Annotated in this window: 56 protein-coding genes and 1 tRNA gene (2 of these 57 running past the window's edge); 25 read left to right on the top strand and 32 right to left on the bottom strand. The window is 72.4% G+C overall.

Annotated elements, in window-relative coordinates; genetic code table 11:
• Positions 1–372, top strand: partial view of an ATP-dependent RecD-like DNA helicase gene (locus AB0389_RS05605; RefSeq protein WP_366394089.1) — the end only. It extends 1,875 nt beyond the left edge of the window; only the last 372 of its 2,247 coding nucleotides appear in the window; its start codon lies off the left edge, out of view; its stop codon occupies positions 370–372.
• Positions 373–471: 99 nt separating this feature from the next.
• Here AB0389_RS05605 and AB0389_RS05610 read toward each other — a convergent pair whose 3' ends face one another.
• The gene (locus AB0389_RS05610) at positions 472–1,122 is read right to left on the bottom strand and encodes a hypothetical protein (RefSeq protein ID WP_366394015.1); all 651 of its coding nucleotides are present in this window, start codon (positions 1,120–1,122) and stop codon (positions 472–474) included.
• 47 nt (positions 1,123–1,169) lie between these two features.
• Between AB0389_RS05610 and AB0389_RS05615 the strand changes: the two genes are divergently transcribed.
• Entirely contained in the window at positions 1,170–1,358 is a 189-nt protein-coding gene (locus tag AB0389_RS05615; protein ID WP_366394016.1) for a DUF5703 family protein, read from the top strand.
• 72 nt (positions 1,359–1,430) lie between these two features.
• Here AB0389_RS05615 and AB0389_RS05620 read toward each other — a convergent pair whose 3' ends face one another.
• The 3 genes from AB0389_RS05620 to AB0389_RS05630 all read right to left on the bottom strand — a co-directional run bounded on the left by AB0389_RS05620 (position 1,431) and on the right by AB0389_RS05630 (position 4,083).
• Positions 1,431–2,246, bottom strand: coding sequence for a chaplin (locus AB0389_RS05620; RefSeq protein ID WP_366394017.1), 816 nt, complete (start codon positions 2,244–2,246; stop codon positions 1,431–1,433).
• 138 nt (positions 2,247–2,384) lie between these two features.
• Complete coding sequence (gene chpH / locus AB0389_RS05625) at positions 2,385–2,618, bottom strand: chaplin ChpH (protein ID WP_366394018.1); 234 nt, start codon at positions 2,616–2,618, stop codon at positions 2,385–2,387.
• 139 nt (positions 2,619–2,757) lie between these two features.
• A complete protein-coding gene (locus AB0389_RS05630) occupies positions 2,758–4,083 on the bottom strand; it encodes a M20/M25/M40 family metallo-hydrolase (RefSeq protein ID WP_366394019.1) in 1,326 nt (441 codons plus the stop codon).
• A 195-nt stretch (positions 4,084–4,278) separates the two neighbouring features.
• On the opposite strand from AB0389_RS05630, the gene AB0389_RS05635 reads away from it, so the two are divergent.
• Positions 4,279–4,363, top strand: a tRNA-Leu gene (locus AB0389_RS05635).
• A 103-nt stretch (positions 4,364–4,466) separates the two neighbouring features.
• Here the strand turns inward: AB0389_RS05635 and AB0389_RS05640 are convergent.
• The 5 genes from AB0389_RS05640 to AB0389_RS05660 all read right to left on the bottom strand — a co-directional run bounded on the left by AB0389_RS05640 (position 4,467) and on the right by AB0389_RS05660 (position 9,388).
• Positions 4,467–4,820 carry a DoxX family protein gene (locus tag AB0389_RS05640; protein WP_366394020.1) on the bottom strand — a complete coding sequence of 118 codons (354 nt, stop codon included), beginning with the start codon at positions 4,818–4,820 and terminating at the stop codon, positions 4,467–4,469.
• A gap of 54 nt (positions 4,821–4,874) precedes the next feature.
• The gene (locus AB0389_RS05645; RefSeq protein WP_366394021.1) at positions 4,875–5,348 is read right to left on the bottom strand and encodes a hemerythrin domain-containing protein; all 474 of its coding nucleotides are present in this window, start codon (positions 5,346–5,348) and stop codon (positions 4,875–4,877) included.
• A gap of 29 nt (positions 5,349–5,377) precedes the next feature.
• The gene (locus tag AB0389_RS05650; RefSeq protein ID WP_366394022.1) at positions 5,378–6,307 is read right to left on the bottom strand and encodes an LLM class flavin-dependent oxidoreductase; all 930 of its coding nucleotides are present in this window, start codon (positions 6,305–6,307) and stop codon (positions 5,378–5,380) included.
• 196 nt (positions 6,308–6,503) lie between these two features.
• Entirely contained in the window at positions 6,504–7,991 is a 1,488-nt protein-coding gene (locus AB0389_RS05655; RefSeq protein ID WP_366394023.1) for a methyltransferase, read from the bottom strand.
• 359 nt (positions 7,992–8,350) lie between these two features.
• Positions 8,351–9,388 carry an enoyl-CoA hydratase/isomerase family protein gene (locus AB0389_RS05660; protein WP_366394024.1) on the bottom strand — a complete coding sequence of 346 codons (1,038 nt, stop codon included), beginning with the start codon at positions 9,386–9,388 and terminating at the stop codon, positions 8,351–8,353.
• Between the two features lie 388 nt (positions 9,389–9,776).
• Here AB0389_RS05660 and AB0389_RS05665 point away from each other — a divergent pair, with 388 nt between their 5' ends.
• Positions 9,777–12,221, top strand: a complete 2,445-nt coding sequence (locus AB0389_RS05665) for a helicase-associated domain-containing protein (protein WP_366394025.1) — start codon at positions 9,777–9,779, stop codon at positions 12,219–12,221.
• Here AB0389_RS05665 and AB0389_RS05670 read toward each other — a convergent pair.
• Positions 12,214–13,083 (bottom strand): DMT family transporter, encoded by an 870-nt coding sequence (locus tag AB0389_RS05670; RefSeq protein ID WP_366394026.1) that lies wholly within the window; start codon positions 13,081–13,083, stop codon positions 12,214–12,216. The two genes, AB0389_RS05665 and AB0389_RS05670, sit on opposite strands and share 8 nt — an antisense overlap.
• 104 nt (positions 13,084–13,187) lie before the next feature.
• A complete protein-coding gene (locus tag AB0389_RS05675) occupies positions 13,188–14,111 on the bottom strand; it encodes a type VII secretion protein (RefSeq protein ID WP_366394027.1) in 924 nt (307 codons plus the stop codon).
• 232 nt (positions 14,112–14,343) lie between these two features.
• Between AB0389_RS05675 and AB0389_RS05680 the strand changes: the two genes are divergently transcribed.
• On the top strand, positions 14,344–14,613 hold the full coding sequence (locus AB0389_RS05680; RefSeq protein WP_366394028.1) for a hypothetical protein: 270 nt from the start codon (positions 14,344–14,346) through the stop codon (positions 14,611–14,613).
• A gap of 70 nt (positions 14,614–14,683) precedes the next feature.
• Here AB0389_RS05680 and AB0389_RS05685 read toward each other — a convergent pair whose 3' ends face one another.
• Positions 14,684–15,175, bottom strand: coding sequence for an HD domain-containing protein (locus AB0389_RS05685; RefSeq protein ID WP_366394029.1), 492 nt, complete (start codon positions 15,173–15,175; stop codon positions 14,684–14,686).
• Between the two features lie 46 nt (positions 15,176–15,221).
• On the opposite strand from AB0389_RS05685, the gene AB0389_RS05690 reads away from it, so the two are divergent.
• A complete protein-coding gene (locus AB0389_RS05690) occupies positions 15,222–16,157 on the top strand; it encodes a pseudouridine synthase (RefSeq protein ID WP_366394030.1) in 936 nt (311 codons plus the stop codon).
• On the opposite strand, the gene AB0389_RS05695 is transcribed toward AB0389_RS05690, so the two are convergent.
• From AB0389_RS05695 to AB0389_RS05705, 3 genes are all read right to left on the bottom strand, one after another.
• Positions 16,142–16,771: an MBL fold metallo-hydrolase gene (locus AB0389_RS05695; RefSeq protein ID WP_366394031.1), complete on the bottom strand. Its 630-nt coding sequence runs from the start codon at positions 16,769–16,771 to the stop codon at positions 16,142–16,144. The genes AB0389_RS05690 and AB0389_RS05695 overlap by 16 nt on opposite strands.
• Positions 16,771–17,856 carry an S-(hydroxymethyl)mycothiol dehydrogenase gene (locus AB0389_RS05700; RefSeq protein WP_366394032.1) on the bottom strand — a complete coding sequence of 362 codons (1,086 nt, stop codon included), beginning with the start codon at positions 17,854–17,856 and terminating at the stop codon, positions 16,771–16,773. Before AB0389_RS05700 ends, AB0389_RS05695 begins: the two co-directional genes overlap by 1 nt.
• Positions 17,857–17,918: 62 nt before the next feature.
• The gene (locus AB0389_RS05705; protein ID WP_366394033.1) at positions 17,919–18,620 is read right to left on the bottom strand and encodes an FCD domain-containing protein; all 702 of its coding nucleotides are present in this window, start codon (positions 18,618–18,620) and stop codon (positions 17,919–17,921) included.
• A gap of 149 nt (positions 18,621–18,769) precedes the next feature.
• Between AB0389_RS05705 and AB0389_RS05710 the strand changes: the two genes are divergently transcribed.
• Entirely contained in the window at positions 18,770–19,279 is a 510-nt protein-coding gene (locus AB0389_RS05710; RefSeq protein WP_366394034.1) for a gluconokinase, read from the top strand.
• A gap of 19 nt (positions 19,280–19,298) precedes the next feature.
• Complete coding sequence (locus AB0389_RS05715; protein WP_366394090.1) at positions 19,299–20,696, top strand: gluconate:H+ symporter; 1,398 nt, start codon at positions 19,299–19,301, stop codon at positions 20,694–20,696.
• 119 nt (positions 20,697–20,815) lie between these two features.
• Here the strand turns inward: AB0389_RS05715 and AB0389_RS05720 are convergent, their stop codons facing one another.
• The 3 genes from AB0389_RS05720 to AB0389_RS05730 all read right to left on the bottom strand — a co-directional run bounded on the left by AB0389_RS05720 (position 20,816) and on the right by AB0389_RS05730 (position 25,333).
• The gene (locus AB0389_RS05720; RefSeq protein ID WP_366394035.1) at positions 20,816–22,372 is read right to left on the bottom strand and encodes an APC family permease; all 1,557 of its coding nucleotides are present in this window, start codon (positions 22,370–22,372) and stop codon (positions 20,816–20,818) included.
• 57 nt (positions 22,373–22,429) lie between these two features.
• Positions 22,430–23,392: a hypothetical protein gene (locus AB0389_RS05725; RefSeq protein ID WP_366394036.1), complete on the bottom strand. Its 963-nt coding sequence runs from the start codon at positions 23,390–23,392 to the stop codon at positions 22,430–22,432.
• Between the two features lie 285 nt (positions 23,393–23,677).
• Positions 23,678–25,333, bottom strand: coding sequence for an FAD-binding dehydrogenase (locus tag AB0389_RS05730; protein WP_366394037.1), 1,656 nt, complete (start codon positions 25,331–25,333; stop codon positions 23,678–23,680).
• A gap of 95 nt (positions 25,334–25,428) precedes the next feature.
• Between AB0389_RS05730 and AB0389_RS05735 the strand changes: the two genes are divergently transcribed.
• From AB0389_RS05735 to AB0389_RS05745, 3 genes are read left to right on the top strand one after another with little or no spacing between them, the layout of a single operon-like run.
• Entirely contained in the window at positions 25,429–26,016 is a 588-nt protein-coding gene (locus tag AB0389_RS05735; RefSeq protein WP_366394038.1) for an NUDIX domain-containing protein, read from the top strand.
• 10 nt (positions 26,017–26,026) lie between these two features.
• A complete protein-coding gene (locus AB0389_RS05740; protein WP_366394039.1) occupies positions 26,027–26,419 on the top strand; it encodes a DUF202 domain-containing protein in 393 nt (130 codons plus the stop codon).
• Positions 26,419–26,769: a DUF202 domain-containing protein gene (locus tag AB0389_RS05745; protein WP_366394040.1), complete on the top strand. Its 351-nt coding sequence runs from the start codon at positions 26,419–26,421 to the stop codon at positions 26,767–26,769. Before AB0389_RS05740 ends, AB0389_RS05745 begins: the two co-directional genes overlap by 1 nt.
• Before the next feature lie 15 nt (positions 26,770–26,784).
• On the opposite strand, the gene AB0389_RS05750 is transcribed toward AB0389_RS05745, so the two are convergent.
• Positions 26,785–27,729 carry an NADP-dependent oxidoreductase gene (locus tag AB0389_RS05750; protein ID WP_366394091.1) on the bottom strand — a complete coding sequence of 315 codons (945 nt, stop codon included), beginning with the start codon at positions 27,727–27,729 and terminating at the stop codon, positions 26,785–26,787.
• A 193-nt stretch (positions 27,730–27,922) separates the two neighbouring features.
• Here AB0389_RS05750 and AB0389_RS05755 point away from each other — a divergent pair, with 193 nt between their 5' ends.
• The 3 genes from AB0389_RS05755 to AB0389_RS05765 all read left to right on the top strand — a co-directional run bounded on the left by AB0389_RS05755 (position 27,923) and on the right by AB0389_RS05765 (position 31,234).
• Complete coding sequence (locus AB0389_RS05755) at positions 27,923–28,834, top strand: MBL fold metallo-hydrolase (RefSeq protein ID WP_366394041.1); 912 nt, start codon at positions 27,923–27,925, stop codon at positions 28,832–28,834.
• Positions 28,835–28,982: 148 nt separating this feature from the next.
• Entirely contained in the window at positions 28,983–30,011 is a 1,029-nt protein-coding gene (locus tag AB0389_RS05760) for a phosphotransferase family protein (protein ID WP_366394042.1), read from the top strand.
• Between the two features lie 8 nt (positions 30,012–30,019).
• Positions 30,020–31,234 (top strand): acyl-CoA dehydrogenase family protein, encoded by a 1,215-nt coding sequence (locus AB0389_RS05765; protein ID WP_366394043.1) that lies wholly within the window; start codon positions 30,020–30,022, stop codon positions 31,232–31,234.
• Between the two features lie 21 nt (positions 31,235–31,255).
• Here the strand turns inward: AB0389_RS05765 and AB0389_RS05770 are convergent, their stop codons facing one another.
• Together AB0389_RS05770 and AB0389_RS05775 are read right to left on the bottom strand one after the other, a co-directional pair.
• Positions 31,256–31,849 carry a TetR/AcrR family transcriptional regulator gene (locus AB0389_RS05770; protein ID WP_366394044.1) on the bottom strand — a complete coding sequence of 198 codons (594 nt, stop codon included), beginning with the start codon at positions 31,847–31,849 and terminating at the stop codon, positions 31,256–31,258.
• A 93-nt stretch (positions 31,850–31,942) separates the two neighbouring features.
• Positions 31,943–32,740: an SDR family oxidoreductase gene (locus AB0389_RS05775; protein WP_366394045.1), complete on the bottom strand. Its 798-nt coding sequence runs from the start codon at positions 32,738–32,740 to the stop codon at positions 31,943–31,945.
• Positions 32,741–32,835: 95 nt separating this feature from the next.
• On the opposite strand from AB0389_RS05775, the gene AB0389_RS05780 reads away from it, so the two are divergent.
• Positions 32,836–33,447 carry an antibiotic biosynthesis monooxygenase family protein gene (locus AB0389_RS05780; RefSeq protein WP_366394046.1) on the top strand — a complete coding sequence of 204 codons (612 nt, stop codon included), beginning with the start codon at positions 32,836–32,838 and terminating at the stop codon, positions 33,445–33,447.
• Between the two features lie 21 nt (positions 33,448–33,468).
• Here the strand turns inward: AB0389_RS05780 and AB0389_RS05785 are convergent, their stop codons facing one another.
• Complete coding sequence (locus tag AB0389_RS05785) at positions 33,469–34,206, bottom strand: phosphotransferase (protein ID WP_366394047.1); 738 nt, start codon at positions 34,204–34,206, stop codon at positions 33,469–33,471.
• A 91-nt stretch (positions 34,207–34,297) separates the two neighbouring features.
• Here AB0389_RS05785 and AB0389_RS05790 point away from each other — a divergent pair, with 91 nt between their 5' ends.
• The gene (locus tag AB0389_RS05790; protein WP_366394048.1) at positions 34,298–35,587 is read left to right on the top strand and encodes a DUF1343 domain-containing protein; all 1,290 of its coding nucleotides are present in this window, start codon (positions 34,298–34,300) and stop codon (positions 35,585–35,587) included.
• Between the two features lie 94 nt (positions 35,588–35,681).
• Here the strand turns inward: AB0389_RS05790 and AB0389_RS05795 are convergent, their stop codons facing one another.
• Positions 35,682–38,552 carry a penicillin acylase family protein gene (locus AB0389_RS05795; RefSeq protein ID WP_366394049.1) on the bottom strand — a complete coding sequence of 957 codons (2,871 nt, stop codon included), beginning with the start codon at positions 38,550–38,552 and terminating at the stop codon, positions 35,682–35,684.
• A 240-nt stretch (positions 38,553–38,792) separates the two neighbouring features.
• Here AB0389_RS05795 and AB0389_RS05800 point away from each other — a divergent pair, with 240 nt between their 5' ends.
• Positions 38,793–39,422 carry a hypothetical protein gene (locus AB0389_RS05800; RefSeq protein ID WP_366394050.1) on the top strand — a complete coding sequence of 210 codons (630 nt, stop codon included), beginning with the start codon at positions 38,793–38,795 and terminating at the stop codon, positions 39,420–39,422.
• A 61-nt stretch (positions 39,423–39,483) separates the two neighbouring features.
• Here the strand turns inward: AB0389_RS05800 and soxR are convergent, their stop codons facing one another.
• Positions 39,484–39,966 carry a redox-sensitive transcriptional activator SoxR gene (soxR, locus tag AB0389_RS05805; RefSeq protein ID WP_366394051.1) on the bottom strand — a complete coding sequence of 161 codons (483 nt, stop codon included), beginning with the start codon at positions 39,964–39,966 and terminating at the stop codon, positions 39,484–39,486.
• 174 nt (positions 39,967–40,140) lie between these two features.
• Here soxR and AB0389_RS05810 point away from each other — a divergent pair, with 174 nt between their 5' ends.
• The gene (locus AB0389_RS05810; protein ID WP_366394052.1) at positions 40,141–40,614 is read left to right on the top strand and encodes a MaoC family dehydratase; all 474 of its coding nucleotides are present in this window, start codon (positions 40,141–40,143) and stop codon (positions 40,612–40,614) included.
• A gap of 11 nt (positions 40,615–40,625) precedes the next feature.
• Here AB0389_RS05810 and AB0389_RS05815 read toward each other — a convergent pair whose 3' ends face one another.
• Together AB0389_RS05815 and AB0389_RS05820 are read right to left on the bottom strand one after the other, a co-directional pair.
• Complete coding sequence (locus AB0389_RS05815; protein WP_366394053.1) at positions 40,626–41,270, bottom strand: TetR/AcrR family transcriptional regulator; 645 nt, start codon at positions 41,268–41,270, stop codon at positions 40,626–40,628.
• A 118-nt stretch (positions 41,271–41,388) separates the two neighbouring features.
• Positions 41,389–41,676 carry a YiaA/YiaB family inner membrane protein gene (locus AB0389_RS05820; RefSeq protein ID WP_366394054.1) on the bottom strand — a complete coding sequence of 96 codons (288 nt, stop codon included), beginning with the start codon at positions 41,674–41,676 and terminating at the stop codon, positions 41,389–41,391.
• 153 nt (positions 41,677–41,829) lie between these two features.
• Between AB0389_RS05820 and AB0389_RS05825 the strand changes: the two genes are divergently transcribed.
• Complete coding sequence (locus AB0389_RS05825; protein ID WP_366394055.1) at positions 41,830–42,765, top strand: DMT family transporter; 936 nt, start codon at positions 41,830–41,832, stop codon at positions 42,763–42,765.
• 26 nt (positions 42,766–42,791) lie between these two features.
• On the opposite strand, the gene AB0389_RS05830 is transcribed toward AB0389_RS05825, so the two are convergent.
• Together AB0389_RS05830 and AB0389_RS05835 are read right to left on the bottom strand one after the other, a co-directional pair.
• A complete protein-coding gene (locus AB0389_RS05830) occupies positions 42,792–44,201 on the bottom strand; it encodes an ABC transporter ATP-binding protein (RefSeq protein WP_366394056.1) in 1,410 nt (469 codons plus the stop codon).
• Positions 44,202–44,380: 179 nt separating this feature from the next.
• On the bottom strand, positions 44,381–45,136 hold the full coding sequence (locus tag AB0389_RS05835) for a TetR/AcrR family transcriptional regulator (protein ID WP_366394092.1): 756 nt from the start codon (positions 45,134–45,136) through the stop codon (positions 44,381–44,383).
• 145 nt (positions 45,137–45,281) lie between these two features.
• Between AB0389_RS05835 and hmgA the strand changes: the two genes are divergently transcribed.
• Together hmgA and AB0389_RS05845 are read left to right on the top strand one after the other, a co-directional pair.
• Positions 45,282–46,610, top strand: a complete 1,329-nt coding sequence (gene hmgA, locus AB0389_RS05840) for a homogentisate 1,2-dioxygenase (protein WP_366394057.1) — start codon at positions 45,282–45,284, stop codon at positions 46,608–46,610.
• 74 nt (positions 46,611–46,684) lie between these two features.
• The gene (locus AB0389_RS05845; protein ID WP_366394058.1) at positions 46,685–47,458 is read left to right on the top strand and encodes a GntR family transcriptional regulator; all 774 of its coding nucleotides are present in this window, start codon (positions 46,685–46,687) and stop codon (positions 47,456–47,458) included.
• A 15-nt stretch (positions 47,459–47,473) separates the two neighbouring features.
• On the opposite strand, the gene AB0389_RS05850 is transcribed toward AB0389_RS05845, so the two are convergent.
• The gene (locus tag AB0389_RS05850; protein ID WP_366394059.1) at positions 47,474–47,737 is read right to left on the bottom strand and encodes a hypothetical protein; all 264 of its coding nucleotides are present in this window, start codon (positions 47,735–47,737) and stop codon (positions 47,474–47,476) included.
• Between the two features lie 217 nt (positions 47,738–47,954).
• Entirely contained in the window at positions 47,955–48,764 is an 810-nt protein-coding gene (locus AB0389_RS05855; RefSeq protein WP_366394060.1) for an SGNH/GDSL hydrolase family protein, read from the bottom strand.
• Positions 48,765–49,346: 582 nt separating this feature from the next.
• On the opposite strand from AB0389_RS05855, the gene AB0389_RS05860 reads away from it, so the two are divergent.
• From AB0389_RS05860 to AB0389_RS05875, 4 genes are all read left to right on the top strand, one after another.
• The gene (locus AB0389_RS05860) at positions 49,347–50,165 is read left to right on the top strand and encodes a glycosyltransferase family 2 protein (protein ID WP_366394093.1); all 819 of its coding nucleotides are present in this window, start codon (positions 49,347–49,349) and stop codon (positions 50,163–50,165) included.
• Positions 50,162–51,409, top strand: a complete 1,248-nt coding sequence (locus AB0389_RS05865) for a glycosyltransferase family 2 protein (RefSeq protein ID WP_366394061.1) — start codon at positions 50,162–50,164, stop codon at positions 51,407–51,409. The genes AB0389_RS05860 and AB0389_RS05865 overlap by 4 nt, the downstream gene beginning before the upstream one ends.
• A gap of 71 nt (positions 51,410–51,480) precedes the next feature.
• On the top strand, positions 51,481–52,278 hold the full coding sequence (locus tag AB0389_RS05870; protein WP_366394094.1) for a polysaccharide deacetylase family protein: 798 nt from the start codon (positions 51,481–51,483) through the stop codon (positions 52,276–52,278).
• A gap of 116 nt (positions 52,279–52,394) precedes the next feature.
• On the top strand, positions 52,395–53,534 hold the full coding sequence (locus AB0389_RS05875; protein WP_366394062.1) for a DUF5925 domain-containing protein: 1,140 nt from the start codon (positions 52,395–52,397) through the stop codon (positions 53,532–53,534).
• Between the two features lie 30 nt (positions 53,535–53,564).
• Here AB0389_RS05875 and AB0389_RS05880 read toward each other — a convergent pair whose 3' ends face one another.
• Together AB0389_RS05880 and AB0389_RS05885 are read right to left on the bottom strand one after the other, a co-directional pair.
• Positions 53,565–53,939: a GntR family transcriptional regulator gene (locus AB0389_RS05880; protein ID WP_366394063.1), complete on the bottom strand. Its 375-nt coding sequence runs from the start codon at positions 53,937–53,939 to the stop codon at positions 53,565–53,567.
• Between the two features lie 100 nt (positions 53,940–54,039).
• Positions 54,040–54,637: the 3' portion of a methyltransferase domain-containing protein gene (locus AB0389_RS05885; protein ID WP_366394064.1), read on the bottom strand. The gene runs 542 nt beyond the window's last position; only the last 598 of its 1,140 coding nucleotides appear in the window; the start codon falls outside the window, past its right edge; the stop codon is at positions 54,040–54,042.

Raw genomic sequence — 54,637 nt, forward strand, 5'->3', positions numbered from 1 at the left:
ACGCTCCAGGGCTCGGTGGTCTCGGCGGACGCCGCGGGGCTGCGGCTGGACTGCGCGGGGACACCGGTCGTCGTGGACCGGGAGCGGGTCGAGCAGTCCGTACGCCACGGCTGGGCGCTCACCGCGCACCAGGCGGCGGGGATGCGCTGGCCGGCGGCGGTCGTGGTGCTTCCGGGCGACGCGGCGCAGGGGCTGAACCGGCCCTGGGTCTATACGGCGTTCAGCCGGGGGGACCGCCATCTGTCGGTCGTCCACGGTGTCGACCAGGCACTGGCGCGCGCGGTGTCGGACATCCCGTCCGAGGAGCGCACGACGCGGCTGCGCCCGCTGCTGACGGCGCTGCTGGCCCCGGCGGCGGCACAGCCGGGGTGAACCACGGCCGGGACGCCGGGAACCCCGGGGACGGAGGTGCGCGGCGTCCCCGGGGTTCCCGGCCCGGCCCGGAGATTCCCGGCCCGGAGATTCCCGGCCTCAGGCGTCCTGCTCCTCCAGATCGTCGAGGTCGGCGTCGAGGTCGTCCTCGTCGAAGACGGCGCTGACGTCGAACCGGCAGACCACCTGCTGGGGGTCGGCGTGGTCGAAGGGCGCCGACAGCCACTCCCCCGGTTCCGGGAGATCGTCCGCCGCCGCCACCCAGAGGGTGGAGTCGCCCTCCTCCAGGCCGAACTCCTTGTGCCGGGAGGCGATCTCGTCGGGTTCGTACTCGCCGAAGAGCACACCGAGCGCGGCATGCACACTGCCGCCCGCGATCGCTCCGCGGTCGCCCTCCCCCTCCACGTCGGCGATGCGCTGTGCCTGTGCGAGCAGCCGCTGCGGCTCCGCCACCGCGTAATCGCGCCTGATCAGTACGCTCAGGGCGTTGGGCTCCTCGGGGCCGGTATAGGGCGGCAGGGAGTCGTCGGGGTCCGGGATCTCGAAGGGGGTGACTTCGTCGTAGCGGTGGTAGAGCCGCTCGTCGTAGACCTCGGCCGCGACGGCAAGGGCGTTGAACGCGTCGGAGACCGCCGGATCGTCCTCACCCGTACGGTGTTCGACCGCTGCCAGATGGCGGTCCAGAGCGACCTTGACCGCCTCGGCGGCAGCGCGTACCTCGGCAGCGGTGGGCTGCGCAGCATCAGACATAGTGCAGACGCTATCCGTACCGGGCCGCTGCACGCACAATAGATGCGATGCCGGAATACGAATTTGTCGACGTGTACGTGCCGCGCGGAGTCTCTCGCAAGGATGCGGCCCGTCTGCTCACCGACCACGCCGAGTACCGACACTGGGAACTGGACCGACTGAGCCTGCACCGGGACGGCAGCCGAAGGGTGCGGCTGCGCCGTCGCATCATCCGTCAGGTGCGCGCCACCTGGTGAGTGGTGCGGAACGGGCCCCGCTGCTGCGGGGCCCGCCCTTGTTGTCCCTGCTGCCCCTCTGTGCGCGGCCGGTTACGCGGAGGCGCGGGCGCGGCGGTAGAGGATGCTGCCCGCGAGCAGCAGTCCGGCGCCGGACCCGATCGCGATCCCGAGCCCGCCCGCCCCGGTCTCGGCGAGCACCTCCTTCTCCTCCTCGGGCTTCGCGACGGAGTGGGTCTCCGGGGTGTTCGGTGTGCTCACCTGCTCCGGGGCCGGCGGCACCGCGCGCTCCTCGGTCGGCCGGCCGGGCTTGCCCGGGGTCACCGGGTGCTCCGGCAGGACCGGCGGGGTGACGGGCGTCTCGACGTTCGCGCAGCCGTTGCCGAAGACCGGGTTGAGCAGCCCGATGATGTCGATGCTGTTCCCGCAGGCGTTCACGGGGACGTCGATCGGCACCTCGACGCTGTTGCCGGAGCCGACACCGGGCGAGTGGGCCGTGGTGTTCCCCGCGTGCGCGCCGCCGCCGGCGTGTGAGCCGCCGGCCGGCACGGTGTGGGTGGCGCCGGGGTGCGAGCCGCCCTCGTGGTGGCCGCCGTACGACGGGGTGGTGGTGTGCGCGCCGCCGCCGTACGCGTCACCGTGTCCGCCGCCGGACTGCTGCTTGCCGGACACGTTGGCGCAGGTGTTGCCGAACGCCGGGTTGAGCACTCCCACGACGTCGACGGTGTTGCCGCACACGTTGACCGGGACGTGTACGGGCACCTGGACGTTGTTCCCGGACAGGACGCCCGGGGAGTTCGCCGTGGTGCTGCCGGCTCCGGCGTCCGCCTGCGCGTAGCCGCCGCCGAGCGCGAGCACGCCGCCCGCTGCCGCCACGGTGATCAGGCTCTTGCGCGTGACCTGCCTCATTGCTTCGATTCCTGCCTTCTGCCTTGGGGACTGCCCCTGGGCGTCGGTGCCGGGGCAGGATGCCCAGCGGCCCCGGAGCGCATAGCGCGCGCTCCGGGGCCGGGGCCGGGCTCAGACCCTCACGGGTGAGCTACGACGTCACTTGTTGATGCAGGTGTTGCCGAAGGCGGGGTTGAGCAGACCGATCACGTTGATCGAGTTGCCGCACAGGTTGACCGGCACGTGGATCGGGACCTGGAGCACGTTGCCCGAGAGCACGCCGGGGGAGCCCACGGCGGTGGCCTGCGCGCCGGAGTCCGCGACGGCCATGCCCGCGCCCGCGAGCACGAGACCACCGGTGACAGCGGCAGCAGTGACGACCTTCTTGAGCATGTGTTCCTCCTCGTAGACAAGTGCGGTCCCAGCCTCCTCGGACCGCACATGTGTAACGAAGAGCGACGAGCGAGGCTACGACCGGCCGGTCGCATTCACTCTTCTCAGTCACCGACGCACAGATTGGCGAATTACCCGGTCAGCTGTGATCGATGAAACGGTCGAGGACGCGCACACCGAACTTCAGCCCGTCCACCGGCACCCGCTCGTCGATCCCGTGGAACATGCCGGCGAAGTCCAGCTCCGGCGGCAGCTTCAGCGGGGCGAACCCGAAGCCGCGGATGCCGAGGTCGTCGAAGGACTTGGCGTCCGTACCGCCGGACAGCATGTACGGGACGGCCCGCGCGATCGGGTCCTCGGCGACCAGCGCGGTCTGCATGGCGTCCACCAGCTTCCCGTCGAAGCTGGTCTCCAGCGCCTTGTCGCCGTGCACGTCCTCGCGCCGGACGCGCGGGCCGAGAATCCGGTCGAGGTCGGCGAGGAACTCCTCCTCGTACCCCGGCAGGAACCGTCCGTCGACATGGGCGGTCGCCTGGCCCGGGATCACGTTCACCTTGTAGCCGGCGCCGAGCATGGTGGGGGCCGCGGAGTTGCGCAGGGTGGCCCCGACCATCTTGGCGATGCCGCCGAGCTTGGCGAGGGTCGCGTCCATGTCCTCGGGGTCGAGCGGGGTGCCGAGCGCGTCGGACAGCTCGTCGAGGAACGACCGTACGGTCTTGGTCACCCGCACCGGCCACTGATGGCGGCCGAGCCGCCCCACGGCCTCGCACAGCTCGGTGATCGCGTTGTCGTTGTTGGTCATCGAGCCGTGCCCGGCGGTGCCGTCCACGGTCAGGCGCATCCAGTGCATGCCCTTCTGGGCCGTCTCGACGAGATAGAGCCGCAGGTTCTCGTTGACGGTGAAGGAGAAGCCGCCGACCTCGCTGATCGCCTCCGTCACGCCCTCGAAGAGACCGGGGTGCTTGTCGACGAGATACCGCGCGCCGTACGTACCGCCCGCCTCCTCGTCGGCGAGGAAGGCCAGCACGATGTCGCGCGGGGGCTTGCGCCCGCTGCGCATCCGGTCGCGGACGACCGCGAGGGTCATCGCGTCCATGTCCTTCATGTCGACGGCGCCCCGGCCCCACACACAGCCGTCCGCGATCTCACCGGAGAAGGGGTGGTGGCTCCAGTCATCGGCGTTGGCCGGGACGACATCGGTGTGGCCGTGGATGAGCAGCGCCGGCCGGGAGGGGTCCTCGCCCTCGATCCGGGCGACGGTGGAGGCGCGGCCCTTGTGCGACTCGAAGATCTTCGGTTCGAGCCCCACCTCCGCGAGCTTCTCCGCGACGTACTCGGCGGCGAGCCGCTCCCCCGGCCCCGAGTGGTCACCGTAGTTGCTGGTGTCGATCCGGATCAGATCCCGGCAGAGGTCGACGACCTCGTCCTCGCCCGATACGGCCCTGCCCGCGTTCGGCTCGCCCACGCTGCTCACTCCCACGGTCGTCGCTTGCTGTCCCTCGTATCCTCCCGCGATCCGCCCCCACACCCAAGACCGGACCCGGCCTGTCACACGCCCGTCACACAAGGCGGCCCGGGACCACGGCGTGATCGGGCACCCCCGATTGTTTGCTATGGTTTTCCACGTCGGAACGCCGCGAGGCACTCCGGCAGACACCTGGTCCGGGTGGCGGAATGGCAGACGCGCTAGCTTGAGGTGCTAGTGCCCTTTATCGGGCGTGGGGGTTCAAGTCCCCCCTCGGACACAGACAGATAGCCACCCCATGGGGTGGCGCACCGGCTATCAGGCCCGGGTGGAGGTTCTCCTCCGCCCGGGCCTGCTGCTTTACCCGCGCCGACGCGTCGGGCTCAGCCCGTGGCGATCCGCAGGACGAACGTGACCGCGGCCAGGATGCCCAGGGTGAGCGCCGGGGCCATGGCCTTCACGGGGTCCTTGACCCTGATGTGCCCGATGAAGGCGCCGGCCATCAGCAGGACGAGACCAGCGGCGGCGGCGGCTCCGAGCGGGGCCCAGAACAGGCCGATCAGCAGGCCGGCCGCGGCGGCGATCTCCAGCAGTCCGATGACCCGCAGACGCCCCGGCGGCAGGCCGATGTGCGCGGCCATCTCGGTGTTCTTCGGCCGGTCGGGCAGCTTGGAGCTCCCGGCCGCGGCGTACACCACGGCCAGGAGCGCGGACAGAATGACAGTGGCGATGAACAACGTGCACTCCCTGGAAGGACAGGAACGGCAGAAGGGGGACGGTGGGAACCGGGGTCAGACCCAGGCCGGCAGTCGCCCCAGGACGGGGATGATGTGCTCCTCCTCCAGCGTCAGGTGCTCCTCCAGATGGTCGGCGAGCGTGCCGACCGCGGAGTGCGCCGTCGCCCAGAGCGGATCGTCTCCGGACAGCGAGGCGACCGCGTCGGTCACCGCGTTGAGCAGTGTCCCGATACGCCGGTGGTCGGCCTCCAGTTTCGCCACCACGGGGGTGAGTTCCGGGGCGGCCCTGAGCACCGCGGGAAAGATACGGAAATCCTCTATGGAATGGTGGGTTTCCAGCGTCCGGCAGTAGAAATCGCAGAAAGACTTCAACTGCCAGGCATTCTGGCGCATAGCCAGGTTGTCGACGAGTGCGTGTACTTCGGCCGCCGTGGCGGTCGACCGCTGCGTCAGCAATGTCAATGCCTGCCGCAGGCTGTCCATGTCATTGCGTAAACCCGCGTGGGCGGAGAGCAGTTGGCTCACCATCGCCTCACCGGAAGGAGTTGTCCTGACCGTCATCGCGACTGCTTTCCCCATTCCTTCTCTACCGCCTCGCGAACCGCCGGAACGACTTCCTGGGCAAAGGTCTCGACCTGCCACGCATAGTCGAGGCCGGGTTCGAAAAGCGCGAGCTGGATTCCGCTGACACCGTGGTCGATCACCAGCGAGGTGAGCCGCTCGGTCCAGCCGGCGACACCCTCGTGGAACGGCTCGCCGCCCTTGGGGTCGATGTGGCCGACGATGTTGTAGAGCCTGCGGACGTCACCGGGCGACCGCCCCGCGGCCACCGCCGCTTCGTCGATCCGCTTGTTGCGCTCGGTCAGTCCGGCCGGGTCCACGTACGGGTACGACGGCAGCCATCCGTCGCCCAGCCGGCCGACCACCTCCAGCGACCTGGGCCCGTAGGCACCGACCCAGATCCCGATCGGGTGGGCGGGAGCCGGGCCCGCCGCGACGCCCTCCACGCTGTAGTGCTCGCCCTCGAAGCTCACCGGCTGCTCCGGCTCGCCCCACACGAGGCGGATCACCTCGATCGCCTCGGCGAGCGCGGCCACGGCCTCCCCGGGGGTGCGCCGCGGAGCGCCCGCGCCACCGCTGCCCCGGGTGGCCAGCACACCACTGCCGAGGCCCAGTTCGACCCGGCCACCACTGAGCAGGTCGAGCGAGGCGGCGGCCCGCGCCAGCATCACCGGCGGACGGAACGGCAGGTTGGCCACGTCAGGGAAGACCCGGATGCGCTCGGTACGGGCGGCGACGGCCGTCAGCAGCGTCCACGCGTCCAGGTTCGTACCGGTGTAGGGGTGGTCGATGATTCCCAGCAGTTCCAGACCGAGAGTGTCGGCCAGCTCGGCAAGGCCGACCAGTTCGTCCGCCTTCACGGCGTCCGTCCCCAGGGCCAGGCCGAACTGGGGAGCGGCGGGTGCACGCTGGACCTGCGCAGGCATCGCGGTGTTCCTCACTGTTGGTGGTGGGGATCCATTCAAGCCCGTGCGCCACCACCGATGACTTCTGTGGGAGTGACGGTTACCAACGGGCGGCGTAAGACGGAGTGACGGTGCGGGAGGTTTGCGGCGCCGCGCCGGTCCGCCGGGTCTCCCTCGCGGACCGGCGCGGCAGCCTCGACCGTCCTTCGTGCGCGGGCTACTTGCGGCCGACCACCACGGAGACCGGGCCCTGGAGCGGTCGGACCGTACAGTCCCTGAAGCCGGCGTCAGCCATCCAGCCGAGGCAGTCCGCGCCGCTGTAGTCGAACCCGTCGGGGCTCTCCAGCAGCATGTGCAGGCTGGTCAGCAGGCCGAAGGCGTTCTCCCGCCGGTCGTCGTCGATCATCGACTCGTAGACCACGACCGCGCCGCCGGGCGCGAGCGCCTCGTACGCCTTGGCCAGCAGCATCCGCTTGGTTTCCAGGCCCCAGTCGTGCAGCACCCGCCCGAAGACGATCACGTCGGTCGGCGGCAGCGGGTCGGTGAGGAAACTGCCGCCGGCGAACCGCAGCCGGTCCGCGAGCCCGACGCGTGCCACCGTGTCCTGGAAGCTCGGGGCGACCTGCGGCAGGTCGAAACCGACCCCGTTCAGATGCGGGTGCTCCGCCAGCACGGTGCTGAGCAGGATGCCCTCGGAACAGCCGACGTCGACCACCCGGGAGAACTCCGCCCAGGGGAAGTGCCGGGCCAGGGCCTGGGCGGCGGCCATCGAACCGCCGGTCATCGCCTTCTGGAAGCGGCGGGTCAGCTCGGGGTCGTTGTAGAGCGCGTCGAAGGGATCGCCGTCCTTGCCCGCCAGGTTGTTCTGCGGCTGCCCGGTGCGCAACGCCGTGGTGAGGTTGCCCCACGACCGGTACCACTGCTCGCCGGCCATCTCCAACAGGCCGCCGATATAGGTGTCCCGCGCCCGGTCCAGGAACGTCGCGGAGTGCGGGGCGTTGCGGTACACGCCGTCCTCGCGGTCCAGCAGCCCCAGCGCGACCTGGCTGTCGAGGAAGTCGCGGGCGCCGCGCTCGTGCAGCCCCAGCCGGGCCGTCAGGGTCGCGGCGTCGGCGGGACCCGCCGCCGCCAGCTCCGAGTACAGGCCCAGCTCCAGGGCGGTCAGCAGCACCTTGGCCGGCCAGAACCCGAGGCCGAGCTGGACGAGCCGGTCCGGCGCGTCCTCGGCGTCCGCGCCGGGCAGGCCACCGGGCCGCGGGGGCCGGCCGGCGTCGCTCGCCGGGGCGGTGTCCGGCTCGATCAGCCGGAGCAGTTCGCCTGCGTCGAAATGGTCCTCGAACCGGACGGCCCTGCCGTCGGCCAGCGTCCAGGAGTGGACGAAGCGCAGGGCGGCGCTGCGGCCGTCGAGTCCGGTGACCAGGCGGGTGCCGAAGACGGCCACCCGGTCGCCGTCGACCAGGAACTCCTCCGGGTCCATGCGCATCCCGCCGAGCACGGAGGGCACTTGCGCGAGGAACTTCCGCACGCCCGCGTGGCCGTGCTCGGTGCCGCCCAGGCCCAGGCCGGACAGCGAGTCGGGGTACACCCACTCGATGTCCGGGTGGAAGAACTCCAGAACGGCGTCGATGTCCCTGCGGTGAAACGCTTCGTAGGAGGCCCGGATACGGTCCTCGACCCGGATTTCGGCACGCTGTTCGGCACTCATCGGCTGATCCCTTCGGGAGGATGGAGTCGGGTAAGTGGTACGGCAGTGTGCGGCTGTTGCAGTCGAACGCGCGGCGCGTCGGCCGACCGGCGGTGAAGGGCCGGATACGGACGCAAAAGGGAATGGGATGCGGAAATATCGATCGGGCGTGACCGCTGGGCCGGGAATCTACCGGGAAACCCACTCGGTGCACCAGATCCCACCATCGCGGGGGCACGGAGAAAATGCGGCGCCATCCGTGGATTTGATCCGGGATGGGATGTCCGGAAGCGCGCCGGTCCGGTGTCCCGCGTCGGGAATTCGCTCAGGATATGAGGCGAGTTATTTCGAGTTCCACCGAACGGCACACGGCGGAACGGCTATGGGGCCTCGTCCGCGAGCAGGGCGCGGACCAGTTCGTCGGGTACGGCGGCGGGCGAGGTGTGGGTCCAGTGTGCGTCGCGGGTCTTGTCGACCAGGACGGCCCGTACGCCCTCGGCGAAGTCGGGTTCGCGGACGAGCCGGGACGCCACCGTGAGATCGCGGCGCAGGCAGCCGGCGAGGTCGTCCCGGGCGCCGAGGCGGAGCAGTTCGTCGGTGAGGCGCAGGCTCAGGGGGGACGCGGCGGCCAGGAGTGCGCGGGTGCGGGCGGCCCACTCGGCGCCGCCGGCTCCGGGGACGCCCGCCCGCTCGTGGGTACGCAGCCGCTCGTCGATCTCGTCGAGGGAGCCGGGCGCGAACACCGCGTCCACGGCCCCGCGCAGGCCGTCCGCCTCGGCCGGTACGGGCCTGGCGGCCTTGTCCAGCAGGTCGTCGAGCCCGGTGGTGCCCAACGCGGAGATAAATTCGGGGAGTTCGGCCGAGGCGACGAAGTGGGTGGCGAGTCCGGCCCCTACCGACCTGGCCCCGTCCAGCCGGGCGCCGGTGAGCCCGAGGTAGCGGCCGTACGCGCCCTGGAGGCGGGGCAGGAAGTAGCAGGACCCCACGTCGGGGACGAACCCGATCGCGGTCTCCGGCATCGCGAACACCGCCCGCTCCGTGGCCACCCGGACCGCTCCGTGGACGGAGATACCGAGCCCGCCGCCCATGGCGATGCCGTCGATCAGGGAGACGTAGGGCTTCGGGTACTCCGCGATCTCCCGGTTGAGCGCGTACTCGGCGCGGAAGAAGCCGCGCGCGGTCCCGTGCTCGTCGCGCAGTACCGCCTCGCGGAGCGCGCGGACGTCGCCGCCCGCGCAGAACGCCTTGGGCACCGCGCTGCGTACGACGACCGTGCGGACGTCCGGGTCGTCGCGCCAGCGGTCCAGCGCGGTCCGCATGGCCGTCACCATCTCCGCGTCGAGCGCGTTCAGCGCGGCTGCCCGGTCGAGCACCAGATGCGCGACGCCCGCGCGCACCGACGTGGTGACACCAGTCATCGGAATTCCTCTCGGCTGGGGCCTGCCCGGCTCGGGGGCCTGCCCGTTCGTCCTCGCATGCTCTCCCGGGCACCGGCCGCCGGTCACACCGCCCCGGGCGCGGGCCGGAGCGGCGCCGGCCGGAGCGGCGCGGGCTCGTGCCGCCGTACGCCCCCTCCGTACCACCGGCGCTCCGCGGGGGTCACCGGAATGGTGAACTCCGCTCCACCGGAGCGACCGGGACGCTACGGTACGTGACAGGAATGTCACCCGTTCCCGAACTTGTTCCCGACTTCTCCGCTTGAGGTGATCCGCCATCAGCGCGTCTCCCGGATCCTCGCTGGCCGTCTGGCTGCGCACCCTCGATCCCGAGCGCCTCCGCCGGGTGCTGGCCGCACGGAGCGATGCCGTGCGCGAGCCGGCCCCGCGGTCGCTCGGGGAGGCCGCCGAGCGGATGGGGCGGCTCGAATCGGTGGTGCTCGTCCTGCCGTTGCTGCCCCGGCCCGTGCTCCAGACCACCGAGGCGCTGGCCGCGCTGGGCACGCCCGCGCCGGTCGGGGCGCTGGAGAAGCTGCTGGGGGTGCCCGTCGACCGGGGGCCGCTGGCCTCGGTGCTGCGCACCCTGGCCGACCACGCGCTGGTGTGGCCCGCGCCCGACGGGCGGCTGCGGATGGTGTCCGCGCTGCACCAGTGGTGGACGTCCCCGCTCGGGCTGGAGGCCCGGCTCGGCGCCCTGCTCTCCGACAAGAGCTCCGAGGAGCTGCGCCGGATCACGGAATCGCTGGGGCTGGGCGCCGGCCGGACCCGGCAGGAGCGGCTGGACCGGATCCTGGAGCACCACCGGGACCCCGCGCGGGTGCGCGAGGTGGCGGACTCGGCTCCGGAGGGGGTACGGACGCTGCTGTACGGGCAGGCCGCGGGCAGCACGCCTCCCGTGGCGGCCTCCGGCGGGGGCGCGCGGTACGCGGACGAGCGCTGGGCCACGGACCGCGCGCTGCTGGTGCGCCGGCACTACGGTTCGCGCGCCGCGCTGCCCGCCGAGGTGACGCTGGCCCTGCGCGGCCCCGACTGGCGCGCGCCCTTCGACCCGCTGCCGCCGAAGCCTGATCTGCGTCCGCTGACCGCCGCCGAGGTGGAGCGGGAGGCGGCGGCCGTCGCCGCCGAGCTGACCGGGCACGCCGCCGCGCTCCTCGCCGAGTGCGCCCGGCGGCCCCCGGCGCGGCTGCGGACCGGCGGGATCGGTCCGCGTGAACTGGTCAGGCTCACCAAGGCCGCGCAGTGCCCGGAGGACGTGGCGCGGCTCGTCCTGGCGTGCGCGTACGCGGCCGGGCTGCTGGCCAGGGACGGCGAGACGCTGCCGGTCACCGGGGCGTACGACGAGTGGGCGGAGCGGGAGCCGGCCGAGCAGCTCGTCCGGCTGCTGCGCGCCTGGTGGACCCTGGGCCGTACGCCGACCCACGCCCACGACGCGGAGGGGCGGCCCCGGCCGGCGCTGGACACGGCGCCGCCGTCGGCGGAGTGCGTCAGGGACCGGCACGCGCTGCTGGCGGCTGCCGCGCGGCTGCCGGTCACCCATGGCGTACGCGAACCGGCGGCCCTGGGGCGGCTGGTGAGCTGGCACCGGCCGCTGGCCGCGACGCATCCGCAGGACCGGACGCCGTTCGCGGCGCTGGTGCGGGAGGCCGGTCTGTTCGGGGTGCTGGCGCGCGGCGCGCTCTCACCGCTGGGCGCGGCGCTGCGCGCGACCGGACCGGGCGAGAGCCGTCGGAGCGGCGGAAACGATACGTCCGGGGACGCGGCCGGAGGCTCGGGCGGGGGTACGGCCGGAGGCCCCGGCGGGCTGGCGGAGTGCGCGCGGCGCCTGCTGCCGTCGGCGCTGGACCGGGCCCGGATCGGCGCGGATCTGACGGCGGTGGTCCCTGGCGTGCCCTCCGCGCGGCTGGCGGGCGTGCTGGACTCCGTCGCCGTACGGGAGGCGCGCGGTACGGCGTCGGTCTGGCGGTTCGGCCCCGACTCCGTGCGCGGCGCGCTGGACGGGGGCCGCAGCGCCGAGGAGATCACCGCCGAGCTGGCCGCGGTCGCGGAGGCGGACGCGCTGCCCCAGCCGCTCGTCTATCTGATCGCGGACACCGCCCGCCGCCACGGGCAGGTGCGGGTCGCCGGGGCCGGCTGTGTGATCCACGGCGTACAGCCCGCGCTGCTCACCGAGATCGCCTCCCACCGGCGGCTGTCCCGGCTCGGCATCCGGCCGCTCGCGCCGTCCGTCCTGCTCTCCGGACTGCCGCTGGAGGAGACCCTGACGGCTCTGCGCGCCGAGGGGTACGCGCCGGTCGCGGAGGAGAGCGACGGTACGGCGCGGGCGGAGCGGCAGGCCCAGCCGCGCGCCCGGCCGGGGGCGGGGGCCGGTTCCGGTGCCGGTGAAGGGGCGGCAGGCAGGGCGGTACGGGCGCGGGCCGGTGCCGTTCCGCGTCCCCGCGACGGGCGCCCCCGGGCCGGCTCCTCCCCTGCCGTCCCCGATCTGGCGGAGCTGGCGGCGCTGCTGCTCGCCGCCGCACACGATCCGCTGGACGGCGCGCCGTATCTGAGCCGGACCGAGGAGACGCTCGCGCACCGCTGCCCGCCCCGGCTGAGCCGCACCGAGCTGCGCAGGCTCGCCGCCGCGCTCGAAGAGGAGTCCCCCGTCACCATCGAGTACGCGGACGATGCCGGCGACAGCGACGACAGCGGCGGGCGGACCGTATATCTGCTGCGGGAGCCGTTCCTCGATCCGCCGGAGCTGATCGGCCGGTGCCCGGGTGAGCCCGGTGAGCGCTCTTTCTCGCTGGCGCGCATCCGGTCGGTCCCGCCTACGTGACGCGCCGGGGCCCCGGCGGGGCGCCCGCCGCGAGGGGCGAGCGGGCCAGCTCCAGACAGCCCGCGGCGATCAGCGCTACGGCGGCGAGTTCGGGCAGCAGCCACCAGCCGGTGCGCAGGGTCTCGCCGAAGAGCGTGACGCCGTACGCGATGCTGATCAGCGCGTCCCCGAGCGTGAGCATCGGCTGCGACGCGGCCAGGGAGCCCGCCTGGAGGGCGTTCTGGAGCAGGAAGAGCGCGCCCACCCCGGCGGCGGCCATCGCGTAGAGCTGCCAGGACGCGAACACCGCGCCGATGCCGCCGGGCTCGAAGCGGGCGACCGCGTCCTTCATCAGGGCGGCGGTCAGCGCGTATCCGCCGGCCGCGGCGAGGCCGAGGAGCGCGGCCCGCGCGTTGCCGCGCAGCCGCAGCGACCAGAGGATCAGGCCGGCCTCTGCGGCGCCGGTGACCAGCAGCGCCGGGATCCAGGCGGCTCCCCTTACGGTGTCGGTGCCGCCGCCGGGGGCCGCCGTGGCCATGCCCAGCGTCAGCCCGAGGGTCACGGCGGCCACCCCGTACCAGGCGGAGCGGGCCAGCCGGGCGCGGAAGAGATAACTGGCGATCAGCAGCGTGGCGGGCAGCTCCAGTACGAAGATCGGCTGTACGACGGCGATCGGCCCGGTCGCGAGCGCGACCGCCTGGCACGCGGCGGCCACCAGCACCAGCCCGATCCCGGCCAGCCACACCTTCTGCCGCAGCAGCCGCCCGATCAGCGAGAGGCGCATGGCCTCGGTATCGGGAACGGTGGCCGCGGCCCGGCGCTGGAGCACCGCGCCGGAGCCGTTGCTGATCGCGGTCAGGATGGCGAACAGGACACTGATCACCGGGCCATCATGCGGGCGGGGCGTCCGCGAACCGGTCTCATCGGGGCGGGCGGGCCGTCGGGCCGGACCGAATGGGGTACGCGCGGCCCGCGCGTGATGTTCCGTCAGCGCACGCCCGCGGCGCGGCGCAGCGCCTCGGTGGCCAGCCGGGTCGCACCGGCCCGGGTGTCGGGGGCGAGCAGCGAGGTGAGGACCGGCCCGCCGGCGGCGAGGTGACGGTCGTACGGTACGACCACGACCGGCACGCCGGTCTCCTCCAGATGGCGCGTGGCCGCCTTCACCCCGAAGGCCGCGTCCGGCGCGGAGACGGTGAGCGCGATCACGGTGCTGGCCAGCACGGGCCGGGGCAGCCCGGCCATCCAGTCGAGCACCGCGCGCGTGCTGCTCACGCCCTCCAGGGTGGCCGGCGCGACGAGCACGCGCGCGTGCGCGGTGTCCACGGCGGTACGGGCCAGTTCACCGGGGAGCGTCTCGCAGTCGACGACGGTCACACCGAAGTGGCGGCGCAGCGCGACCATCACCGTGCGGTACGCGGCGATGCTCAGCGGCGCGCCGATGCGCCCCTGGCTGCCGGGCAGCAGCCAGCCGCCCTCCAGCGGGACGAGATAGCCGGTGATGTCGGTCAGTTGCATGGCCGGGTCGAGGATCGCCGCGAGATCCGCGCAGCTCCAGCGCACGGTCTCGGCGCCGAGCCGGACGGGGAGCGTACCGAGCGCGGCGTCGGCCTCCACGGTGAGGACCGGGTCCTGGCGGTACTGGTTGAAGGTGCGGCTGAGCAGCGCGGTGACCGTGGTCTTCCCGGCGCCGCCCCTGATGCTGGTCACGACGATCTGCCGCCCGGAAGCGACGCGCAGCCGCAGCTCCTCGGCCACCGCCGGGTCATCACCGGCACCGTCCCGCCCACCGACCCCGATCAGCCCACGCGCGGCCCGGGTGGAGCGCCGGACGAGCGACTCCCCGTGCCGGGGCCGCCCCGCGGCGGCGGCGAGGGAGGGATCGGTGACGGCGACGGACTCGGGGGCGGGCATACGGAGGAGGGGTGCGGGGGCCGCCGGGGCGGCCGTTGGCACCGGGGCCGCCGGGGCCGCCGAAGGCGTTGGCGTCCCGCCGGGCGCGGGCGCGTACGGGACCACCGGCTGGGCAGCCGGAACGGCCTGCGGTACGACGGGTACCGGCCCGGGCACGGGGCCCGGCGCAGCCGGGGGTTGAGCGGACAGAACAGCCGGGTGAGCCTGCGGCGTCACGGACGTGGGTCCGGGCGTGGGCGCGTACGAGGCCGCCGGGGCGGCCGAGGGCTTCATACCCGTCGACACGGGCACGGGCACGGCCACCGGGGCGGTCGGGGGCTGCCCCGGCGCGGTCGCGGGTGCGGCCGGGGGCTGCACGCCCGTCGGCGTGGGCGCGATCACCGGCGCGGCCATCGGCCCGGCCGCCGAGAGCGGCACGACCGCCGGTCCGGCCGGTGGTGGGGTGTGCTGGGTGTGGTGGTGGGACGGGCCGGGACGGCCGTCGTGTTGTTGCCGGTCCTGACCGGACATCTCGGATCCCCCTCCAGGCCGACGCCGCGCCGGGGCGGCTGATCGAACCTATCATCGGACCATCAGCCTTCGGCCAGCCCCAACAGACGCCGCATCCGGGCGTATTTGGCCGTCAGGCGCTCCCTCGTCGCGGCGTCCAGCGCGGCCAGCCGGGCGGGATCCGCGTTGTGCGCGAGGTCGGCCTCCTTGATCAGGCGCGTACCGGGAACGGCGAGGATCCGGGCCGCGTACTCCTCCGGCGGCTCGCCCTCGCGTTTGGTCATCGCCAGCACCATGTCCTTGACGGCCGGCGGCAGCGGGGCCGCGTCGAGCCACGCGCGGGACAGCGCGTCGTCCTCGATCGCGTCGTGCAGCCAGGCGGCGGCGATCTGCTCGACGCTGCCGCCCCGCCGGGCCACCCCGTCGGCCACCGCCGCCAGGTGCTCGGCGTACGGCCGCCCCGCCTTGTCCGTCTGTCCCGCGTGCGCCCGGCGGGCGAGCGCCGCCACCTCGGGCAGGGGCAGATGTTCTGCCGTCTTCCGGTCTTCCGTGTCCTGGGCTTCGGTCTCTTCCACGCTTGGATGATCCCTCTTGTGCGTCCGGTCGGTACACTCCCGGGCCGTGGCCCGTCGACACCGTCCCCCGCCGCCCGCCCCGCTCCCCCAGCGCGCCGGGATCGATCCCGTACGGCTGCGGCTGCCCGCCGATCCGGACGGGGAGTGGGCGACCGTACGGGATCATCTCCTGGCGCGGTTCGGCCCGGCCGTCGGTGCGGCGCGGGTCGAGGAGATGCTGCGGGACGGGCGGTTCGTGGGGGTGGACGGGGCGGCGGTCGGGGGCGGGGAGCCGTACACCGCCGGGCGGTATGTGTGGTTCCACCGGGACTTCGCCGCCGAGGAGCGGGTGCCGTTCGAGGTCGGCGTCGTGTACCGGGACGAGCGGATGGTCGTCGCCGACAAGCCGCACTTCCTGGCCACCACCCCGCGCGGCGGCCATGTCACCGAGACCGCCCTCGCGCGGCTCCGCGACACCCTCGGGCTGCCGGAGCTCCAGCCCGCGCACCGGCTGGACCGGCTGACCGCCGGGCTGGTGCTCCTCGTCGTACGGGCCGGGGACCGGGGCGCGTACCAGACGCTGTTCCGGGACCGGGCGGTGCGCAAGGAGTACGAGGCGATCGCGCCGTACGACCCGGCCGTGGCGCTGCCCGTCACCGTACGGAACCGGATCGAGAAGGAGCGCGGGGTGCTCACCGCGCGGGTGGTGCCGGGCGAGCCGAACGCCGAGAGCCGGATCGAACTCGTCGAGCACCAGGGCGGGTTGGGCCGCTACCGGCTGCTGCCCGCCACCGGCCGCACCCATCAGCTGCGGGTGCATATGAACGGTCTGGGGCTGCCGCTCCTGGACGACCCGCTCTATCCGGTCGTCCAGGACCGCGCTCCCGACGACTACGCGCGCCCGCTCCAGCTCCTCGCGAAGGTGCTGGAGTTCACCGATCCGGTGACGGGCGCGCCGTGCCGTTTCGAGAGCCGGCTGCGGCTGGCTCAGTGGCCGCGCTGAATCCACTCCGCCAGCTGCGGGGCCTCGGCGCCCACCGTCGTGCTGTCGCCGTGTCCCGTCCGGACGACCGTCTCCGGCGGCAGGGCCAGGAGCCTGTCGCGGATCGAGTCGATGATCGTCGGGAAGTCCGAGAACGACCGGCCGGTGGCGCCGGGGCCGCCCTGGAAGAGCGTGTCGCCGGTGAAGACCGTCGCCAGCTCGGGGGCGTACAGGCAGACCGCGCCCGGCGCGTGGCCGGGGGTGTGCAGCACGGTCAGTGTGGTGCCGCCGACGGAGAGGGTCCCGCCGTCGGTCAGCTCGCCGTCCGGCAGCCGCTCGGGGTGGGTCTGCTTCCACAGCGGCAGGTCGTCCGGGTGCAGCAGGACGGGCGCGCCGGTCCGGGCCGCGAGTTCCGGGGCCGCGTCGATGTGGTCGTTGTGCGCGTGGGTGCAGACGATGGCGCGCAGCGTACGGCCGCCGAGCGCGGCCTCGATGGCGGCGGCGTCATGGGCGGCGTCGATGACGATCGCCTCGGTGTCGTCGCCGACGATCCAGACGTTGTTGTCGACGTCCCAGGTGCCGCCGTCGAGCGAGAACGTGCCCGAGGTGACGAGATGGTCGATGCGTACGGCCATCAGAGTGCCACCACCGAGCGCAGGACATCGCCCTCGTGCATGCGCGCGAACGCCTTCTCGACGTCGCCGAGTCCGATGGTCTCGGTGACGAAGGCGCCGAGGTCGATACGGCCCTGCTGGTGCAGGTCGATGAGCATCGGGAAGTCGCGGGACGGCAGGCAGTCGCCGTACCAGGAGGACTTGAGCGCGCCGCCGCGGCCGAACACGTCGAGCAGCGGCAGTTCGAGCTTCATCTCGGGGGTGGGGACGCCGACCAGGACGACGGTCCCGGCCAGGTCGCGGGCGTAGAACGCCTGCTTGTACGTCTCGGGACGGCCGACCGCCTCGATGACGACGTCCGCGCCGAAGCCGCCGGTCAGCTCGCGGATCGCCTCGACGGCGTCGGTGGAGCGGGAGTTGACGGTGTGGGTGGCGCCCATCGTCTTCGCCGTCTCCAGCTTCCGGTCGTCGACGTCGACGGCGATGATGCGGGCCGCGCCCGCGAGCCGCGCGCCGACGATCGCCGCGTCGCCGACGCCGCCGCAGCCGATGACGGCGACGGAGTCGCCGCGGCCGACCTGGCCAGTGTTGATGGCGGCGCCGATGCCGGCCATCACGCCGCAGCCGAGCAGTCCGGCGACGGCCGGGGAGACGCTCGGGTCGACCTTGGTGCACTGGCCGGCCGCGACCAGGGTCTTCTCGGCGAAGGCGCCGATGCCGAGGGCCGGGGACAGCTCCGTGCCGTCGGTCAGGGTCATCTTCTGCTTCGCGTTGTGCGTGTTGAAGCAGTACTGGGGCCGGCCTCGCAGACAGGCCCGGCAGTTCCCGCACACCGCACGCCAGTTGAGAATGACGAAGTCGCCGGGGGCGACCTCGGTGACGCCCTCGCCGACCGACTCCACCACGCCCGCGGCCTCATGGCCGAGGAGGAAGGGGAAGTCGTCGTTGATGCCGCCCTGCTTGTAGTGCAGATCGGTGTGACAGACGCCGCACGCCTGGACCTTCACCACGGCCTCACCGGGGCCCGGGTCGGGGATGACGATCGTCTCGACCCGTACCGGCTCGTTCTTGCCGGGAGCGATGACCCCTTGCACCTGCTGCGCCATGCCAGGACCTGCCTTTCCTCGTACCTCGGGAACCTCACGAATGTACGTCAGGAGGAGACGGCTCAGGGCGCCAGTACGTCGAGTTCGTGCAGGGCGCCCACCGCGATCTCCCTGGTCAGCTCCTCCGCGCGGGCCGCGTCGCCCGCGCGGATGGCCTCGGCGACGCCCACATGGAGGGTGACGGCGGCGGGATCCGGGTCCGCGAACATCACCCGGTGCTGGGTACGGCCGGTGAGGACCTCGGCGACGACATCGCCGAGCCGGGCGAACATCTCGTTGCCCGACGCGTTGAGCACCACCCGGTGGAAGGCGATGTCGTGGACGAGGTACTCCGCCAGCCGGCCGCCCCGGGAGGTGGCGACCATGCCGAGCGTCTCCTCGGTGAGCGCCGCGCACTGCTCGGGGGTGGCGTGGCGGGCGGCGAGCCCGGCGGCGACCGGTTCGACGGCGGAGCGCAGAGTGGTCAGCGAGCGGAGCTGGCGGGGCCGGTCGGCGCCCGCGAGCCGCCAGCGGATGACGCGCGGGTCGTAGACGTTCCACTCCTCGGTGGGGCGTACGGTCACGCCCACCCGGCGCCGGGACTCCACCAGATGCATGGATTCCAGGACGCGGACGACCTCGCGGACGACGGTGCGCGAGACATCGAAGCGCTGCGCGACCTCGTCGGTGCGTACGACGCTGCCCTGCGGGTATTCGCCGGCGGTGATGGCGAGACCGAGGGTGTCCAGCACATGGGTATGCAGGCCCCGGCCTTCAGTGGTCATGGGAACAGCCTACGGGGCACGGTCCGGCAACAATAAGTACGACGTTTATGTCACAGCCTCTTGAATAAGTCGTACCTAATGGGTTTCAGTAGCGCGACGGACGCGTGTCCGTCGGTGAACCGATGTCGAGGAAGACAGCGAGGCAAGCGATGAGCACCCCCCACGTCGTCGTGGTGATGGGCGTAGCAGGGACCGGGAAGACCACGGTCGGGCCCCTGCTCGCCGAGGCGCTGGGCGTCCCGTACGCCGAGGGCGACGACTTCCACCCGCCGGCGAACATCGCGAAGATGTCCGCCGGTACGCCGCTGGAGGACGCCGACCGGTGGCCCTGGCTGGACGCGATCGGCGCGTGGGCCCACGGCCGGGCGGCGCTGGGCGGGGTGGCGAGCAGTTCCGCGCTCAAGCGGGTCTACCGGGACCGGCTGCGGGCCGGGGCGCCCGGGATCGTCTTCCTCCACCTCACCGGTGACCGGTCGCTCGTCGAGAAGCGGATGGGGGAGCGCAAGGGGCACTTCATGCCCACCGCGCTGCTGGATTCGCAGTTCGCCACCCTGGAGGACCTGGGGGCCGACGAGGCGGGTGTGGCCGTCGACGTGTCGGGCACGCCGGAGGAAATAACCGAACGGGCCGTCGCCGCGCTGCGCCGGCTGGAAAGCTGAAGGAACCCCCGTGACACCCCTGAGCAGTCTCGGCGTCGAGACGCTGGCGGCGGGCGCGACCGAGCCGATCACCTCGGCGGGCAACGCGCATCTCGGTATGGCGGTCGTCGGCGGCATCGCCGTGATCGTCCTCCTCATCACCGTTTTCAAGCTGCACGCCTTTCTGGCCCTGACCCTGGGCTCGCTGGCGCTGGGCGCCTTCGCGGGCGCCCCGCTGGACAAGACCATCGCCAGTTTCACCGCCGGTCTCGGCTCGACGGTGGCGGGTGTGGGCGTGCTGATCGCGCTCGGCGCGGTCCTCGGCAAGCTGCTGGCGGACTCCGGCGGCGCCGACCAGATCGTCGACACGATCCTGGCGAAGGCGAGCGGCCGGGCGATGCCCTGGGCGATGGTGCTGATCGCCTCGGTGATCGGGCTGCCGCTCTTCTTCGAGGTCGGCATCGTGCTGCTGATCCCGGTGGTGCTGCTGGTCGCCAAGCGCGGCAACTACTCCCTGATGCGCATCGGTATCCCGGCGCTGGCCGGGCTCTCCGTGATGCACGGTCTGATCCCGCCGCACCCCGGCCCGCTGGTCGCGATCGACGCGGTCGGCGCCAACCTCGGGGTCACGCTGGCGCTGGGCATCCTGATCGCCATCCCGACGGTGGTCATCGCCGGTCCGCTCTTCTCCCGGTACGCCGCGCGCTGGGTGGACCTCCCGGTCCCCGAGAACATGGTCCCGGAGCGCACCTCCGACGAGCTGAAGACCCGGCCGAGCTTCGCCGCGACCGTCGCCACCGTGCTGCTGCCCGTCGTCATGATGCTGGGCAAGGCGCTGGTCGACATCATCGTGGACGATCCGACGCACACGGTCCAGCGGGTCGCCGATGTCGTGGGCTCGCCGCTGATCGCGCTGCTCTCCGCCGTCTTCGTCGGTATGTTCACGCTCGGCCGGGCGGCCGGGTTCAGCAAGGGCAAGCTCTCGGTGACCGTCGAGAAGTCGCTCGGCCCGATCGCGGGCGTGCTGCTGATCGTCGGCGCGGGCGGTGGCTTCAAGGGGACGCTGATCGACTCGGGCGTCGGCCAGATGGTGCTGGACATCTCCAAGAACTGGTCGATCCCGGCGCTGCTGCTGGCCTGGCTGATCGCCGTGGTGATCCGGCTGGCCACCGGCTCCTCGACGGTGGCGACGATCTCCGCGGCGGGTCTGGTGGCGCCGCTCGCGGCGGACATGTCCACGACGCACGCGGCGCTGCTGGTGCTGGCGATCGGTACGGGCTCGATCTTCTTCAGCCATGTGAACGACGCAGGGTTCTGGCTGGTGAAGGAGTACTTCGGGATGACCGTCGGCCAGACGATCAGGACCTGGTCGGTGATGGAGACGCTGATCTCGGTGACCGGGATCGTCTTCGTCCTGCTGGTGTCGCTGGTGTTGTAGCGCCCGCCCGTGAACCGCGGCACCCGCCCGTCCCCGGAGCACCGGGGGCGGGCGGGTGTCTGTGTGCCGTCCGTACGCTGTCAGGCCGGGCCGGGGGCCCGGTCGGACGGGGGTCCCGGTCAGACGGGGGTGCGCTCCGACTCGGCCTCGGCCACGGCCTTGTCCAGCTGGAACGCCTCGTTGCCCAGACCGATCCTGGCGTGCACCTCCGGCTTGACGGAGCGCAGCACCAGTCCGTAGACGAGTCCGCCGACGAGCGCGAGCCCCATCAGACCGGGCAGGATCCACCGGAGCACGGAGCCGGGGCCCGCGTCGATGAGCACACCGAAGTCCTTGACGGTGTAGAAGGCGATGGTCACGAGCGCGACGATCGCGAGCCCCGAGGAGATCAGCCGGGGGGCGTGGGTGCGGCCCGCTCCGCGCCGTACGAAGAAGACGATGACGGCGAGGGAAGCGAGCGCCATCAGGGTGATGACGCCGAGCGCGCCGACGCTGCCCATCCAGGTGAACTGCCGCAGCACCGGCACCGTCGGGTCGCCGTGCGGCTTGTCGTCGGTCAGCGCGAAGGCGGCGATGGCTGCCACCGAGATCAGGGTCTGGAGCACGGAACCGTAGGCGGGCGCCCCGCTCTTCCTCGTGGTACGGCCGAAGCTCTCGGGCAGCAGGCCCTCGCGGCCCATCGCGAAGGCGTAGCGCGCGACCACGTTGTGGAAGCTGAGCAGCGCGGCGAACATGCCCGTCACGAACAGGATGTGCAGGAGGTCGGTGAAGGTGCCGCCGAGCCGTGCCTCGGTGAGCCCGAAGAGCAGCCCGGGGCCCTGTTCCACCGACAGGTTGACGATCGAGCCGGGCCCGGCGGCCACGGTCAGCGCCCAGGCGCTCAGGGCGAGGAAGGCCGAGGCGTAGCCGACGGCGAGGAACATGACGCGGGAGACGACGATGTGCGGCCGGCTCGTCTCCTCCGCGTACACCGGGGCCTGCTCGCAGCCGACGAACGCGGCGACGCAGAAGCAGAGCGCGGTGCCGAGTCCCGCGCCCGTCAGACTGGCCGGGTCGAAGGCGGCCATGGACAGGCCCTCGGGGCCCGGTTCGGCGACGACCGCGATGTCGAAGATCACCACGAGGATGCACTCGATGGCCAGCAGGACGCCGAGGACCTTGGCGTTGAGGTCGATCTTCAGCCAGCCGAGGACCGCGATGCCCGCGCAGGCGGCGAACGCGGGCACCCACCACGGTACGACGAGCCCGAGGAACTGGTCGAAGATCGCGGAGACCTCGAAGCCCAGCAGGCCGTAGACGGCGAACTGCATGGAGCTGTAGGCGACGAGGGCGAGGATCGAGGCGCCCGCGCCGAAGGTCGGGCCCAGGCCGCGGGCGATGTAGGCGTAGAAGGCGCCCGCGTTGTGGATGTGCCGGCTCATCTCGGCGTAACCGAAGCTGAACAGCATCAGGATGGCACCGAGGATGAGATAGAGCAGCGGCTGCCCGACGATGCCCATCACACCGAAGACGCTGGGCATGAGACCGGCGACGACCAGCATCGGCGCGCTCGCCGCCATCACGGAGAGCAGCAGGCCCACGGTGCCGAGCCGGTTGGCGCGCAGCGCCCGTTCGTGCCCCTTGTACGTGTTGATCTCTCTCGTACTCGAACTCGTACTCGAACTGCCCGTCGACATGACAGGGATGTCCTTTCAGGAGGGTGCGGAGAAGAAGGAAGAAGAGGAGGCGGCCCTTCAGACCGAGCCGAGCGCTTCGTTGCGCGCGGCGACGAAGGCCTGGTGCGGGTCCCGGTCCGGGTAGGACCAGGGGGCCGGGGTGATGTGCCCGCCGATGCGCTGGAACAGCGCGGCGGCCTCGGCGACGCGCCCGTCGTGGAACTGGGCGTGGGCGAGGAAGTTGAGGTCGACGCGGTTGCGCGGATGCTCGGCGGTCTCCCACTCCAGCCACCAGTTGAACGCCACCTTCAGCACCTGCCGGGCGCGCCGCCCGGTCCAGTGCTCCGACGAGGCGGGGTCGGCGGGTTCGTGGCCGGCGGCGGCGAGCACGCGGTAGCGCTCGGCGTGGGCGACGACGGGCAGGATCGCGAGCGGCGAGTCCGCGGGGGCCTGTTCGGCGGCCCAGGACGCGAAGTCGTAGACCTCGTGGAGGGGGTCCTGTCCGGCGTGGGCGTGGCGCTCGGCGAGCCGCGCGGCCATCAGGTGATGGGCGTGGTGGTGATCCGGGTGGCGGGTCCTGACCTCGTCGAAGAACCGGGAGGTCTCCTCCTCCGTGCCGGCGGTACGGGCCAGCAGCAGCAGTCCGAGCCAGGGTGTGGGGTCGGCGGGCGCCAGCCGGACGGCGTCGAGGCACGCGGCCCTGGCCTTGCCCTCCTTCTCCTTGCCGTTCAGTACGCCGTAGACCTTGGCGCAGGCCAGCAGCGTGGTGGCGTCGGGGCTGCCGGGCTCGGCGAGCAGCCAGTCACCGCTCCAGACGGCGGCGCCGGACGCCTGGGCGAGCACGAGGACACGGTGGCCGCGGCGGTCCCAGTCCGATCCGGTCGAGGCGAGCAGGGTACGCGCCTCGGACCAGCGACCCTGGGCCAACTGGTCTCTTACGGCGGCGAGTTCGACGTCATCCAGAGCCGGGTCGAAGAAGTGCTCGGGGCGTGAGCCCCGTCTTCGCAAGCGGCCCAGGGGTGGCGGCGGAGGCGGGGACATCCGCGGGATTCCTCCAGGCACGTGAACGAGCGATGATCGCGGATAGCCAATCGGTAGCCAACACCTCACGTCAAGTGCTGACTTGACACGGAACGGCGTCAACTCGCCTTAATGCCAAGGCAATTACTCTGCGGTACGGACAGGGGCGTGTCCGCCTGGCGCCGGACACGGAGCGTGGCGGTCGCGGGACCGTCCCCGGGCGCCCCGCCACCGCCCTTCACACCTTTACGGCCATCACCGCACCGCCCGCGTCACCCCGCGGTCCGCGTCACCGACCCGCCCGCGTCACCGCACCGCCTGCGCCGCCGCGCGGCCCGCCGTACGGCCCGAGAAGACGCAGCCGCCGAGGAAGGTGCCCTCCAGCGAGCGGTATCCGTGCACCCCGCCGCCGCCGAAGCCGGCCGCCTCGCCCGCCGCGTACACCCCGGGCAGCGGGTCGCCGCCGTCGGTCAGGACGCGGGAGGACAGATCGGTCTCCAGGCCGCCGAGCGACTTGCGGGTCAGGATGTTCAGCCGTACGGCGATCAGCGGGCCCGCCTTCGGGTCGAGGATCCGGTGCGGGGTGGCCGTACGGATCAGCTTGTCGCCCAGGTACCTGCGGGCGCCGCGAATGGCCGTCACCTGAAGGTCCTTGGTGAACGGGTTGGCGATCTCCCGGTCCCGCGCGGTGATCTCGCGGCGCAGCTCGCTCTCGTCGATCAGCTGCTCGCCGGTGAGCTTGTTCATGCCGCGTACGAGCGCGCCCAGATCCTTCTCGACGACGAAGTCGACGCCGTTGTCCATGAACGCCTTCACCGGCCCCGGCACGTCCGCGCGCGCCCGCCCGAGCACGTCGCGGACCGACTTCCCGGTCAGGTCGGGGTTCTGCTCGGAGCCCGAGAGCGCGAACTCCTTGCCGATGATGCGCTGGTCGAGCACGAACCAGGTGTACTCGTGGCCGGAGCGCATGATGTGCTCCAGCGTGCCGAGCGTGTCGAAGCCGGGGAAGAGCGGTACGGGCAGCCGGCGCCCGCGCGCGTCCAGCCAGAGCGAGGACGGGCCCGGCAGGATCCGGATGCCGTGCCGCGCCCAGATGGGGTTCCAGTTCTCGATGCCCTCGGTGTAGTGCCACATCCGGTCGCGGTTGATGTGGTGGGCGCCGGCCGCCTCCGCGACGCCGAGCATCAGCCCGTCGACATGCGCGGGCACCCCGGAGAGCAGCTTGCGCGGCGGGGTGCCGAGGCGCTCGGGCCACTGCGCGCGGACGAGGTCGTGGTTGCCGCCGATGCCGCCCGAGGTGACGATCACGGCCTGCGCGCGGAGCGAGAAGTCCCCCGTGACCGTACGGCTGCTCGCGGTGCCGCGCGCGGCGTCGCTGGGCTCCAGGACCTCGCCGGTGACGGTGTCGACCGTACCGGCGGTGCTGGCCAGCCCGGTGACACGGTGCCGGAAGCGGAGGGTCACCCGGCCCCTGGCGACGCCCTCGCGCACCCGCCGCTCGAAGGGCTCGACCACGCCGGGTCCTGTCCCCCAGGTGATGTGGAAGCGCGGTACGGAGTTGCCGTGCCCGGTGGCGTCGTACCCGCCGCGCTCCGCCCAGCCGACCACCGGGAAGAAGCGCACGCCCTGCCCGTGCAGCCAGGCGCGCTTCTCGCCGGCCGCGAAGTCCACGTACGCCTCGGCCCACTTGCGCGGCCAGTGGTCCTCGGGCCGGTCGAAGCCGGCCGTACCGAGCCAGTCCTGGAGGGCGAGGTCCCGGCTGTCCTTGATGCGCAGCCGGCGCTGTTCGGGCGAGTCGACGAGGAAGAGCCCGCCGAACGACCAGTGCGCCTGCCCGCCGATCGAGCGCTCGGGCTCCTGGTCGAGGACGATGACGGAGCGGCCCGCGTCGGCCACTTCGGCGGCGGCGACCAGCCCCGCGAGCCCCGCCCCGATCACAATCACGTCAGCGTCGTACGCCATGGCATCCATCCTTCGCGGGCGGGGGCGGGTGAGTGGTCCGATCTTCCGTACGGGCGAGTAACGAGTCAACTGATTGGATGGATCGGATGGACGACATGAGCGATACACCGAACCCCGGCACACCGGATCCCGGTACACCGAGCCCCGGTACACCGAACCCCGCCGACGAGATCCTCGACTTCGTCGACGAGAACGACCGGGTCCTCGGGCAGGCGCCGCGCGGCGAGATGTACGCGAAGGGGCTGCGCCACCGCTGCGCCTTCGTGCTCGTCCGGGACCCGGCGGACCGGATCTTCGTCCACCGCAGGACGGCGGGGAAGCTGGCCTTCCCCTCGCTGTACGACATGTTCGTGGGCGGGGTCCTCGGCGCGGGCGAGAGCTACGACGAGGCGGCGCTGCGGGAGGCCGAGGAGGAGCTGGGGGTGTCGGGCCTTGAGCGGCCCGTACCGCTCTTCCCGTTCCGCTACGACTCCCCCGACGGGACGTTCCGGGAGCACGCGTACGTGTACGAGGTGCGCTGCGCGCTGCCGGTCCGCCCGCAGCCGGAGGAGATCGCCTGGCACGCCTTCCTGCCCGAGGAGGAGCTGGTGCGCCGGCTCGGCGAGTGGGAGTGGGTCCCTGACGGGCTGGCGGCGTACGGGCGGCTGCGGGCGCTCCGCGCCGGGGGCGGCGGCCCCGCGTAGGGTGCGACGTGTGATCGATTTCGTACGGAACCTGCGGCTGTGGTTCGCGCCCCAGCGTGTCGCCGAGGAGGGCGACACCCCGGACTACCGCTTCTCCCTCGCCAACGAGCGCACCTTCCTGGCCTGGATCCGTACGGCGCTCGCCCTGGTCGGTGGCGGTTTCGCGGTCGACCAGTTCCTGCCGGACCTGCGCTGGGGCGTCCGGGTCGGGCTCGCGGTGACGCTGCTCGCGGCGGGCGCGCTCTGCGCGCTGCGCGCGGTGAGCCACTGGATCCGCTGCGAGCGCGCGATGCGCCGGAAGGAGGACCTGCCGGTCTCCGCGTTCCCCACGCTGCTGAGTCTGGCGGTGGCGCTGGTGGCGGTGGCGATGCTGGCCTTCGTGGTGCTTGGCCGGGCGGGCTGATGACGGCGGGCGCGCCTCCTCCCTCCGCTCCCTCCGCTCCCTCCGCGCGCGACCGGGATCCCGGCCTTCAGCCGGAGCGGACGCGGCTCGCGTGGCGGCGTACGACGCTGTCGTGCACGGTGGTGCTGGTGCTCGCGGTGCGGCAGGTGGTACGGGCCGGGGCCACGGCGGCGGGGTTGACGGCGCTGGCGGTGGGCCTGCTGGTGTGGCTGGGGTTCCTGTGGGTGGCGCGGCGGCGGATGACGGAGCTGAGCGCGGCCCGACCGCGCGTCCTCGGAACGGGCGGCGCGGTCGCGCTGGTGGTCTGCACGCTGCTGCTGGCGGTGTGCGCGGCGGCGGTCACGGGGTGAGCGCGGCGCCTCCCCTCAGCCGGCCGGGCCGACCGTGACGACCACCTTGCCGCCGGCCCCGCCCGCCTCGGCGTGGCGGAAGGCGTCCGCCGCCCGCTCCAGTGGGTACGTACGCGCGACCCCGACCTCCAGCACGCCCTGTTCGGCGAGCGCGGCGAGTGTCGCGAGGTCGGTGGCGTCGGCACGCGCGAAGGCGTAACGGCCGCCCAGCTCCGTCACCCCGCCGTCCGCGATGGAGGCGAGCCGGCCGCCGGGCGCGAGCAGCGGCGGGGTGGCCCGCAGCAGGTCGCCGCCGATGATGTCGAACGCCGCGTCCACCCCGTCCGGCGCCAGCGCGCGCACCTGCGCGCCCAGTTCGTCCGGGCCCGCCCCGTACCGTACGGGCTCCCCGCCGAGCGCGCGGACGCGCTCCTGCCCGGACTCGCGGGCCGCGCCGATGACCCGGGCGCCGAGGTACCTGGCGAGCTGCACGGCCGTCGAGCCGACGGCGCCCGCCGCCGCGTGCACGAGCACGGTCTCACCGGCGCGCACCCGCAGCACCCGGTGCAGCACCTGGTACGCGGTGAGCCCCACCAGCGGCAGCGCGGCCGCCTCGGCGAAGCTCAGCGCGCTCGGCTTGCGGGCGAGCGTACGGACGGGGGCCGCCACGTACTGCGCGAAGGTCCCGCGCGACAGGAAGTCCTCCCGTACGTATCCGATGACCTCGTCCCCGGCGGCGAACTCGGTGACGGCCGCCCCGGGCCGCACCACCACTCCGGCGACGTCCCAGCCGGGGATCACCGGGAAGACGGTGTCGAGGATCCCGTCGAGGTAGCCCTCGCGGCACTTCCAGTCGACGGGATTCACCGCCGCCGCCCGCACCTCGACCAGGACGGAGTCGGGCCCGACCTTGGGCTCGGGGCGGTCACCGTACTCCAGGACGTCGGCACCGCCGTAGCGGCGGTACGTGATGGCCTTCATCGTCATGCCCCGACACTCCGACGCCCAGGCCCCGTCCGCAAGCCGGGGGAGCGGGGAGCGGCGTGCTGGGACGAGGAGGCCGCGGGCGGCCGGGAGCGGCCGGGAACGTGTACGGCCGGGGACCCGCTTTCGGTGGTGTGGCGTCAGCTGAAAGGGTCGGGGTGACCATTCGTACCGACCCCCGGGAGCCCCCATGCCCGCCACTGACCCGTACACCGTCCGTCTCGCGCCCGACGTGTACGCCTACGTCCAGCCGGACGGCGGCTGGTGTCTGAACAACGCCGGCTTCGTCAGCGACGGGGAGTCCACCCTGCTGATCGACACGGCGGCCACCGAGCGGCGGGCGCTGGCGCTCCGGGAGGCGGTGCGGGCGGCGGGAGCGCCGCTGCCGCGTACCGTCGTCAATACCCACCACCACGGTGATCACACGTACGGCAACGGCGTGTTCGTGCCGGAGGCGACCGTGGTCGGCCACGAGGCGTGCCGCAGTGAGCAGGACGCGGCCGGGCACCAGCTGCATCTGGTCTGGCCTGACACCGACTTCGGCGACATCACGATCACCACGCCGACCCTGACGTACGACGACCGGCTCACCCTCCACGCGGGCGGGACCGAGGTCAGGCTGATCCACCCGGGGCCCGCACACACCATCGGGGATTCGATCGTGCATCTGCCGGAGCGCGGGATCGTCTTCACCGGGGACCTGATCTTCCGGGGCGGCACGCCGTTCGTCCTCATGGGCTCGCTGCGCGGCTCCCTGCGGGCGCTCGACCTGCTGCGCTCGCTCGACGCGACCCATGTCGTACCGGGTCACGGGCCGGTCGGGGACGCGTCGGTGTACGACGCGACGGAGCGCTATCTGCGGTACGTCACCGAGCTGGCCGCCGAGACCCACGCCAAGGGCCTGACGCCGCTGGAGGCCGCGCGGGGCGCGGACCTCGGGGAGTTCGCCCAGTGGCGGGAGAGCGAGCGGCTGGTGGCCAATCTGCACCGGGCGTACGCGGAGCTGGACGGGCTGCCGGACGGCTCGCCGCTCGATCTGGCCGGGGCGTTCATCGACATGATGACGGTGAACGGCGGGGTGCCGGTGGCCTGTCACGCCTGACGGGCGTCGCGGGCCACACGCCGCGGAGGGGGTACACGTACACGTGCCCGTACGTGTACGCGTACACGTACGGGCACTGGACTACATACCGACTGGTCGGCATCATGGGGCCATTCGCCCGTCCGCACCCGCTACGGAGGTACGCCCGATGAGCGTTCCCGCCGACGCACCGCCCGGGCTCGACCCCGGGCGGCTCCGCGCCCACCTCGACGGCGCGCTGCCCGGCCTGGTGGGCGGCCCGCTCGACGCGCGGCTGATCGAGGGGGGCCGGTCGAATCTGACGTACACGGTCACGGACGGCACCGCCCGCTGGGTGGTGCGCCGGCCGCCGCTCGGCCATGTGCTCGCCACCGCCCACGACATGACGCGCGAGTACCGGGTGATCGAGGCCCTGCACCCGACCGCGGTCCCGGTGCCGCGACCGCTGCTGCTGTGCGCGGACACGTCGGTGCTCGGCGCGCCGTTCTACGTCATGGAGCACGTGGCGGGCACCCCGTACCGTACGGCCGGCCAGCTGGCCTCCCTCGGCCCCGCGCGCACCCGGGCCGCCGTCCTCGCGCTGGTGGACACGCTGGTCGAACTGCACTCCGTGGACCCCGGGGCGGTCGGCCTCGCCGGCTTCGGACGGCCGGACGGCTTCCTCGGCCGGCAGGTACGCCGCTGGGGCAAGCAGCTCGACGGTTCGCGCAGCCGCCCGCTGCCCCGCGTCGACGAACTGCACGCGGCGCTGGGCCGGTCGCTGCCCGGCTCCCCCGCGCCGACCGTGATCCACGGCGACTACCGGCTCGACAACGTACTCCTCGGCGACGACGACCGGATCAACGCCGTCCTCGACTGGGAGATGTCCACGCTCGGCGATCCGCTGACCGATCTCGGACTGCTGGCCATGTACAGCGTGCCGCTCAACGTGCCGGGCTCCCCGATCAGTACGACGGCGGACGCCGCCGGGCATCCGGCGCCCGCCGAGCTGGTCGAGCGGTACGCGGCGGGCTCGGGCCGGGACACCTCGGCCATCGGCTGGTACACGGCCTTCGCGTGGTTCAAGCTCGCCGTGATCCTGGAGGGCATCCACTACCGCTACACGCTCGGGCAGACGGTGGGTACCGGCTTCGACCGGATCGGCGATCTCGTCCCGGTCTTCATCGAGCACGGTCTGACCACCCTCAAGGAAGGCTGAGTACACCCATGGACTTCGCATTCGACGCCCGTACCGAGGAGTTGCGCGACCGGCTGCTCGCCTTCATGGACGAGCACGTGTATCCGGCCGAGCCGGTCGCGCACGAGCAGCGGCAGGCGCTGGCCGACCCCTGGGGCACGCCCGCGATCGTGCCGGAGCTGAAGGCCGAGGCGCGCAGCCGGGGCCTGTGGAACCTCTTCCTCCCCGACGCGGAGTACGGCGCCGGGCTGACCAACCTCCAGTACGCGCCGCTCGCCGAGATCACCGGCCGCTCCCCGCACCTGGCGCCGACCGCGCTGAACTGCGCGGCGCCGGACACCGGGAACATGGAGGTGCTCGCGCAGTTCGGCTCGGCGGCGCAGCGCAAGCAGTGGCTGGAACCGCTGTTGGCGGGCGAGATCCGGTCGGCGTTCGCCATGACCGAACCCGAGGTGGCGTCGTCGGACGCGACGAACATCCGGACGCTGATCAGGCGCGACGGCGGAGACTACGTCATCAACGGCCGCAAGTGGTACATCTCCGGGGCCATGAACCCGGAGTGCGCGGTCTTCATCGTGATGGGCAAGACCGACCCGGACGGCACGGACCCGCGCCGCCAGCAGTCGATGGTCCTGGTCCCGCGCGACACCCCCGGAGTCGAGATCCGCCGCGCGATGCGCGTGTACGGCTACGAGGACCACGCCCACGGCGGCCACGCCGAGGTGGCCTTCGACGAGGTGCGCGTCCCCGCCGACCACCTGATCGGCGAGGAGGGCGGCGGCTTCGCCATCGCCCAGGCCCGGCTGGGCCCCGGCCGGATCCACCACTGCATGCGGCTGATCGGCATGGCGGAGCGGGCCATCGAGCTGATGTGCCGGCGCGCCGTGTCCCGTACGGCGTTCGGCAAGCCGATCGCCCAGCAGGGCGTCGTACAGAACTGGATCGCGGACGCCCGGGTGAGCGTCGAGCAGCTGCGGCTGCTCGTGCTCAAGACGGCCTGGCTGATGGACACCGTCGGCAACCGCGGCGCGCACACGGAGATCCAGGCCATCAAGATCGCGACACCGCGCGCGGTGGTCGGCATCATCGACTCGGCGGTCCAGCTGCACGGCGCGGGCGGCGTCAGCCAGGACTTCCCGCTGGCCGAACTCTGGGCCGCCGCCCGTACGCTGCGCCTCGCGGACGGCCCGGACGAGGTGCACCAGCGGTCGCTGGCGCGCCGGGAGCTGAAGAAGTACGCCTGACGACAGCCGGGGCAGCCGTCCCTACGGCCGCAACGCCCGCAGCATCAGGTCCGCGAGGTGGTCGGCGACCTGCTGCGGGGTGAGGGGGCCGTCGGGGCGGTACCAGGTGGAGAGGTGGTGGACGGAGCCGAAGTGGTAGTCCACCACCAGGTCGGCGGGGGTCGCGGTGGAGAAGACTCCGGTGCGCTGCCCCTCCTCCACCAGGGCGCGGAAGCGCTCGTGGTAGCGGCGGCGTTCGGTCCGTACGTTCTGGTGCTTCTCCGGGCTCAGATGGTGCATCGAGCGGAAGAAGATCGCGGCGTCGTCGAGGTTCTCGATGGTCGTCACGACGACGTCGGCCGCCGCCGCGCGCAGCCGGTCGGCCACCGGGCCTTCGGCGTCGGCGAAGGCGTCCAGGCGCTCCTGCTGGAGCCGCAGGACGCGGGCGTAGACCTCCTGGAGGAGGTCCTCCTTGGAGCCGAAGTAGTGGTAGAGCGCGCCCTTGGTGACGCCCGCCGCCTCGACGATCTCCTGGACCGAGGTGCGGTCGTAGCCGCGTTCGGCGAAGAGCCGGGTGGCGGCGGCCAGCAGCCGCCGGGGTACGGGCGTGCCGTCCCCGTCCGTTGTCCTGGCCATATTCGGCCACCCGCCTTTCAACCCGCTGTGGAACCCTGAGACCGGTAACGCGGTTCCCACCCGAGGATCTTCCCATTCGTGGTCACGTCATGGTCACGCGTCCTTGCCCCCCCGCCCTCTCTCCACTCCGTCCACGCCCTCCCAGTGCTGCTGGACCTTGTTCATCGAGTCGAGCCAGCGATCGGGGTCAGCGGCGCGCGCCTGATGAAATCCGGCCACCTCGGGGTGCGGCAGTACGAGGAAACGGTCCTCCGCCATGGCCTTGAACAGGGCGTCGGCGACGGCCTCGGGCTCGATGGCGGTGGCCGCCAGCACGACTTCCCCGGCGGTGCCCGTCGCGGCGAGCATGTCTGTACGGACGCCCTGCGGGCAGATCGCGTGGACCTTGAGGCCGCGGTGCCGGTACGTCAGCGAGAGCCACTCCGCGTACGCCAGCGCGCCGTGCTTGGTGACGCTGTAGGCGGGCTCGCCGATCATGGTGAGCAGCCCGGCGGCCGAGACGGTGGAGACGAACCGCCCTTCCCCGCGCGCCAGCCAGCCGGGGATCAGCTCCCGGCTCGCCCGTACGTGCGCCATCACGTTGACGTCCCAGGCGGTCGCCCAGCTGTCGTCGCCGGGCAGCTCATGGCCGGGCGGGGAGCCGACCCCGGCGTTGGCGCAGTAGATGTCGACCACGCCGCCGAGCGCGTCGCGGGCGTCCCCGACGATCAGCGAGGCGTCCCCGGGGACCGCGACGGCCCCGATCTCAGCGGCGACAGCCGCGGCCTTGCCCGCGTCGAGGTCGTTGACCACCACCCGGGCCCCCTCGGCGGCGAACCGCCGCGCCAGCGCGGCCCCGATCCCGCCCCCGGCACCCGTCACTACGACCCCGGCTCCACGCATCGCATCCATCCGAGCAGACTAACCGGTCGGTATGGAGCGGGGAAGGCGGCCTGGAGGAACAAGCCCCTTGACCTGAAGCGCAGTTGAGGTCTCACGATGACACGGTGACTGACAATGGAATCACCTTGATCGACACATGGGAACTGCCCGAGGACCGGATCGACGAGTCCGTCGCGCACTGGCGCGAGCGCGTCGGGCTCATCCACACCGCCCCCGGTTTCCGGAACGCCAGGCTGCACCGCGGGCTGTCCCCGGAGTCCCGGTTCGGCCTGGTCAATGTGGCGCACTGGGACAGCGCCGAAGCCCGGGACAAGGCGCTGACGCATCCCGGCTTCACCGCGTCGGCGGCCACCACGACCGGCTACGCGACCGTGCGCGGCGGCTGGTACGAGGTGGCGGCCGAGTTCCGCGCGGCGGGAAGCGGCCCGGGCGACGGGCCGGGCATCACCGTCGTCACCGCCTACGAGCTGCCCGCCGAGCGGATCGACGAGTTCCTGCCGCACTGGCTCGACCACGCGGAGCCGATGACCAAGTCCCCCGGCTTCCGTGACAACCGACTGCACCGCGCGACAGCTCCGGACACCCGCTTCCAACTGGTCGCCGTCGCGCACTGGGAGACCCCCGACGCCTGGCGCGCGGCCGACAACGCCCCGAGCATCTCCCCCGACCTCGCCACCGCTCACCCCGCGCTCTTCCGGGTCGCCGCCGAGTTCTGAGCGGCGGCCTGACCCACGTGCTCACCGCACTGAGCGTTCCAATGCGGCCCGGTGGTCGGATACCCACTGATGGGCCGTCCGCACGTGCCGCACCACCCCCGCGTCACGGAGCCGGGCCATGGCGACGTCACCCGCATCGGCCCGGCTCCTGATGCCCCGCCAGCAACGGTCCTGCCACCACAGGATCGTGGACACGAGATGGTGCCTGTCGGACAGCTCATAGCTGTCGACGATCAGCCTCATGCGCCGGGCCGCCTCCTCGACGTCGGTAACCGCGGGGCCGAGATCGAGGTACTGCCAGCAGACATGAGCGACGTCGTGGATACGCGCGCCCGGCGCGGCAAGGTCCCAGTCGATGAACGCGGCCGGCCGAAGCTCGCCACCGTACAGCTGGTAGACGGTGTTCTTGGGCGACAGGTCGTTGTGACACACGACCTCCTGGTCTCCGGCCAACCGGGTGCCGGCCGTCAGGTCGTGGAACTCACGCACGAGCCGGGCGACCGCCACCAGGCTCTCGTCGGACGAGACAGCAGCGGGCTGCTCCGGCTCCCACGCCACATGGCCATCGAGATAACCGAGAACCTCACGTCCCTCGTCGTCCACACCGAGATACCGCGGAGCACCACTCCAGCCACTGACATCGAGCAGCCTCAGCAGCTCCCCCACGAACTCCGTGCGCGTCGACGCCGGACGGCGCACCGTGTCTCCGGCACGCACGACCGCGTTGACGAAACCTCCGGGCAGAAACTGTTCGGGCATCCGTACACGGGGCCGGTTGTTGTCGAAGTCCGGGCCCTGGTACCTCCTCTCGGGGAAGATACGGCAGAGCGTCGATCACGGAGGTGGCGGAGTGGGTCTGTCCAGACGGGATCTGCTGGGTGCGGGCGGAGTGGCGGGGGCGGGGGCCGCGCTGGGGGCCCTCGCTCCGGCCGTCGCCACCGGCGCGCCGGCGCCGGAGGCCGACCAGGCGCCGGAAGCCAGCCCGGCGCCGGCGCGGGTGCGGACCGGGTTCGAGCGGCTCGCCGACGACGGGTACCGGGCGCTGGCCGGGCAGCGGGTCGGCGTGGTGACCAATCCGACCGGCGTCACCGCCGACGTACGGCACATCGTGGATGTCATGCACGCCGACGACCGGGTGGACCTCGTCGCCGTCTTCGGCCCGGAGCACGGCTTCCGGGGTACGGCGCAGGCGGGCGGGTCCGAGGGGCGGTACGACGACCCGGCGACCGGGCTGCCGGTCCATGACACGTACCTCAAGAGCGGGCGGGCGCTGGCGGACGTCTTCGCCGCCGCCGGAGTCGACACCGTCGTCTTCGACATCCAGGACGTGGGCGCCCGCTTCTACACGTACATCTGGACGCTGTACGACGCGATGGAGGCGGCGGCCCTGGCGGGAAAGCGCTTCGTCGTGCTGGACCGGCCCAACCCGGTGGGCGGGCGCGCGGCGCTCGGGCCCGTCCTGCACCGCGAGTTCGCCACGTTCGTCGGGCGCGAGCCGATCGCCCAGGCGCACGGCATGACCGTCGCCGAGCTGGCCCGGCTGTTCAACGGCGAGTTCCTGGCGACGCCCGTACAGCTCGACACCGTCCCCATGTCGGGCTGGCGGCGCGGTGACCTCTTCGACGCGACGCGGCTGCCCTGGGTGCCGCCGAGCCCCAACATGCCCACCCCGGACACCGCGCTGGTCTACTCGGGCACCTGTCTCTTCGAGGGCACGAATCTGTCGGAAGGGCGCGGCACCACCCGTCCGTTCGAACTGCTCGGCGCGGAGGGGATCGACGGCGGCTGGGCCGAGGCGGCGAACGGTCAGGGGCCGGCCGGTGTGCGGCTGCGCGAGGCGTACTTCACCCCGACGTTCTCGAAGTTCGAGGGGCGCACCATCGGCGGCGTACAGCTCCATGTGCACGACCGGGCGGCCTTCGATCCCGTCCGGACCGCGATCGCCCTGCTGGTGACGGCGAAGCGGTCGTGGAGCGGCTTCGCGTGGCGCGCCGACCACTGGATCGACAGGCTGACGGGCTCCGCGTCGGTCCGTACCCTGATCGACGCGGGCGCGGACACGGACGAGGTCGTCGGAGCGTGGCAGGACGACCTGGCCGCGTTCCGCGCCGTACGGCAGGGGTATCTGCACTACCGCTGAGCACGTACGGGCCGGGCCCGGGGTCGCGCACCCCGGGCCCGGCCCGCCCTTCAGCGTGTCAGCGTGTCAGCGCCTGCGTGCCAGCGCCTGCGCGTCAGCGGTGTGACGGGAACTCCACCACCTGCTGGTACGTCGGCCTGTTCTGCCAGTTCACCGTCGGGTGCGTGATGCCGCCCAGCGCCCGGTGGATGATCGCGTCCGTGCACCACTGGTCGCCGGCCGAGCAGCTCTCGTCGCCCGGGTAGACCTCCTTGACCGGCACGGCCGCCGCCGTCTTGAGGGTGGCGAGGAGCGTGTCGCGGCAGGCGGTCAGCGAGCCGCCGCCGCAGTACGTCTCCGGGGTCCGTGCCTGGACGGGGTCGCCGAGGGCCTGTCGCAGGTCCTTGTCGACGTAGCCCCACCAGCCGTACTGGAAGGACGAACCGCTGTGCGCGCCCGTCGGGCCGTGGCTCGACGCCGGGGACTCGTCGATCGCGAGCGAGGCGGTGAGCGCGTTGTAGAGGCCGTCCCCGAGGCCCGGCCTGAACTGCGCCTCGACCAGCCGGGGCCACCACGCGTCCATGATCCGTACGGCGGCGGCATGGGTGTAGGTGCGCGAGCCCTGCTTGGTCTCCTTGCGCTGGGATCCGGCCGTGCGCCAGGTCTCCAGTTGCTGGACGACGGTGTTCAGCGCCGAGTCGGTGACCGGTGCCGAGCGGATCACCTTGAGCAGCGCGGGCAGCACCTGCTCGCCGCGCAGGTCGGTGACCGCCGCGTCGGCCATCGCGCGGGTGAGCGAGGCGCGGGTCACGCCGCCGCCGGCCACGAGCGCCTTGACCCGGTCGTCGAGCAGATCTCCGCGGTGCACGGCGCCGTAGCCGAAACCGGCCGCGTCGTAGTCCTTGGCCTGCCGGTTGTTCCAGGAGATGTAGTAGTCCTGCCCGATGGACTGCGGGTGCTGGGCGAAGGGGGTGTACGAGGCGGTGTTGGCCGCGGGGTCGAAGCCCTGCCACTCGTAGGCGCGTTCGGCCTTGACGGGGAGCGAGGCGTCGACGTCGGCCGCGCGCACCGGGTTCAGGCCGCTGTTGTAGTAGGCGGCGGTGCGGGAGTCCGCGTAGAACCAGTTGAAGGCGTAGCCGATGTGGTCGGCGGCCTGCTGGAAGGAGGCCGCGTCCTTGACGTACGAGGGGTCGTTGAACATCTGGAAACCGATGATCGAGTCGGCCTCGTGCCGGTAGGTGGTGCGCAGGGAGGTGTACGCGACGGGCTTGCCGCCGACGGTCGCGCGGTGGGTGACCATGCCGTACTTGGTGCGCCAGACCTGGAGCCGGTACGAGCCGGCCGCCGTGGAGTCCGCGGTGGTCGGCTTCCAGGAGTTCTTGCGCTCCATCTTCTCCATCGGGGTGCAGACGGAGCGGTAGAGGTACGACGTGGACGCCTTGGTCGGGGTGGCGCCGCTGGGCTCGCACAGCTCGACGGCGTACGTGTCGGTGATGTCCTGCATGGACGAGGTGGCGCTCCACGCGTAGTCCTGGCCCCGGCCCATCTGGACATACATGCCGACTCCGGCGAAGGAGACACCCCGGGCGCTGATGCCGGGGCCCTGGAGCTCCTGGAGCATCATCAGCTGTGGCGCGAAGTAGCCGGTTTGCGGGCCGAACACGGCGATCGGGTTGCCGCTTGCGGTGTGCTGCCCGGAGACGAGCAGCGCGTTGGACATCCCCTTCTTGGCCGAGAGGGTGCCCTCGGGGAGGACGCCGTCGTCGAAGATCCCCTGGGCCGGTTCGAGTTCTTCCGGGACGGTGACGGACGCCTTGGCGGCGGTGACGGCCGAGCCGGTCCGGTCGTACACGAGCGGTTCGGCGGCGACGGAGCCCGCGTCGGGCAGGGCCGTGCCGCGCGGGTTCGCCGGCTTCACCGCGTACGGGAAGCTGCTGCCGTCGTGGAGGGTGAGGACGGCCTCGGGGTCGTTGCGCTGGCGGAACGACTCCCAGACCTCGGTGCCCTTGACCACGCCGTACTTCTCCTGCGCGGCCAGCAGCGAGAGCGCGGCCTGCACCTCGCCGCCCCCGCCGCCGCCGAACTGGCCGCCGACGACGGACGCGATGGAGATCAGGTCGGTGAGCTTGAAGGGCTCGATCTCGCCGACGTTGGTGATCGAGTCGATCTTGCCGGTGAGTACGTACTCGCCGGGGAAGTAACGGCCGTCCTTGGCCTTCTGGCGGTAGTCGTTGATGCCGTCGATGTACGCCTGCGCGTCGGCCATGGCCTGCTCGCCGCGCGCGCCCTGGGTCGTCCGTATGTAGGCGATCTGGGCCTCGTACTCGGCTTCCGTGTACGGGGCGGCGGGCCAGAACTGCTGCTCAAGGCCCTGGTTGGCGAGCGCGCCGCCGGCGAAGGAGGTGAGTTCGCCGCGGCCGATGTGGCGGAAGAGGTCCATCATCCAGAGGCGGTCCTGGCCCGCCGCGTAGCCGGCGCCGAACTCGGTGCCGTAGCGGGTGGTGCCCTGGATGTGCGGGACGCCGGTCTTCTTGTCGCGGGTGATCGTGACGTCGGAGCGCGGGGAGACGACGGACTCGACCTGGTTCGCGGGGACGCCGAAGGACGAGTCGTTGAAGAAGTCGGTGATCTTGGCGTCGGTGAGTCCGCTCTGTCCGGCGACCAGCGAGTCGTACCGGCTGAGCTGGTCGGAGGCGTGGGCGGGGAACGTGCCGAAGATCTTGTTGCCGAGGATGTCGGCGAGGGTGGCGTTGCCGTTCTGGCCGGGCGGCAGGATGTCCGCGCACTTGCCCTGACAGTGGTCGGTGACGGGGTCGGCCGCCACGGCGGCGGTCTGCGCCCCGGCGCTGCTCTGGGCAACGGCGGGGAACTGCGGGGACAGCAGGGCCGCGCCGAGTGCGAACGCGGCGACGGCGGTGGCGGCTGCTCGGGCACGGGTGTGGGCGGTTCTTCCGACGCGGACGGCTCGTCCGACGGGTGTTCTCATGGGGGCTCCTCGGAAGGGCGGGTGGCCGGATGTTACCGCTGGTATGACTCGCGAGTAAGGTGAACATCAGTCACCTTTTCCCTGACTCCACACGTCGGTTCCTGTGAATCCGCCACGAAAATCGGTCGAAATCAACCGAATTGCCGGATTCCATGGGTGCCATCTGTTTTTTGATGGAGCCGAATGGGGCAGGCGTACGTCCATTCCTCAACGCAGAAGAAGCGACGGAGGTGGCATGCGATGGCCGGGTTCCGGAGTCTCGCGAGACAGGTGCGCGATCCGCGGTGCGATCTGGCCTTGCGACGGTATTCACTGCGCAAGTGCCTGGAACGATTCGCCCCTTACGGGCACCGGGCGACCTGGGACCATCTGTGCGCGAGGCACAGCATGGATCCGGAGGACAGGGCGCCCGACCCGGCGCGGCTGACGGCCGCGCTGGACGAACTGGAGGACGCGCGGGCCGTCTGGCTCGCGTACGAGCTGGAGTTCGCCGCGCGGCGCAGGCGCGAGAAGCACGACGGGCTGCGCCGGCCCGGGAGCTTCGACGACTGGCACCGGCGGACCTGGGGCGGGAACGGCGTCGCACGCTGCGACGACCCGGCCGTCCATCCGTCCGCCTCGCTCGGCGAGGTACTGCGCCGGCTGATCGCCGGACTGGAGACGGGTCCCGGCGCCGCCTGCCCGGTCTGCGCGGAGCGCGGGATCGTCTGGCGCCACGACCTGTCCTCGGCGCCGTGGTCGGGACCGGTCTGCCTGGGCTGCGGCATCGTCGTACCGCCGCCCGTACTCACCCGCGAGGCCCTCGCCCAGGCGAAGCGCGCCCTGCTGCGGGACCGGGGCACCGGCCTGGGCCTGGCGTCGGTGGCCTGACGCCTGCGGGGGCGGTCCCGTGATCCGGGCGGCCCCCGCGGTGTTGCGTACGGACGGCGGGTCAGCGCGCCCTCGGCTCCTTCGGTCCCGGCCGCTCCGGAAAGAGCCGCGAACCGGAGATGCTGTCGCCGGAGACATCGCCGGGGTTGGAGAGCACACAGGTCTCCAGCGAGAGACAGCCGCAGCCGATGCAGTCCGTCAGATGGTCCCGCAGCCGGCCGAGCTGCCGGATGCGCTCGTCGAGCTCCGCGCGCCAGGCCCCGGAGAGCCGCGCCCAGTCCTCACGGTTGGGGGTGCGCTCCTCGGGAAGTCCGGCCAGGGCGGCCCCGATCGTCGCGAGCGGGATACCGACCCGCTGGGCCGCGCGTACGAACGCGACCCGGCGCAGCGCGTCGCGGTGGTAGCGGCGCTGGTTGCCACTGGTCCTGCGGCTGCTGATCAGCCCCTTGGACTCGTAGAAGTGCAGGGCCGAGACGGCGGCGCCGCTGCGCGCCGACAGCTGGCCGACGGTGAGTTCTGAGACGTTCTCCGGAATCTGTGGCACTCCGGAACCCTAGTGCCCCTCCCGGCAAGCTTTGCCGGTCACGGCACTGGAACAGCGGGCCGCGCGACGTCGTTGACAGGAGCATCCCCGCCCCACATGCTGAACACGCGTTCTGAGCAAGCGCTTGGACACCCCCAGGGAACACGTCAGCCGGAGAGGCAGGAGAGCGGAGACATGGCCGAGCCAAGGATCTTCACATCGGCGGACGAGCTGCGCGCCGGAATCGGCGAGCCGCTCGGGCCCGGCGACTGGCTGGAGATCGACCAGAAGCGGATCGACCTCTTCGCCGAGGCGACCGGCGACCACCAGTGGATCCATGTCGACCCGGAACGCGCGGCGGCCGGCCCGTTCGGCACGACGATCGCGCACGGCTATCTGACGCTGTCGCTGCTGCCGGCGTTCGTCCCGCAGCTCCTGCGCGTGGAGAACGTGCGGATGGGCGTCAACTACGGCACCAACAAGGTCCGTTTCCCCTCCCCCGTGCCCGTCGGCTCGCGCCTGCGCGCGTCGGCCGTCCTGACGGAGGTCACCGAGATCTCGACGGGCGGCGACACGGCCGTGCAGCTCACGACCCGGGTCACGGTCGAGCGCGAGGGCGGCGACAAGCCGGTCTGTGTGGCGGAGTCGGTGTCCCGCTACTACTTCTGACCTGCCTCGGCCTACCGCCGGCTCCCGTCCGGGGGCCGGACGGAGACCATCCGCAGGACGAGGTCGGCGTAGAGCGTGCCGACCTCGTCGGGGGTGCGCGGGCCCGCCGCGTTGAACCAGCGCGCCACGTCGATGCAGAGGGACAGCACCGCGAGCGTGGTGCCCGGCACATCGGGTACGTCGAACTCGCCGTCCCGTACGCCGTCGAGCAGGATCCGCCGCACCGCCGCACCGCTGCCGCGCCGCAGCTCCACGATCTCCGCGCGGTGCTCGGCGCCGAGCGCGTCCAGTTCGTACTGCACGACGCGCGCGGTGTCGTGCCGCCCCGCGTGCCAGCGGACGAAGGACCGTACGGCCTCGGCCAGCCGCTCGGCCGCCGTGCCCTCGCCGTCGGCGGCGGCCGTCAGCAGCTCCAGCGCCCGCTCGTGGCCGATGCGGCTGATCCGGTGGAGCAGCTCTTCCTTGGTCTTGTAGTGGATGTAGAGCGCCGCCGGGCTCATCCCGGCGCGCCCGGCGATGTCTCGTGTGGTGGTGGCGTGGTAGCCGCGCTCGGCGAACGCTTCGACGGCGGCGACCAGCAGCTTTCTGGCCGCCTCCGGGGTGACCTCACCCCACGGCGTGTCCTCGCCGTCCGCCGTGTGCTCCGCCGTACGCATCGCACGCCCCTCTCGTTCGGCCGTCCATTCGACGGTTCGACAGGCGCACACCCTACCCCGAGGGTGAGCAAGCGCTTAGCGCTCTGCGCGCGGATCCGCTCGGAACGCTCCGATCCGCTCAGGGCTTCTGGAACGGGTCGTGCTCGGCGAGCATCTTCTCCAGCCGGGCCTGGTCGACCCTGCTGACGATCTGCCCGGCCTCCTGGCGGTCCCTGACCACCTTGGCCAGGGTGAACGCCGAGGTCGTCAGATAGAGGACGGCGACCGCGAGGAACCCGCGCACCCACGCGCTGGCTTCGAGTTTGGCGATGCCGACGGCCAGAGCGGTCAGGGCGAGTCCGAAGGAGGCGACCGCCTGGGCGTAGTAGGCCGCGGTGTTCTGCTGCTTGACCGGTGTTTCGTTCATGTGTGCCAGCATCGGCGGCGCGGGCGCGGGCCACATCCGTACGGCTACTCAGTACGGCTACTCACCGCCGCCACGGCCAGCGCCACCGCCACCACCACCACCCGGAAGAATATTGCGGTGAGAACCGAAGTGTTCCCCGCGTACGTTCTCGCTATGACGCAATCGACCAGCTCGGCCGGGGTCCCGGGAACGGCGCCGGAGGCCGCCCCGAGAACCGCTTCCTGGCTACCGCCCGCCGCCGCCGGAGTAACGGTTCTGCTCTGGGCCTCGGCCTTCGTTTCCATCCGCAGCGCGGGCGCCGTCTACTCGCCGGGGGCGCTGGCCCTCGGGCGGCTGCTCGCGGGCACGCTCGTGCTCGGCGCGGTCTGTGCCGTCCGGCGCGTGGGTCTGCCGCCGCGCGCCGCCTGGCCGGGGATCCTGGTCTCCGGGGTGCTCTGGTTCGGCGGGTACATGGTCGTGCTCAACTGGGCCGAGCGGGAGGTGGACGCGGGGACGGCCGCGATGCTGGTGAACATCGGCCCGATCCTGATCGCCCTGCTCGGCGCGGGGCTGCTGGGCGAGAAGCTGCCGCCCCGGCTGCTGGCGGGTATGGCGGTGTCCTTCGCGGGCGCGGTGGCGGTGGGCCTGTCCATGTCGGGCGAGGGCCACGCCTCCGTGCTCGGCGTACTGCTGTGCCTGCTGGCGGCGGTCGCGTACGCGGGTGGCGTGGTGGCGCAGAAGCCCGCCCTGGCGCACGCCGGGGCGCTCCAGGTGACGTCCTTCGGGTGCCTGGTCGGTACGGTCGCGTGTCTGCCGTTCGCGGGACAGCTGGTCCACGAGGCGTCGAGCGCCCCCGTGGGAGCCACCCTCAACATGGTCTACCTCGGGATCTTCCCGACCGCGCTGGCCTTCACCACCTGGGCGTACGCCCTGGCGCGCACGACGGCGGGCCGGATGGGGGCGACGACGTACGCCGTTCCCGCGCTGGTCGTGCTGATGTCCTGGCTCCTCCTCGACGAGATCCCCGCCCTGCTCACACTCGGCGGCGGCGCGCTGTGCCTGGCGGGCGTGGCGGTGTCCCGGTCCCGGCCGCGCTCCCGGGCGCGCTAGTCGTACGCGCTAGTTGTATGACCGCGCTACTCGTCCAGCCCCGGCACCTCCCTCGGCGCCGGGCAGATTCTGCGGCCCTGGTGGTCGAAGACGTAGAGGTGCGCCAGGTCCACCAGGAGCGGCACCTGCGCGCCCGTCCGCAGCCGCATGTCGGGGCCGGTACGGACGACCAGGTCGCTCGCGGCGAGGGTGGCCCGGTCCGGCATGGGCTCCGCCGGCGCCTCCCTCCCGTACCGGTCCCGGTTCCGGTTCCGCTCCCTCTCCTCGCCGTCCAGCACCACCACCGGACCCACCGGACCCGCCGGACCCGCCGGGGACCCCGCACGGCCGGGACCGCGCCCGGCCGGCCGGCCCGTGAGCCGCCGCAGCAGCCCGGGTCCCCGGCGTCCGCGCGAACCCGATCGCGGCCGGGGCGATTCGAGATCGGTCACCACGGCGGGCCGGGAGCCGGTGTTGAGATGCACCAGCGCCTCGTGTCCCTGGTACTCCATGTGCTCGACGATGCCGCTCAGCGCCACCTCACCGGCGCGCGCCTGGCTCGGCGGCGCGATCCTGGCCGCCTCCGACCGCAGCCCGACGATGATCCGGCGGCCCTGCTGGATACGGAGCAACTGGTGGTCGGAGCTGAGGGGTTCGGGCAGGGGCAGCCGCTGCCGGCCGAGGTCGATCGCCATCCGGCCGTCCAGCGGCGCGTACACCACCGCCTCCAGCAGATTGATGCGCGGTGTCCCGATGAACGCGGCGACGAACACGTTCTCCGGCAGCGCGTACACCTCGCGCGGCGCGCTGACCTGCTGGAGCACTCCGCCGCGCATCACCGCGACCCGGTCGCCGAGCGACATCGCCTCGGCCTGGTCGTGCGTCACGTACACCGTGGTGACACCGAGTTCGGCCGTCAGCCGGGCTATCTCGGCGCGCAGATGGCTGCGGAGCTTCGCGTCGAGGTTGGAGAGCGGTTCGTCCATCAGGAAGGCCGAGGGCCGCCGGGAGATGGCCCGGCCCATCGCGACCCGCTGGCGCTCGCCGCCGGACAGCTGGCTCGGATAGCGGTCGAGGACGCTCTCGATGCCGAGCATGCGCGCGGTGGCGTCGACCCGCGCGGTGCGGTCCTCGCGCGGGTTCTCCAGACGGAGGGGGAAGCCGATGTTGTCGCGGTTGGTCATGTTCGGATAGAGAGCGAAGTTCTGGAACACCATGGCCATACGGCGTTCCCTGGGCGGCATGAGGTTGGCGTACTCGCCGTCGAGGAGCAGTTCGCCCTCGGTGATGTCCTCCAGCCCCGCGATCATGCGCAGGACGGTCGACTTGCCGCATCCCGAGGGGCCGAGCAGCACCAGGAACTCGCCCGGCTCGATATCGAGCGAGAAGCGGTCGACGGCCCGGGAGGAACGTCCGTACGTCTTGCTGACACTGTGCAGAGAGATGGCGCGAGTCATGGATGGGTTCCGCCCGTGAGCCGTGATCCGTACGCGTATGCCGTGTGGACGCATGAAGGTAGCCGAATACGGACGGCCGGGGAATGACCCGGGCGAACCTCTCACGGTGTATCGCACACGCTTCCCGCCCGGGGACCGGGCCGGGCGGCGCCGGTTGGCGTGCCGCCACCCGGGCCGGCTCAGTCGAGCGTCCGCCCGAGATACGCGCGCAGCAGGAGCCTCGTTTCGAGGACGATCCCGGGGTCGCCGGCCGGGTCCGTGTGGAACGCCAGCTGGAGCAGCGCGTCGGTGGCCTCGACGGCGACCAGGACGGTGCGGTGCAGCGCCGCGTCGGGCGTACGGCCGAGGTGGGCGGCGAGCAGCGCGGTGAGCCGGTGGGCGACCTGGCGGTTGGGGTCGACGGGCGGTCCCGCGACCGGACCGGCGACCGGACCGGAAGCCAGGCCGGCAGCCTGACCGGCCGTCTGCCCCGCGGCCGGCGCCGGATCGCGCTCGGACACCGGTACCCGCGTGCCCAGCGGGAGTTGCGCGCCGAAGTCGACGAGCGCGAAGCCCGGCACGCTGCGCTTCATCGCGAGGTACTCGTCGAGTACGGCGTCGACGGCGCCCCGCCAGTCCCGCGCGCCCAGCTCCCCGAACCGGACCCCGACGCGCTCCGCGTACCGGTCCAGATTGCGGTGGGCGAGCGCGTCCGCCATGGCGCGCTTGTCGCCGAAGAACCGGTAGACGGAGCCGATGGGCACGCCCGCGCGCGCGGCGACGGCCCGGGTGGTCAGCCGCTCGTACCCCGTCTCGTCCAGCAGCGCCGCGCAGGCGTCGAGGATCCGCGACAGCCGCTCGGCGCTGCGCCGCTGCACGGGCACCCGGCGCAGCGCTGCGCCGGGGACGGGCGGTGGCGGGTTCGCGTTCGTACGGTCGCGTGACACGGGGACCATCATGCCGCGCCGCCTCGTTGACGTACCGCCCGCCCAATCCTACGGTGATCCATAGGATTGACCGGGACGCCATGACCACCGGGATTCCAGGGCCACGGGGATTCCAGGGCGACCGGGACGCCACAACCAGGGAGCGACACGGACGATGAGCGGCATTGAGCAGACGCGCGGGACGGCCGGGGCGCTGGAGTACTCCCCCGGCTTCGGCAATGAACACAGCTCGGAGGCGGTGCCCGGCGCCCTGCCGCACGGCCGCAACTCGCCCCAGCGCGCCCCGCTCGGGCTCTACGCGGAGCAGCTGAGCGGCAGCGCCTTCACCGAGCCGCGCGCGCAGGGCCGCCGGTCCTGGCTCTACCGGATCCGCCCGTCGGCCGCGCATCCGCCGTTCGTCCGGATCGGCAACGGCGGGCTCAGGGGCGCGCCCTTCACCGAGACCGTCCCCGACCCCAACCGGCTGCGCTGGGACCCGCTCCCGGCGCCCGCCCCCGGCACCGACTTCCTGGCCGGGCTCTGGACGCTCGGCGGCAATGGCGACGCGACCCGCCGCGAGGGCATGGCGGTGCATCTCTACCACGCCGACTCCTCCATGACCGACCGGGTGTTCAGCGACGCGGACGGCGAGCTGCTGATCGTTCCGGAGCACGGCGGGCTGCTGATCCGGACCGAGCTGGGGCTGCTGGCCGCGCGGCCCGGCCAGGTCGCGCTGATCCCGCGCGGGGTGCGCTTCCGGGTCGAGCTGCTGGACGCGACGGCGCGCGGTTACGTCTGCGAGAACTACGGACGGCCCTTCACCCTGCCCGACCTGGGCCCGATCGGCGCCAACGGCCTGGCGAACGCCCGGGACTTCCTCGCGCCGGTCGCCGCGTACGAGGATGTCGAGCGGCCGGTCGAGGTGGTCGGCAAGTTCTGCGGCAATCTCTGGTCCGCCACCTACGACCACTCGCCGCTCGATGTGGTCGCCTGGCACGGCAACCATGTGCCGTACGTCTACGACCTGCGCCGCTTCAACGTCCTCGGGTCCATCAGCTTCGACCACCCCGATCCGTCGATCTTCACCGTGCTGACCTCGCCGTCCGACACCCCGGGACTGGCGGGGGTCGACTTCGTCGTCTTCGCGCCGCGCTGGCTGGTCGGCGAGGACACCTTCCGGCCGCCGTACTTCCACCGCAATGTGATGAGCGAGTACATGGGGCTGATCGAGGGGGCGTACGACGCGAAGGCGGCCGGCAAGGGCGGGTTCGTGCCCGGCGGCGGTTCGCTGCACAACATGATGTCGGCGCACGGCCCCGACCGGGAGACCTTCGACCGGGCGAGCGCCGCCGAGCTGCGCCCGCAGCGGATCGACGACGGCCTGGCCTTCATGTTCGAGACCCGCTGGCCGGTCACGGCGACCGCACAGGCGGCGGGGGCGGAGCATCTCCAGCGGGGGTACGACGAGGTGTGGCAGGGTCTGGAACGCCACTTCGGGCGCTGATCCGCCACTTCGCGGGCACTGACCCGCCACTTCGGGCACTGCCCCGGCCCCAGGAAGACGGGAAGGAACCGCCAGTGACCGCCTTCGCCCCCGACTCGCTGGTCCTGAACCGCAAGCTGCCGCTCTGGTACCAGGTCTCGCAGTCGCTGCGCGCCTCGATACTGGGCCGCCGCCCCGACGACCCGCTGCGGCTGCCCACGGAGGAGCGGCTGGCCGCGCACTACGGCGTCAGTGTGCTGACGATGCGGCAGGCGCTGAAGGAGCTGGAGGAGGAGGGGCTGATCAGCCGGCACCGGCGGCGCGGCACCTTCATCGAGCCGGGCGCGCGGCGCGGCGCCCCGCGCCGGCTGCTCGGTTCGATCGATACGGTCGTGGCGCAGCAGTCCGGTGAGCCGACGACGGTTCTCGGCCACGGCCCGGCCCCGGTCCCCGCCGAACTCGCCGAGTACTTCCCGGGGCTGGACACCATCGTGTCGTACCGGCGGCTGCGTGCCGACGGCGAGAGCGGGGAGCCGGTCAACTGGGCCCAGAACGCGGTGCGTCCGGAGATCGCGGCCCGGATCGACGTGGCGGATCTGGAGCGGTGGCCGATGACGAAGGTGCTGCGCGATCTCGCCGGTGTGCGGATCGGCCGGATCACGGACACGGTGGAGGCGCGGCTCGCGGACCCGGAGACGGCCGCGCTGCTGCGGGTGCCGCTGCTGAGCCCGATCCTGCACCACACGGGGGTGACGTACGACGGGGACGGCCGGGTGGTGGATGTGGCGAGGATCTGTTACCGGGGCGACCGGTTCGCCTTCTCGGTCACGGTCGAGGCGGACCCGATGGGCGAACCGCCACCGCGCTGAAGGAGGTCGGCAGGCTCAGCGGCGGCCACCGAAGAGCGAGCGGCTCAGCCGGCGCAGCGGTGCGAAGAGCGCGACCCGCGCGCCCTTGTTCCGATGCGTCTCCGAGCGGTCGCGCGCGGTCAGTTCGCGCATCAGCAAAGTCGCCTCGACCGTCTCGCGCTGGGGCACGGCGGGACCGCCGAGCACCGAGAGATGGCGGTCGAGGCGCGAACTGGACGCGCTGCTTCCGCAGGTGATCGCAGGGACTCGCGCCCTGCTGTGTACCGTTATCCGATTCATGTCACTCCCCACCCGTACGAGGGCACCCGGCCCGGGCAGGTTAACCCTATCGCCCCTTACGGACCCTCGTGTATCCCGCCTCGGGGATTGACCACACTCGTACGGGAAAGAACAGCCGGCGTCGATCCATCTTTTTTCAGGGCGAGTTGGACACTTCACCCATTACGGTACGGAGGTGGCCCGCGGCGCCCGGCGGGACGCCGCCAACCTCTCCCCGTTACGCGGCCGACGCGAAGACCGGCAGATAGCCGCCCGACTGGCCGGCGGCGGTGGGGTGGTAGGACTCGGAGACGCTGAGCACATTGAGGCTGTGCAGCCACGCGGAGCCCGAGCAGATCTCGTGGCCGGTGAACGCGCCGGCCACTTCCGCGAAGGTGAAGCCGTGGTCGGCGGCGCGCTTGGCGGTCGCCGCGTTCAGATAGTCGGAGGCGCCGTTGATCGCCGTACGCACGGTGTCGCTCAGTCCGGCGAGGCAGCTGCCGCCGATCTTGTAGAAGCGGGGGTAGCCGAGGACGACGACCCGGGCCGCGGGCGCCTTGGCCTTGATCGCCGTGTACACGGAGTCGAGCCGTCCCGGCAGGGTCGAGTCGACGTAGGAGCGGGCGGTGGCGATCCTGGCGAGGCAGGTCGCCTGGGACTGGAGCACGCAGGTGGTCATGACATCGGAGAAGCCCGCGTCATTGCCGCCGACGGTGATGCTGACGAGGTCGGTGCCGGAGTTCAGCGGCGTCAGCTGACCGGCGGTCACATCACTCGTACGAGCGCCCGAGCACGCGGTGGACGCGAAGGTCGCGGGCTTGTTCGCGGTCGCCCAGAGGGCCGGATAGGCCCTGGGCGTGCGCTTGCAGTCGCCGCTGGCACTGTCGTAGCCGCCGGATCCGACACCGGAGGAGTACGAGTCCCCCAGCGCCACGTAGTCGACGGCGGCGACGGTCGGGGCCGCGTGGGCCGAGGCCGCTCCGGTGAGAGCGAGGACGGCGCCGAGGAGGAGCGATGCGGAGAATGCCGTGATTCGGGACAGTTTCATGGGACCTCTCCTTAGCAGGGTTTCTGCCCCCAATTTCGTACCAGCCAGTTCACTAATCTGGAAGTGTTCATGCCAAGTGCATTCGGTGAAATTCCCGCCACGGCAGTCGAGTTGAGCGGATTTGATCAGGGAGGTTACGGAACTGACCGTCGAAGTACGGCCAAAGAATCAGAAAAGCACGCCCACGTTCCAGCCCTTGCCATACAGTCCCAATCATCAATACCGTCGTACATCCACCCGCATCGGTCCATCATGCAAGCGGCTCCTGGGGAGGGCTCGAAGGTCGCGATGGCTCCCGGGGCGGGGCGCGGTAGGGGGGTGTCGCGCTCGGCGTTCTTACGTGGTGCCGAGTCGCGTGCCGCGCGGCATGTACCACAGCTCACCCATCCAGTACGGCAGCACGGAGTTCCGGCACGGAGCTCCCTTTCGTCATGGGCGGGGTGAGAACCCCCCTTTCGAACCGGAAACACAGCCGGACCGCCCGGGGGCGGGCGGTCCACCGGACGAGAGGGAAAGAGACTCGTGAGCGCTTCGCTGCGCCCGGCGGTATCGGGCGAAGATCCGTTAGTGGTTCCCACGACCGTGGTTGCCACGACCGTGGTTCCCACGACCGCACCGACCGGCGGTCATCCGCAGTACCGGCCCATCTCCTCGCACCTCGCGATCACCCCGCCCGTCAGCGTCGTGATCCCCGCGATGAACGAGGCCGAGAACCTTCCGTACGTCTTCAGCACCCTGCCCGGCTGGATCCATGAAGTCGTCCTGGTGGACGGCGATTCGACCGACGACACGATCCGGGTGGCCCGCGAGCTGTGGCCGGACGTCAAGGTCGTCGAACAGCGCGGCAAGGGCAAGGGCGACGCCCTGATCAGCGGATTCGCCGCCTGCACGGGCGACATCATCGTGATGGTCGACGCGGACGGCTCGGCCGACGGCCAGGAGATCGTCTCCTATGTGTCGGCCCTGGTCTCCGGCGCCGACTTCGCCAAGGGCTCGCGCTTCGCCAACGGCGGCGGCACGGACGACATGACGGTGATCCGCAAGCTCGGCAACCGGGTGCTCTGCGCCGCCGTCAACGCCAAGTTCGGCGCCCGGTACACCGATCTCTGCTACGGCTACAACGCCTTCTGGCGCCACTGCCTGGACGAGATCACGCTGGACTGCACCGGCTTCGAGGTGGAGACCCTGATGAACATCCGGGTCGTCAAGGCGGGGCTGAAGGTGCAGGAGATACCGAGCCACGAGTACGACCGGATCCACGGGGTCAGCAATCTGAGAGCCGTCAGAGACGGGCTGCGGGTCCTCGGGGTGATCCTCCGCGAGCGCGGTGTCCCGAGGTCGACCCGGCGTCGCCGCCCGCTCGCGGCCGGAGTCACGGTCCCCCGGGGGAGGGCGACATGACGGCGCGGCACCGGCCCTTCTCCGTGGTGATCTGCGTGTACACCGAGGACCGCTGGGACGACATCCGCGCGGCGGTCGGCTCCGTACGGCGGCAGTCGCTGCCCGCCCTGGAGACGCTGCTCGTGGTCGACCACCACCCGGCCCTGCTGGCACGGCTGGTCCGGGAGTACGAGAAGGAGGCGGCGCGCGGCGAGGTGCGTGTGCTGCCCAACGCGGGGCCGCGCGGGCTGTCCGCCGGCCGCAACACCGGGATCGCCGTCGCCCGCGGGGAGATCGTGGCGTTCCTCGACGACGACGCGGTGGCCGAGCGCGACTGGCTGCGCGTCTTCGACGAGGCGTACGACGGGCCCGGGGCCGGGGGGCGGGTGGTGGACGACCGCCGCGTGCTGGCCGTCGGCGGCAGGACCGTGCCCGCCTGGGCGTCGGGCGCCCGGCCCGCCTGGTTCCCCGAGGAGTTCGACTGGGTCGTCGGCTGTACGTACCGGGGGCTGCCCGAGGGCCGGGTACGGGTCCGTAACGTCCTCGGCGGGAACGCGTCCTTCCGGCGGACCGTGTTCGACACCGTGGGCGGCTTCGCGACGGGCATCGGGCGGGACGGCGACAAACGTCCGCTGGGCGGCGAGGAGACGGAGCTGTGCATCCGGCTCACCGACGCCGTCCCTGACGCGACGCTGCTGATCGACGACCGCGCGGTCATCCACCACCGGGTGCCGCACGCGCGGGAACGGTTCGGCTACTTCTGCTCGCGCACGTACGCGGAAGGGCTCTCCAAGGCGCTGGTCGCCAGAAGCGTGGGGGCGGACAAGGGGCTCGCGTCCGAGCGCCGCTACACCACCCGCGTACTCCCGGCCGGTATCGCGCGCGGTCTGCGCGACGGGGTACGGGGGCGGCCCGGCGGCTTCGGCCGGGCCGGGGCGATCGTGGCCGGGGTGGCCCTCGCGGCGGCCGGCTATCTGGTGGGCCGCTACCGGACGCGCGGCGGGGGCGGGTCGTTCACGTCGGGACCGATAACCTCCGGCCCGGCGGTGACGAGCGCGACGGTGACAGGCGCGACGGTGAGCGGTTCGACGGTGACCGGTTCGACGGCGGTGGGCTCGTCGGCACCGGGCGTGGTCGCGTCCCCGTCCGCCGCATCCCCGTCCGCCGCATCCCCGTCCGCCGCATCCCCGTCCGCCGCATCCCCGTCCGCCGCATCCCCGTCCGCCGCGGGCCGGACCGCACTCCGCCGGGGAGCCGCCGCATGACGACCCGTCCGACGAGCCCGACGAGCCCGGCGCCGTACGCGCCGGGCCCGCCGGCCGCCGTCCCGATCCTCATGTACCACGCGATCGGGCACCGGCCGCCGGCGGCCACGTACGGACTGTCCGTATCGCCCGAGGCGTTCGCCGACCAGATGGAGCTGCTCCACACGCGCGGCTTCACCCCGGTCACACCGGCCCGGCTCGCCGGCGCCTGGCGAGCGGGCGACCCGCTGCCCGAGCGGCCCGTACTGATCACCTTCGACGACGGTTACGCGGGCGTGCGCCGGCACGCCCTGCCGGTGCTCGCCTCGTACTCCTTCGCCGCCGGCCTGTTCGTCTCGACGGGCTGGCTGCGCGGGCGGTACGACACGGGCGGCGCCCCCGACACCATGCTCGACTGGGACGAGGTCCGTGAACTGGCCGCGGCCGGCGTGGAGATCGGCGGTCACAGCCACACCCATCCGCAGCTCGACCAGCTCGACGACGCGCGGCTCACGTTCGAGATCCGCCGCTGCCGCGAGATCCTCGCCACCGAACTGGGCACGCCGCCCGCCTCGTTCGCCTACCCGTTCGGCTACTCCAGCCGGCGCGTGCGCCACACGGTCCGCACGGCCGGTTTCGCCCAGTCCCTGGCCGTCGGCAACGGCCTGGCGCGCCGCGCCCAGGGCCCCTACGCCCTGCACCGGGTGACCGTACGGCGCACCACGGGCCTCGCCGGCTTCGCCCACCTGGTCGAGGGCCGCGCCCTGACCCGCGCCTTCGCCCTGGACCGGACGCTCACCAAGGGCTACGCCCTCGTACGACGCGCCCGCCGGGCGGGAACGGTGGTGAGGGGGCGCCCGACCGCGGCGGCCGAGCGCCCCGGACACTGAGCCGCGCGCTCTGAGCCGGGCGTACGGAGCCGGGCGTACGGAGCCGGGCGGCGGCGGTAGGCGGCGGTGGGCAAAACACGGTGCGCAGGCCGCCGCCGTGCCGGATCATGTGCGGCATGTCTGCCGAACCTCAGGACGCGCTGCCGATCCGGCTCACCGTCGATGACAGCGACTCGCCGTCGGACGTGGTCGACGCGCTGTTCCTCGGCCGTTTCACGACGGGCGAGCAGCCGTACTCCCACAGCACCACCATCGACCGGGTCAAGCCCGGCTCGACCCTGCTGCCGCCGGGCGCCGAGGTGCTGCGCCGCGCCGTGGACGACGACCGGGGCGCGACGCTCGCCGAGGGCGCGGGCTGGACCCTGCTGGTGTCGCGGTGGAACCACCGGGCCGATGTGACGGTCACGGCTCTCACCGCCGAACTCGCCGAAAAGATCCTCCGGCAGGCCACCGACGGCGCCAAGGACCAGCCGGAGACGCAGCCGGACGCGGTGCCGATGGGATTCTGGTACTACTCGCCGAAGCAGGGCCCGCACCGCTCCACCCGGCAGATCACCGCGGGCACCTGGGCCGATGTCAGGACCAACTACCGCGCGCCGGTGGCCGACGCGATGGACGGGCTGATGAAGCTGGCGCCGGACGACATCGCGGGCCGGCTGCTTCTGCTGCACGGTCCGCCGGGCACCGGCAAGACGTCCGCGCTGCGCACGCTGGCCCGTTCCTGGCGGGACTGGTGCCAGGTCGACTGCGTACTCGACCCGGAGCGGCTCTTCAACGACGTCGGCTATCTGATGGACATCGCGATCGGCGAGGACGACGGCACGGCCGAGGGCCGTTGGCGGCTGCTTCTGCTGGAGGACTGCGACGAGCTGATCCGGGGCGAGGCGAAGCACGCGGCGGGTCAGGCGCTGTCGCGGCTGCTGAACCTCACCGACGGGCTGCTCGGCCAGGGCAGGAACGTGCTGGTGGGGGTGACGACCAACGAGGACCTGGAGCGGCTGCACCCCGCGGTGGTGAGGCCCGGCCGCTGTCTGGCCAGGATCGAGGTGGGCGCGCTGAGTCGTGCGGAGGCGCTGTCCTGGATGAAGGAGCAGGACCGCAAGGGCGAGGGCGATGACACCGCCCACCGCGACTGGGAGTCGTTGGTCGGCCGGGAGGGCGCCACGCTGGCGGAGCTGTACGCGCTGCGGCGGGGAACGGGCCCCGCGTCGGTGCCGGCCCAGCAGTCGAACCGGGACGCGGGCCTCTACCTCTGACACTCCGGCAGAAGTGCGTCCCCCGCTCCCCTACTTCGCATAAACGGCCCGCACGGCCTCCTCCGCCGCCGCCAGCGCCGCCGCCCTGCCGAGCCCCAGCCGTCGTGCGCGCTCGGCGTAGGTCCGCGCCGCGGTGGCGGCCTCGCGGTCGGCGGCCTCGCCGGCCGCGGCGACGAACGTACCGTTCCGGCCGCGCGTCTCGATCACCCCGTCGGTCTCCAGCGCGCGGTATGCCTTGGCGACCGTGTTGGCGGCCAGCCCCAGCTCCCCGGCGAGCCCCCGTACGGTCGGGAGCTTGTACCCCACCGGCAGGGCGCCGGAGCGGGCCTTCGCCGAGATCTGGGTGCGCAGTTGCTCGTACGGAGCGGTCGCCGCCGCCGAGTCGATCACGATCTTCAAGGTCACGCGGCGATTCTCCCCCACGACCCGCCGCCGACGGGCGCGCTGCGGCACAGCTGGCCGGAACACGCCGAAGGTTGAGCAATGGACGACACCGGGGCCCTCATCAAACACCACGGGGTCCTGGCCGGGTGGCGGCCAGCACGACGGCGCGGCCGGGCGCGTCCGGGGTGTGGGCGATCGGGTCGCCGTCCTCGTGCCAGTGGATGACGAACCGTTCGCCCGCGCGGTACGCGTCGAGCCCGGCTCGGCAGTAGGCGACCATGTCGTCCGGGAGCGCGGCCAGCGGGTGCCAGGACAGCCCGGAGCATTTGTGCGGCTCGCGGTTGACGGGCTCGCCTCCCGCGCCGTACGCCGCCTCGAAGAACCAGCCGATCCGGGGCTCGCCCGCCGGGCCCCGGTGCTGCATGACCAGGGCGACGCGCAGGTCGTCGGGGGTGAGCGAGACGCCGATCTCCTCGGCCGCCTCCCTGATCATGGCCGCACGGACGTCCTCGCCCGATTCCACGTGTCCGGAGGGGCCGTTGAGCAGGCCGTCCGCGTATCCGGTGCCCGAGCGGCGGGCGAGCAGCACCTCGTCGCCCCGGCGCAGGATCAGATGGACGTCGACCACCTCGGTGTGGCGCCGGGGCGGCGCGAGGGCCGCGACCAGCGCGTACCGCTCGTCGTCGACCGGGCGGCCCCAGAGCGCCGGGTCCGCCGAG

The organism is Streptomyces sp. NPDC093109, from assembly GCF_040701725.1.
Lineage (GTDB): Bacteria > Actinomycetota > Actinomycetes > Streptomycetales > Streptomycetaceae > Streptomyces.

What these genes read in the sequence shown, in the direction of transcription:
- AB0389_RS05730 (WP_366394037.1), bottom strand. Translation starts at nt 25,333, where the DNA reads ATGGCGTACGACGCTGACGTGATTGTGATCGGGGCGGGGCTCGCGGGG.
- AB0389_RS05645 (WP_366394021.1), bottom strand. Translation starts at nt 5,348, where the DNA reads ATGGTGAGCCAACTGCTCTCCGCCCACGCGGGTTTACGCAATGACATG.
- AB0389_RS05815 (WP_366394053.1), bottom strand. Translation starts at nt 41,270, where the DNA reads ATGCGTACGGCGGAGCACACGGCGGACGGCGAGGACACGCCGTGGGGT.
- AB0389_RS05855 (WP_366394060.1), bottom strand. Translation starts at nt 48,764, where the DNA reads ATGAAACTGTCCCGAATCACGGCATTCTCCGCATCGCTCCTCCTCGGC.
- AB0389_RS05610 (WP_366394015.1), bottom strand. Translation starts at nt 1,122, where the DNA reads ATGTCTGATGCTGCGCAGCCCACCGCTGCCGAGGTACGCGCTGCCGCC.
- AB0389_RS05770 (WP_366394044.1), bottom strand. Translation starts at nt 31,849, where the DNA reads ATGGCCAGGACAACGGACGGGGACGGCACGCCCGTACCCCGGCGGCTG.
- AB0389_RS05785 (WP_366394047.1), bottom strand. Translation starts at nt 34,206, where the DNA reads ATGCCCGAACAGTTTCTGCCCGGAGGTTTCGTCAACGCGGTCGTGCGT.
- AB0389_RS05865 (WP_366394061.1), top strand. Translation starts at nt 50,162, where the DNA reads ATGACGGCGCGGCACCGGCCCTTCTCCGTGGTGATCTGCGTGTACACC.
- AB0389_RS05735 (WP_366394038.1), top strand. Translation starts at nt 25,429, where the DNA reads ATGAGCGATACACCGAACCCCGGCACACCGGATCCCGGTACACCGAGC.
- AB0389_RS05655 (WP_366394023.1), bottom strand. Translation starts at nt 7,991, where the DNA reads ATGAGTGCCGAACAGCGTGCCGAAATCCGGGTCGAGGACCGTATCCGG.
- AB0389_RS05615 (WP_366394016.1), top strand. Translation starts at nt 1,170, where the DNA reads ATGCCGGAATACGAATTTGTCGACGTGTACGTGCCGCGCGGAGTCTCT.
- AB0389_RS05750 (WP_366394091.1), bottom strand. Translation starts at nt 27,729, where the DNA reads ATGAAGGCCATCACGTACCGCCGCTACGGCGGTGCCGACGTCCTGGAG.
- AB0389_RS05765 (WP_366394043.1), top strand. Translation starts at nt 30,020, where the DNA reads ATGGACTTCGCATTCGACGCCCGTACCGAGGAGTTGCGCGACCGGCTG.
- AB0389_RS05660 (WP_366394024.1), bottom strand. Translation starts at nt 9,388, where the DNA reads ATGACTGGTGTCACCACGTCGGTGCGCGCGGGCGTCGCGCATCTGGTG.
- AB0389_RS05745 (WP_366394040.1), top strand. Translation starts at nt 26,419, where the DNA reads ATGACGGCGGGCGCGCCTCCTCCCTCCGCTCCCTCCGCTCCCTCCGCG.
- AB0389_RS05710 (WP_366394034.1), top strand. Translation starts at nt 18,770, where the DNA reads ATGAGCACCCCCCACGTCGTCGTGGTGATGGGCGTAGCAGGGACCGGG.
- AB0389_RS05705 (WP_366394033.1), bottom strand. Translation starts at nt 18,620, where the DNA reads ATGACCACTGAAGGCCGGGGCCTGCATACCCATGTGCTGGACACCCTC.
- AB0389_RS05800 (WP_366394050.1), top strand. Translation starts at nt 38,793, where the DNA reads ATGGCCGGGTTCCGGAGTCTCGCGAGACAGGTGCGCGATCCGCGGTGC.
- AB0389_RS05830 (WP_366394056.1), bottom strand. Translation starts at nt 44,201, where the DNA reads ATGACTCGCGCCATCTCTCTGCACAGTGTCAGCAAGACGTACGGACGT.
- AB0389_RS05675 (WP_366394027.1), bottom strand. Translation starts at nt 14,111, where the DNA reads ATGCCCGCCCCCGAGTCCGTCGCCGTCACCGATCCCTCCCTCGCCGCC.
- AB0389_RS05725 (WP_366394036.1), bottom strand. Translation starts at nt 23,392, where the DNA reads ATGTCCCCGCCTCCGCCGCCACCCCTGGGCCGCTTGCGAAGACGGGGC.
- AB0389_RS05835 (WP_366394092.1), bottom strand. Translation starts at nt 45,136, where the DNA reads ATGGTCCCCGTGTCACGCGACCGTACGAACGCGAACCCGCCACCGCCC.
- chpH (WP_366394018.1), bottom strand. Translation starts at nt 2,618, where the DNA reads ATGCTCAAGAAGGTCGTCACTGCTGCCGCTGTCACCGGTGGTCTCGTG.
- AB0389_RS05760 (WP_366394042.1), top strand. Translation starts at nt 28,983, where the DNA reads ATGAGCGTTCCCGCCGACGCACCGCCCGGGCTCGACCCCGGGCGGCTC.
- AB0389_RS05620 (WP_366394017.1), bottom strand. Translation starts at nt 2,246, where the DNA reads ATGAGGCAGGTCACGCGCAAGAGCCTGATCACCGTGGCGGCAGCGGGC.
- AB0389_RS05875 (WP_366394062.1), top strand. Translation starts at nt 52,395, where the DNA reads ATGTCTGCCGAACCTCAGGACGCGCTGCCGATCCGGCTCACCGTCGAT.
- AB0389_RS05720 (WP_366394035.1), bottom strand. Translation starts at nt 22,372, where the DNA reads ATGTCGACGGGCAGTTCGAGTACGAGTTCGAGTACGAGAGAGATCAAC.
- AB0389_RS05820 (WP_366394054.1), bottom strand. Translation starts at nt 41,676, where the DNA reads ATGAACGAAACACCGGTCAAGCAGCAGAACACCGCGGCCTACTACGCC.
- AB0389_RS05700 (WP_366394032.1), bottom strand. Translation starts at nt 17,856, where the DNA reads ATGGCGCAGCAGGTGCAAGGGGTCATCGCTCCCGGCAAGAACGAGCCG.
- AB0389_RS05755 (WP_366394041.1), top strand. Translation starts at nt 27,923, where the DNA reads ATGCCCGCCACTGACCCGTACACCGTCCGTCTCGCGCCCGACGTGTAC.
- AB0389_RS05870 (WP_366394094.1), top strand. Translation starts at nt 51,481, where the DNA reads ATGTACCACGCGATCGGGCACCGGCCGCCGGCGGCCACGTACGGACTG.
- AB0389_RS05650 (WP_366394022.1), bottom strand. Translation starts at nt 6,307, where the DNA reads ATGCCTGCGCAGGTCCAGCGTGCACCCGCCGCTCCCCAGTTCGGCCTG.
- AB0389_RS05775 (WP_366394045.1), bottom strand. Translation starts at nt 32,740, where the DNA reads ATGGATGCGATGCGTGGAGCCGGGGTCGTAGTGACGGGTGCCGGGGGC.
- AB0389_RS05825 (WP_366394055.1), top strand. Translation starts at nt 41,830, where the DNA reads ATGACGCAATCGACCAGCTCGGCCGGGGTCCCGGGAACGGCGCCGGAG.
- AB0389_RS05850 (WP_366394059.1), bottom strand. Translation starts at nt 47,737, where the DNA reads ATGAATCGGATAACGGTACACAGCAGGGCGCGAGTCCCTGCGATCACC.
- AB0389_RS05795 (WP_366394049.1), bottom strand. Translation starts at nt 38,552, where the DNA reads ATGAGAACACCCGTCGGACGAGCCGTCCGCGTCGGAAGAACCGCCCAC.
- hmgA (WP_366394057.1), top strand. Translation starts at nt 45,282, where the DNA reads ATGAGCGGCATTGAGCAGACGCGCGGGACGGCCGGGGCGCTGGAGTAC.
- AB0389_RS05695 (WP_366394031.1), bottom strand. Translation starts at nt 16,771, where the DNA reads ATGGCCGTACGCATCGACCATCTCGTCACCTCGGGCACGTTCTCGCTC.
- AB0389_RS05810 (WP_366394052.1), top strand. Translation starts at nt 40,141, where the DNA reads ATGGCCGAGCCAAGGATCTTCACATCGGCGGACGAGCTGCGCGCCGGA.